Source organism: Burkholderia sp. Nafp2/4-1b, assembly GCF_003635165.1.
GTDB lineage: Bacteria > Pseudomonadota > Gammaproteobacteria > Burkholderiales > Burkholderiaceae > Burkholderia.
Genome location: NZ_ML058605.1, coordinates 244,426 through 295,839 on the forward strand (window position 1 = coordinate 244,426; position 51,414 = coordinate 295,839).

A 51,414-nucleotide genomic window follows, 5' to 3' on the forward strand; every position below is an offset into this window, starting at 1 on the left:
GCCACCGGAACCGCCACCGGAGCCGCCACCGGAGCCGCCGCCGGAGCCGCCACCGGAGCCGCCACCGGAGCCGCCGCCATGGCCGCCGCCGTCGCCGCCACCACCGCCGCCATGGCCGCCGCCATGGCCACCGCCGTCGCCGCCACCACTGCCGCCATGGCCGCCGCCATGGCCACCGCCGTTGCCCCCACCACCACCGCCATGGCCGCCTCCATGGCCGCCGCCGTCGCCGCCACCACTGCCGCCATGGCCGCCGCCATGGCCACCGCCGTCGCCGCCACCACTGCCGCCATGGCCACCGCCGTCGCCGCCACCACTGCCGCCATGGCCGCCGCTATGGCCACCGCCGTCGCCCCCACCACCACCGCCATGGCCGCCGCCATGGCCGCCGTCGCCGCCACCACCGCCATGGCCACCGCCGCCGTCGCCGCCACCACCACCTCCGTGGCCACCGCCGCCGCCTCCATGGCCACCGCCACCAGAAGTGCCGCCACCAGAGGTACCGCCACCAGAGGTACCGCCACCAGAGGTACCGCCACCAGCGGTACCGCCACCAGAGGTACCACCACCAGAGGTACCACCACCAGAGGTACCGCCACCGGAAGTGCCGCCACCGGAAGTACCGCCACCAGAAGTACCGCCCCCGGAAGTACCACCACCGGAAGTACCACCGCCGGAAGTACCACCACCTGAACCCCCATTGCCGGAAGCATTGCCGCCGCGGCCTGTCCCACCCGAGCCACCGGAGCCGTTCGTCCCGCCGACGCCGGCGGGGCCGACGGCGCCATTGCCGGTGTTTCCGCTGCCGCCCGCGCTGCTGCTTCCGCTGCCGGTCGTGCCGGTGCCACCGATGCCGCTGTCTGAGCCGCGCCCCCCACCGGCAAACACGTGCACCGCGCACGCGGCCGGATTTGCCGCACATGACGCCGCGTTCGCGGCCAACTGCATCACGGCGTCGCCGCGAACATTCGCGTTGGCCGCGGCGTCAGGCGCCGCGTTCTGCTCGGCCTGAACGAGTAGGGGAGTACCGGGATTGCCATCGCCTGGCTGCGCAGTAACGGGAACGACGGTCGTCGTCTCCTGTGCGACGGCATACGAGCCACAACACGCAATTGCGGCTGCGGCCAGCAAGGTCATGCGATAGCACCGTCCCGCCGCGCGGGACAGTTGTTTCGTTCTGCTCATCATGATCTCCCCATGCGCGCCATGCCTCGTCACGCGCGACACTTCGACGTGTAATGCAGGGGGACCGATAACGATGCTTGTCGTTTCGGCGGCCGATGCATGTCGAACCGGCGCAGGACGCCAGTCGCGAACACGAATCGGCACGCGGGCCCGCCGTGCGAATCTCTAACAGCGAGATCCGTGCCACCGGCCGGCTATGCCCGTGGCGCAACGCGCGCACGGATCGCACGACAGCGTGTGAAACGTCGTTGGGAGGGTTTTGTTTCTGAAATGAAACGTCTGACTACGCTCAGCGCGCCGACGTGTCGGCCGCGCGCGGCCAGCGGTGGCACAGAATCGACGCGATCCACACGACGAGAAACAGCGCGACGATTCCATAGCCGATCGTGCCGAAGCGCTCGCCGAGCGTATCCAGCGTGTCGCGCACGGGGCCTGTGAGCGACAGCTTGTCGGCGAGCAGGCCGGCGGCCTCGATGCCGCCGACGGCCAGTGCGACGGTCGCGGACAGCAGCGTGATGGTCGCGTTGTAGAGCAGCTTGCGCCGCGGGTCGTCCATCGCCCAGCCGTACGCGTGAATCATGAGCACGTTGTCGGTCGAGTCGATCAGCGTCATGCCGGCCGCGAACAGCGCGGGATAGAGCATCACCGCATAGAGCGGCAGCGCATCGCTCGCCTGTGCGGCCGCGATCGCGAGCAGCGCGATTTCTGTTGCAGTATCGAAACCCAGCCCGAACAGCACGCCGACCGGATACATGTGCCAGCTTTTCGACACGAAGCGGAACAGCGGACTCAGCAGCCGCGCGACGAGGCCGGCCGGACGATGAACGTGCGCATGCGCGGCCGTGCCGCGATAGCGCCGCCACACGTCGCGCAGGATCACGAGGTTCATGCCCGCGAGCACGAGCAGGAAGGTTGCGGACACCACCGTACCGATCGTGCCGCCGATCTCGCGGATCGCGTCGAAGCGCCCGCGCAGCGCGAACGCGGTCAGTGCGATGCCGAGCGTCGCGGCGATCACGATGGTCGAATGGCCGAGCGAGAAGAACAGGCCGACCGTCACCGGGCGCTGGCCGTCCTGCATCAGCTTGCGCGTCGCGACGTCGATCGCGGCGATGTGATCGGCGTCGACTGCATGACGCAGCCCGAGCCCGTACGCGATCGCCGCGGTGCCGAGCAGCAGCGGATGGTCGCGCAGCACCGCGAGCGCCCACAGCCATGCGGCGACGTTCGCGGCAATCAGGCCGGCATACAGCATCAGCAGGCGGCGCAGGGCAGGGGTGGGCGGCATCGGGAGGGTTCCGTCGGACGAATCGCGATGCATTGTGGCATGCGAAAAAAATGTCGGACGCGCCGATCAAAAACGTCGTCGTCCGGCCGCGGCGGTGCGTTCGACGAACGAAAAAAAGCCCGTCCGGAACCGGACGGGCTCGTGCTGGCCGCGCAACCGTGCGCAGCCGCGCCGCGCTTACTTCACTTTCGCGTTGATCACACCTTCCGACACGTTCGCCGGTGTTTCCGCGTACTGCTTGAACTCCATCGTGTACGTCGCACGACCTTGCGTGGCCGAACGCAGCGACGTCGAGTAGCCGAACATCTCGGCCAGCGGCACTTCGGCGCGCACCAGCTTGCCGCCGCCGCCGGCGATGTCCTCCATCCCCTGCACGATGCCGCGGCGGCTGGACAGGTCGCCCATCACGTTGCCCATGAACTCCTCGGGCGTCTCGACCTCGACGGCCATCATCGGCTCCAGCAACACCGGCTTCGCCTTGCGCATCGCTTCCTTGAACGCCATCGAGCCGGCCATCCGGAACGCGTTTTCGTTCGAGTCGACGTCGTGGTACGAGCCGAACGTCAGGTGCACCTTCACGTCGACGACCGGGTAGCCCGCGAGCACGCCGCTCTTCAGCGTTTCGGTGATGCCCTTGTCGACGGCCGGGATGAATTCACGCGGAATCACGCCGCCCTTGATCTCGTCGAGGAACTCGTAGCCCTTGCCGGGGTTCGGCTCCAGCGTGATCACCGCATGCCCGTACTGGCCGCGCCCGCCCGACTGCTTGACGAACTTGCCTTCGACGTCGGACGCCGTCGTGCGCACCGTTTCGCGATACGCGACCTGCGGCTTGCCGACCGTCGCCTCGACGCCGAACTCGCGCTTCATCCGGTCGACCAGGATTTCGAGGTGCAGCTCGCCCATCCCCGAGATGATCGTCTGACCGGATTCCTCGTCGGTCTGCACGCGGAACGACGGATCTTCCTGCGCGAGACGGTTCAGCGCGAGGCCCATCTTTTCCTGGTCGGCCTTCGTCTTCGGCTCGACGGCCTGCGAGATCACCGGCTCCGGGAATTCCATCTTCTCGAGGATGATCGGCTTCTGCGGATCGCACAGCGTGTCGCCCGTCGTCGCTTCCTTCAGGCCGACCGCCGCGGCGATGTCGCCCGCGCGCACTTCCTTGATTTCCTTGCGCTCGTTCGCGTGCATCTGCAGGATCCGGCCGAGCCGCTCCTTCTTGTCCTTCGTCGCGTTGAGCACCGTGTCGCCCGATTCGACCACGCCCGAATACACGCGGAAGAAGATCAGCTGGCCGACGAACGGGTCGGTCATGATCTTGAACGCGAGCGCGGAGAACGGCTCGTCGTCGCTCGGATGACGTTCCGCCGGCTTTTCCGGATCGGCGAAGTCGTGACCGAGAATCGCGGGCACGTCGACCGGCGACGGCAGATAGTCGATCACCGCGTCGAGCATCGCCTGCACGCCCTTGTTCTTGAACGCGCTGCCGCACAGCATCGGCACGATCTCGTTGGCGATCGTGCGCTGGCGCAGCGCGCCCTTGATCTCGTCCTCGGTCAGCGATTCGTGATCGTGCAGATACTTCTCGAGCAGTTCCTCGCTCGCTTCGGCAGCGGCCTCGACCATCTTCTCGCGCCACTCGTGCGCGAGCTCGACGAGATTCGCCGGGATGTCCTCGTACGTGAATTTCACGCCCTGGCTTTCGTCGTCCCAGACGATCGCCTTCATCTTGACGAGATCGACGACGCCCTGGAAATGATCTTCCGCGCCGATCGGAATCTGGATCGGCACGGCGACGCCCTTCAGGCGCTCGCCGATCTGGCGCTGCACGCGGAAGAAGTCCGCGCCGATGCGGTCCATCTTGTTGACGAACGCGATGCGCGGCACCTTGTACTTGTTCGCCTGACGCCACACGGTTTCGGACTGCGGCTGCACGCCGCCGACCGAGTCGTAGACCATGCACGCGCCATCGAGCACGCGCATCGAGCGCTCGACCTCGATCGTGAAGTCGACGTGCCCGGGGGTGTCGATGATGTTGATCCGGTGTTCCGGATAGTTGCCGGCCATGCCCTTCCAGAAGGCGGTGGTCGCGGCCGACGTGATCGTGATGCCGCGTTCCTGCTCCTGCTCCATCCAGTCCATCGTGGCCGCGCCGTCGTGCACTTCACCGATCTTGTGGCTCACGCCGGTGTAAAACAGGATGCGCTCGGTCGTGGTGGTCTTGCCGGCATCGATGTGAGCACTGATCCCGATATTGCGATAGCGCTCGATGGGGGTTTTGCGGGGCACGTGAACCTCCTGGTGGTTCGGATCGTAAGCGGGGCGGCAGGGCCGGCCCGGAATGGAACAAGCGAGATTTAAAGGATAGCGCTTGTCCGTGGCTTTTGCAGATGCGGGCACCGTGTGCCGAATCAAGGCGGGCGCCGCCGGCGGGCGAAAAAAAAGCCGGCGCGCTGCGGGCGGCCGGCTGCGGCGGTGCGCGGCGGCGCCGCGGCATGTGCCGTTACTGGGCCTTGGGCAGCCCGTCGAGCTTCATGCCCGGCTTGATGCCCTTGGCCGCGAACCAGCCCTTGCTCATTTCCAGCGCATAGACACCGTTGTTGCGCGGGCAGTGGTTGTCGGTCGTCTCGGCCCGCATCTCGTCGATGTCGGTGATCGTGCCGTCCGCGCGGATGAACGCGATCGACAGCGGGATCAGCGTGTTCTTCATCCAGAAGCAGTGCACGGCGTTCTCGTTGAACACGAACAGCATGCCTTCGTTCGGCGCGAGCTGCGAGCGGTACATGAGCCCCTGTTCGCGGTCGGCGTCGTTCGCGGCGACGGCCGCGTCGATCACGTACATGCCGGCGCGCAGCTTCACGCGCGGGAACTCGCTCGGCTGCTTGGCGCCGGGCGGCATCTGCGCGTGGGCGGTCTGCATGCCGAGTGCGAGGACGGCGAGCGCGGCGGGGAACACGGCGGCGCGCGTAAGGCGGCCGAGCGACGAGCGCAGGGAGAATCGCACAGCAGGGCTCCTATCGGGAAAACGAGACCCGCATGGTACGCGAAGCGCGCCGGCGGGCACAAAAAAGAAAAAGGCAGATCGCCTCGCGGTGATCTGCCTTTCAACGCCGTAAGAACGGCAAGACTGCGTGTTCTTGACTGCGTTATTACAACCAGCTTGCTTAGTTCGATGCAGCTGCCGGAGCTTCGGCTTCGCTAGCTGCCTTCTTGGCTGCGTGGTGCTTCTTTGCGTGGTGCTTCTTAGCAGCCTTGTGCTTTGCCGGTGCCGAAGCAGCTGCCGGAGCAGCAGCCGAAGCAGCTTCCGGAGCCGAAGCTTGTGCGAAAGCAGCCGTTGCGAAGAGACCAGCGACCAGAGCAGCGATCAGTTTGTTCATGTTGTGTTCCTCAGCTTTAGTTAATTAACCAAATGACCCGGCATAGGAGTCATGACGTCTAACGGTGCCATCCACCTTTCGGTTGACAGACGCTTCGAGAAATTTCTCATTGCGCTGCGGGCGCCGAATCGTATTCGAAGAAAACGTCGCTTTCGTGACGCAAACACGGAAATACCGGTTCGGCTGCCAATGCCGGATAGCTCAGGGTGGCATCTGCGTGGTTTAACGCACGATGTTCGCCGGCGGTTGACGAAAAAGATGACGAAAAAAATCGAAGCTCGGTGCTGCCGTCATTCGGGCCGCGCAAAACCGTCCCACGGGGCGCGCGGCGGCAGCTCGATTGTTTCGCCCGGTGCAATGCCGAGCGCGAATATGTCCAGCGCGCCGATGCCGACACGCACGAGACGCAACGTCGGGAAGCCGATCGCGGCCGTCATCCGGCGCACCTGCCGGTTCTTGCCTTCGGTGATCGCGAGCTCGATCCAGGTGGTCGGGATCGCGGCACGGTAGCGGATCGGCGGGTTGCGCGGCCACAGCGCGTCGGGCGGTTCGATGAATTCGGCGCGGCACGGACGCGTCACGTAGTCGCCGAGATCGACGCCGCGCGCGAGCGCCTTCAGGTCGGCCGGGCCCGGCGCGCCGTCGACTTGCGCCCAGTAGCGCTTGACGAGCTTGTGGCGCGGCTCCGCGATGCGCGCCTGCAATGCGCCGTCGTCGGTGAGCAGCAGCAGGCCTTCGCTGTCCGCGTCGAGCCGGCCGGCCGGATAGACGCCGGGCGCTGTTACCCAGTCGCCGAGCGACGGCCGCGTCTCATGCGCGGAAAACTGGCAAATCGTGCCGAACGGCTTGTTGAGGGCGATCAGGGTCATGGCGGAGCGTCCGCCCGGCGTGCCGCGGGGCGGCGGACGGGCGGTCTATGGCAAATGGCGGAATCTTAATGCATAATACGGAACGGCAAGTCCTCTGTCTTATATAAGACATAAGGGAAGACTTGATACGCAGCGTCGCGCTTCGTGCCGCCGGGCCCGGTTGGGGCGCTAGAATAGCGGCTCGCTGTTGCCGTCACGAAGGTGGCAAGGCCACCTCGCCGCGCGCGCAGTTTCGACCAGCATCACCTGCTCAGCCACGTCACTGGAGTCGATCATGCCGTATCAGCACATCAAGGTTCCGGAGGGCGGTGACAAGATCACCGTCAACAAGGACTTCTCGCTCAACGTTTCCGATCAGCCGATCATTCCCTATATCGAAGGCGACGGTACGGGCTTCGATATCACGCCGGTCATGATCAAGGTCGTCGACGCGGCCGTTGCGAGTGCCTACAAGGGCAAGCGCAAGATCCACTGGATGGAGATCTTCGCGGGCGAGAAGGCGACGAAGGTGTACGGTCCGGACGTGTGGCTGCCGGACGAATCGCTGCAGGTGCTGAAGGAATACGTCGTGTCGATCAAGGGGCCGCTCACGACCCCGGTCGGCGGCGGCATCCGTTCGCTGAACGTCGCGCTGCGCCAGGAACTCGACCTGTACGTGTGCCTGCGCCCGGTCCAGTATTTCAAGGGCGTGCCGTCGCCGGTGCGCGAACCGCAAAAGATCGACATGGTGATCTTCCGCGAGAACTCGGAAGACATCTACGCGGGCATCGAGTGGGCGGCGGGCTCCGAGCAGGCCAAGAAGGTCATCAAGTTCCTGCAGGACGAGATGGGCGTGAAGAAGATCCGCTTCCCGGAAACCTCGGGGATCGGCGTGAAGCCCGTGTCGACCGAAGGCACCGAGCGTCTCGTGCGCAAGGCGATCCAGTACGCGATCGACAACGATCGCAAGTCGGTCACGCTCGTGCACAAGGGCAACATCATGAAGTTCACGGAAGGCCTGTTCCGTGACGCCGGCTATGCGCTCGCGCAGAAGGAATTCGGCGGCGAACTGATCGACGGCGGCCCGTGGATGCGCGTGAAGAACCCGAAGACGGGCAACGAGATCGTCATCAAGGATTCGATCGCCGATGCATTCCTGCAGCAGATCCTGCTGCGTCCGGCCGAATACGACGTGATCGCGACGCTGAACCTGAACGGTGACTACATCTCCGACGCACTGGCCGCGCAGGTCGGCGGCATCGGGATCGCGCCGGGCGCGAACCTGTCGGATTCGGTCGCGATGTTCGAGGCGACACACGGCACGGCGCCGAAGTACGCGGGCAAGGATTACGTGAACCCCGGTTCCGAGATCCTGTCGGCGGAAATGATGCTGCGCCACCTCGGCTGGACGGAAGCGGCCGACACGATCATCGCCGCGATGGAGAAGTCGATCCTGCAGAAGCGCGTCACGTACGACTTCGCGCGCCTGATGGAAGGCGCGACGCAGGTGTCGTGCTCGGGCTTCGGCGAAGTGCTGATCGAAAACATGTAAGAGAGCCCTTCCGGGGTAGGCCGGCGTGCAGCCGGCTGCCCCGGCGCTGACTGCCGGCGCCGGGGCGTTTCATGGATGGCAGGTTTGTTGGCAGGGCGGTCCGGCATGCGGGCCGCGGCGCCGCGATGCGGCCCGGGTGCCCTGCAAGGTAGAACATGACGGCCCTCGCAACACCACCGCCCGACTGAGCCGGCGCGCCCCTTTCGCGACCGACCCGGTCGCTCCCCGCCGGTTACCGCCGGCGCTCTTCAGCCCAAATTTTCACGTAGCAACGCATCGACCATGTCCACTTCGCCCAAGATCATCTACACCCTCACCGACGAAGCGCCCGCGCTCGCGACCTATTCGCTGCTGCCGATCGTCAAGGCTTTCACGCGCTCGTCGGGCGTCGCCGTCGAAACGCGCGACATCTCGCTCGCCGGCCGCATCATCGCGGCTTTCGCCGACGTCCTGCCGTCGGAGCAGAAGGGTGCCGACGATCTGGCCGAACTGGGCCAGCTCACGCTGAAGCCTGAAGCGAACATCATCAAGCTGCCGAACATCAGCGCATCGGTGCCGCAGCTGAAGGCCGCGATCGCCGAACTGCAGGCGCAGGGCTACGCGCTGCCGGCCTATCCGGAAGATCCGTCGACCGACGAAGAAAAGGCCGTCAAGGCCCGCTACGACAAGATCAAGGGCAGCGCGGTGAACCCGGTGCTGCGCGAAGGCAACTCCGACCGCCGCGCGCCGCTGTCGGTCAAGAACTACGCCCGCAAGCACCCGCACAAGATGGGCGCATGGAAGGCCACGTCGAAGTCGCACGTCGCGCACATGAGCGAAGGCGACTTCTACGGCAGCGAGAAGTCGGCGCTGATCGCCGATGCCGGCAGCGTGAAGATCGAACTCACGACCGTCGACGGCGTGAAGAAGGTGCTGAAGGAAAAGACGGCCGTGAAGGCCGGTGAAGTCATCGACGCATCGGTGATGAGCCGCAAGGCGCTGCGCAGCTTCATCGAAGCGCAGATCGCCGACGCGAAGGCGCAGGACGTGCTGTTCTCGGTGCACCTGAAGGCGACCATGATGAAGGTCTCGGACCCGATCCTGTTCGGTCACTTCGTGTCGGTGTTCTATCAGGATGCGCTCGCGAAGCACGCCGACGTGCTGGCGTGCGTCGGCTTCAACCCGAACAACGGGATCGGCGACCTGTACGCGCGCCTGAAGGACCTGCCGGCCGACACGCGCGAAGCGATCGAAGCCGACGTCAAGGCGGAGTACGCGGTGCGTCCGCGTCTCGCGATGGTCAACTCGGACAAGGGCATCACGAACCTGCACGTGCCGAGCGACGTGATCGTCGACGCATCGATGCCGGCGATGATCCGCGATTCGGGCGGCATGTGGGGCCCGGACGGCCAGCTGTACGACGCGAAGGCCGTGATTCCGGACCGCTGCTACGCGGGTGTCTACCAGGCCGTGATCGAGGACTGCAAGCAGCACGGCGCGTTCGATCCGGTCACGATGGGCAGCGTGCCGAACGTCGGCCTGATGGCGCAGGCGGCCGAGGAATACGGTTCGCACGACAAGACGTTCCTGATCCCGGCCGACGGCGTCGTGCGCGTGACCGACGAAGCCGGTAACGTGCTGCTCGAGCACGCGGTCGAGTCGGGCGACATCTGGCGCATGTGCCAGACGAAGGACGCACCGGTGCAGGACTGGGTCAAGCTCGCGGTGAACCGCGCGCGCGCGACCGGCGCACCGGCCGTGTTCTGGCTCGATCCGGCCCGTGCGCACGACGCGCAGATCATCGCGAAGGTCGAACGCTACCTGAAGGACCACGACACGAACGGCCTCGACATCCGCATCATGACGCCGGTCGACGCGACGCGTTTCTCGCTCGAGCGCATTCGCGCGGGCAAGGACACGATTTCGGTCACGGGCAACGTGCTGCGCGACTACCTGACCGACCTGTTCCCGATCATGGAACTCGGCACCAGCGCGAAGATGCTGTCGATCGTGCCGCTGATGGCCGGCGGCGGGATGTTCGAAACGGGTGCGGGCGGCTCGGCGCCGAAGCACGTGCAGCAGTTCGTCGAGGAAGGCTTCCTGCGCTGGGATTCGCTCGGCGAATTCCTCGCGCTGGCCGCGTCGCTCGAACACCTCGGCCACGCTTACCAGAACCCGAAGGCGCTCGTGCTCGCGAAGACGCTCGACCAGGCGACCGGCAAGTTCCTGGACGAGAACAAGTCGCCGGCGCGCAAGGTCGGCGGCCTCGACAACCGCGGCAGCCACTTCTACCTGTGCCTGTACTGGGCGCAGGCGCTGGCCGAGCAGACCGACGACGCCGCGCTGAAGGCGCAGTTCGAAGGCGTGGCGAAGTCGCTGGCCGACAACGAAGCGCGCATCCTGGAAGAACTGGCGGCCGCGCAGGGCACCGCGCAGGCGATCGGCGGCTACTACCGTCCGGACGTCGCGCTGACGAGCCAGGCGATGCGCCCGAGCGCCACGCTGAACGGCATCGTCGACGCAGTCGCCTGACGCCCGCTGCGCCACCAGGCGCGCGACGTCAACGGCAGCAGCCGCCACGGCGGGCCGCATGGCTCGCCGTGGCGTCGACAATAAAAACGCCCCGGTCGCCCGGGGCGTTTTTCGTTGCACGCGTGTCATTCAGACGTGGACGATTTCCCATTCGGCGATTTCGTCCGGCACTTCGAGGGTGGCCGTGTCCAGTTCGGACGGCTGCTCGCAGTCGCCGCGAGAGATGCGGTCGGCCGCGACTTCCGGGCACGAGAACGCACCGAGCGAAGCGTTGCCGAACGTCGCTTCCCAGCCGCCGTTTGCCGGCAGGATGTAGAACGACCCGAGCGCTGAACCAAAGCGAAATCCCTTCATTTCCGTTCTCCCTATCTGATTACAAGCGATTCTGGTGTGCCGCCCGCCGGTGCGTCCGGCTGTGGACCGACTGGTTGCTCGCGTCGGGTTCCGTATCGAACGTCGTGGCGAAGCGTCGGTGCATGGAACAAAGTCTACGTCCGCGACCGCGCCCGATGGTGCGTGTAGAACGCTTTCTCGACACAAAAATTATCGTTTAAAAACAACGATATATTTCACGCGTTTTGTATTGCGGAACGTTTTTTGGCATCGCGAAACAGCGAATTTGTGCCGTGCACCACGAATTTTTATAAAGCGCGGACCTGTTCCACATCGTGAAAAATCGACGGATTCGAGCGCGGGCGGCGCGGGGCGTGCCGATGGCGTGGTGAGGGCGCGGTGCCATTGGCCTGGATCGGGCGCGGTGGAAACCGTGATGCAGGCCGTCGCTCGGCCCGCTCGGCATGAAGGGGATGGAGCGCCGCGGTGTCGTTTGACGATCGAAAACGCAGCGCAAGCGGTGCGCGAATCGGCGGCGCTGCCGGCCCCTGCGGCGTATCGACGCTCGTGCGGTGTCGCGGCGTCTCGACGGGGCGCTGCGGTTATGATGACGCCGGCATCGGGTTTTCGCGGCGCGCGCACTTTCCCGTGCCGGCTGGCGCGGCTGTCGCGACGGCCGCGCGACGCAGCACGAACAACGAGGAACGATTGATGATACGGAGAACCTTCCTGTCGCACGCCATCGGCATCGCGGCCGCATCGCTGTTTGCGCGCACCGCGTGGGCGCAGCATGCCGGTCACGCTGGCATGGCCGGCATGGAGCAGATGGACGACATGCCGGGCATGTCCGGTATGTCAGGGATGGCGGGCCAGCACGCGAAGCCTGCGCCGGCCGCGCTCGCGGCGGCCGACGCGCTGCCTGCCGGCGCGCCGCTCGCGTCGCTGCGCACGCTCGCGAACGAAAGCCGCGAGCCCGGTACGTTCCGCGCGACGCTGATCGCGCAGCCGGTCGCGCGCCCGCTGCTGCACGGCGCGCGCCCGACGACGTTCTGGCAGTTCGGCGCGGGCACGCAAGGGCCGGTCGTCGGCCCGCTGATCGACGTGCGCGAGGGCGACACGGTCGAAATCCGTTTCTTGAACAAGCTGCCGCAGCCGTCGACGATCCACTGGCATGGCCTGCCGGTGCCGCCCGAGCAGGACGGCAACCCGTCCGATCCGGTCGCGCCGGGCGCATCGCGCGTGTACCGCTTCACGCTGCCCAAGGGCAGCGCCGGCACCTACTGGTATCACCCGCATCCGCACATGATGACCGCCGAACAGGTGTTCCGCGGGCTGGCCGGCCCGTTCGTCGTGCGCGCTGCCGACGATCCGCTCGCCGGCTGGCCCGAGCGCAACCTGTTCGTGTCCGACCTGAAGCTCGCGCGCGACGGCACGATTCCGCCGAACGACATGATGGACTGGATGAACGGCCGCGAAGGCCAGTTCGTACTGGTCAACGGCGCGCGTCGGCCGCGCATCGACGTCGCGAGCGACGAGCGCTGGCGGGTGTGGAATGCGTGCAGCGCGCGCTACCTGCGCGTGGCATTCGACGACGGTCGCGCGTTCGAGCACGCTGGCACCGACGGCGGGCTGTTCGATGCGCCGCGCCGCGTGACGTCGCTGCTGCTTGCCCCGGGCGAGCGCGCCGAATTGCTGGTGCGCGCCGGCGACCGCACGTCACGCGCCGTGCTGCAGGCGGCCGAATACGACCGCCGCAAGATGGCGATGTCGCACGACGACGGCCACGGCAGCCTGCCGCCCGATCCGGCGCTGCCGCTCGCCGACGTCACGTTCGCGCCGGCGCCCGCTCGCACGCTGCCGGCCACGCTGCGCGCGGTGCCGGCGCTGGGCGAACCGGTCGCGCACAAGGAAATCGCGTTCGGCGAGGAGATGGACATGGACGCGATGATGAAGGGCCCGTCACATGGCCGCCCGGCCGGCATGCGCTTCACGATCAACGGTGCCGCGTACGCGCCGCACCGCGCGACGCTGACGAGCCGTCGCGGCGACGTCGAGCGCTGGACGATCCGCAACACGACCGACATGGATCACCCGTTCCATTTGCACGGCACGCAATTCCAGGTGATCGAGCGCGCATCGGACGGCACGCAAACGGCCGAGCCGTTCCGCGCATGGCGCGATACCGTCAACGTGCGCAGCGGCGAGACCGTAACGCTACTCGTTACGCAAGACATGCCCGGCGAGCGCATGTTTCACTGCCATATTCTCGAACACGAGGATCTCGGCATGATGGGCACGCTGAAGGTCGTGTAACGATTATCGAATATGTTTCACGCGTATGTCGGCATTCGATCTGCGAGTGAAACAAGACAATGCGTGTTCAATTATCGGGATTGAACGAAAAGGCCGGCCAATCGAATAAACGATTGGCCGGCCTCAAAAAAAAAGAAACCCGGCGCAATGCCGGGTTTCTTTGTCAGCTATCCGGTGCCTTTATGCGGCCTGGATGTTCGACGCTTGCTTGCCCTTCGGGCCTTGAACGACCTCGAAGCTGACCTTCTGGCCTTCCTTCAGGGTCTTGAAGCCCTGCATGTTGATGGCCGAGAAGTGCGCAAACAGATCCTCACCGCCCTCATCGGGAGTGATGAAACCGAAGCCCTTCGCGTCGTTGAACCACTTAACGATACCAGTTGCCATTTCCTACTTCCCCTGTCACACAGTCGCTGCTACTTACCACGAGCACGCTCGAAAAGCTAAACGACCGGAAAATGCAGCCGTTCCCCCCTCACAAGCTCACCTTCGGCCTCGTTCATTTCACCGGATGGCGAATTGAAAAAAGTGCCAGCTTGATTGTTGGCGCTCTTTATTTGAGTGTCAAGCGGAATTTTCAGACGGTTGGAGGGCCGTTGTAAAGAACCCATTTTCAGGGTTTTTCCGGCTTTGCTTTGCAGCATGCCGCCGAGCGCGCGGACTTGAAAAGTCGCATAATCGGCTCATATACCAGGCTCGAGTGACACGCGATCGAGTCGTCCCGGCTTGTGGGATACTGGATGCCGACGCGATCGTCCGGTGCAGTTCCCCCAGACGGTTCGTGTTCCGCGCCACGCGTGAAAGCCGGCACCGCAGCCGGCTTTCGTATGGCACGAAGACGATCGCATATCGTCGGGAACCAGGGAGGGCGCCGACCGGTCGGTCGGGTAATGGCAGGATTGCGGGCCTGTCCGAGTTGTTTAGAATGGGTGTATGGCGATTATCCCGGACAAGCAGGACAGCACCGTCCTGGAACGCAAGCAGCAGAAGCTCAAGCCGCCTTCGATGTACAAGGTGGTGCTGCTCAACGACGACTTCACGCCGATGGAGTTCGTCGTGATGGTCGTACAGGAGTATTTCAAGAAGGATCGCGAGACGGCCACGCAGATCATGCTGAAGGTCCACCGCGAAGGGCGAGGGGTATGTGGGGTCTATACGCGGGACATCGCGTCGACCAAGGTTGAGCAAGTCGTTACCCATGCGCGGCAGGCCGGGCATCCGCTGCAGTGCGTGATGGAGGAAGCATGATTGCCCAGGAATTGGAAGTCAGCCTGCACATGGCGTTCATGGAAGCACGCCAGGCGCGCCATGAGTTCATTACGGTCGAGCATCTGCTGCTGGCCCTGCTGGATAATCCGACGGCAGCCGAGGTGTTGCGCGCGTGTGCGGCCAACATCGAGGACTTGCGTCAGAACCTGCGCAATTTCATCCACGACAACACACCTACCGTCCCGGGTACCGACGATGTCGATACCCAGCCGACGCTCGGTTTCCAGCGCGTGATCCAGCGCGCGATCATGCACGTCCAGTCGACGTCGAACGGCAAGAAGGAAGTCACCGGCGCGAACGTGCTGGTCGCGATCTTCGGCGAGAAGGATTCGCACGCCGTCTACTACCTGCAGCAGCAGGGCGTCACGCGTCTGGACGTCGTGAACTTCATTTCGCACGGCATCGCGAAGACGAACGGCGGCGAAGCCGCGAAGTCGGCCGACGCGAACGCGGAAAGCGAAGACGCGAACGCGCAGAAGGAAACGCCGCTCGCGCAGTTCACACAGAACCTGAACCAGATGGCGAAGGACGGCCGCATCGATCCGCTGATCGGGCGCGAGCCGGAGGTCGAGCGCGTCGTGCAGGTGCTGTGCCGCCGCCGCAAGAACAATCCGCTGCTCGTCGGCGAAGCCGGCGTCGGCAAGACGGCGATCGCGGAAGGGCTCGCGTATCGCATCACGCGCGGCGAAGTGCCGGACATCCTCGCGAACGCGCAGGTGTATTCGCTCGACATGGGCGCGCTGCTCGCGGGCACCAAGTATCGCGGCGACTTCGAGCAGCGTCTGAAGACGGTGCTGAAGGAGCTGAAGGAGCGTCCGCACGCGATCCTGTTCATCGACGAGATCCACACGCTGATCGGCGCGGGCGCCGCATCGGGCGGCACGCTCGACGCGTCGAACCTGCTGAAGCCGGCGCTGTCGTCGGGCACGCTCAAGTGCATCGGCGCGACCACCTTCACCGAATATCGCGGCATCTTCGAGAAGGACGCGGCGCTGTCGCGGCGCTTCCAGAAGGTCGACGTGACGGAGCCGACCGTCGAGCAGACGGTCGCGATCCTGCGCGGGCTGAAGTCGCGGTTCGAGGAGCATCACGGCGTCAAGTATTCGTCGGGCGCGTTGTCGGCCGCGGCCGAGCTGTCGGCACGCTTCATCACCGACCGTCACCTGCCGGACAAGGCGATCGACGTGATCGACGAAGCGGGCGCCGCGCAGCGCATCCTGCCGAAGTCGAAGCAGAAGAAGACGATCGGCAAGAGCGAGATCGAGGAGATCATCTCGAAGATCGCGCGTGTGCCGGCGCAAAGCGTGTCGCAGGACGATCGCAGCAAGCTGCAGACGCTCGATCGCGACCTGAAGAGCGTCGTGTTCGGACAGGATCCGGCGATCGACGCGCTCGCCGCGTCGATCAAGATGGCGCGCGCGGGCCTCGGCAAGATGGACAAGCCGATCGGCGCGTTCCTGTTCTCCGGCCCGACGGGCGTCGGCAAGACCGAAGTGGCGCGCCAGCTCGCGTTCACGCTCGGCATCGAGCTGATCCGCTTCGACATGTCGGAATACATGGAGCGTCACGCGGTGAGCCGCCTGATCGGCGCACCGCCGGGCTACGTCGGGTTCGACCAGGGCGGCCTCTTGACCGAAGCCGTCACGAAGAAGCCGCATTGCGTGCTGCTGCTCGACGAAATCGAGAAGGCGCATCCGGACATCTTCAACGTGCTGCTGCAGGTGATGGACCACGGCACGCTGACGGACAACAACGGCCGCAAGGCAGATTTCCGCAACGTCATCATCATCATGACGACGAACGCGGGCGCCGAGTCGATGCAGAAGGCGACGATCGGCTTCACGACGCGCCGCGAGACGGGCGACGAGATGACCGACATCAAGCGCCTGTTCACGCCGGAGTTCCGCAACCGCCTGGATTCGATCATCAGCTTCCGCTCGCTCGATGAGGAAATCATCATGCGCGTGGTCGACAAGTTCCTGATCCAGCTCGAGGAGCAACTGCACGAGAAGAAGGTCGACGCGCTCTTCACCGACGCGTTGCGCAAGCATCTCGCGAAGCACGGCTTCGACCCGCTGATGGGTGCGCGGCCGATGCAGCGGCTGATCCAGGACACGATCCGTCGCGCGCTCGCCGACGAACTGCTGTTCGGCAAGCTGCTGAACGGCGGCCACGTGACGGTCGACGTCGACGAAAACGACAAGGTGCAGTTGTCGTTCGACAAGCTCGGCAACCCGCCGCACAAGCCGAACGAAGAGACGGTCGAAGTCGAGTAAGCGATAATTCGTTGTTCATGCGAACGGCGCGGGAAGTTCTCCGCGCCGTTTCGTTTTATCTGGCGCCGGCGGCGCGATGGTGGTGCAGGGGAGTGGCAACGCAGTGACACAACAACAACGATCGTTCGACGACATCGTCGCGCGCGAACAAGGGCTGCGCCATGCGCTGACGTCCGGGCAGATGGCGATGATCGCGATCGGCGGGGCGATCGGCACGGGGCTGTTCCTCGGCAGCGGCTTCGCGATCGGGCTCGCGGGCCCCAGCGTGCTCGTTTCGTATGCGATCGGTGCGCTGATCGCGCTGCTGCTGATGGGCGCGCTCGCGGAAATGACCGTCGCGCATCCGACCGCCGGCTCGTTCGGTGCGTATGCCGAACACTACGTCGGCCCGCTCGCGGGTTTTCTCGTGCGCTATGCGTACTGGTTCGCGGTGGTGTTCGCAATCGGCACCGAAATCAGCGCGATCGCCGTCTTCATGAAGTACTGGTTCCCGGCCGTGCCCGGCTGGTACTGGGTGATCGGCTTCTCCGCGCTGCTGATCGCGGTGAACCTCGCGAGCGTCACGCTGTACGGCACGGTCGAATACGCATTCTCGCTGCTGAAGATCGCGGCGATCGTCGTGTTCATCGTGCTCGGCGCGACGCTCGTGTGGTCGGCGCCGGCCGCGTCGGGCATCGGCTTCGCGAACTACACCGCGCACGGCGGTTTCATGCCGAAAGGGCCGTGGGGCACCTGGGTCGCGGTGATCGTGGCAATTTTCAGCTACATGAGCATCGAGGCCGTCGCGATCGCGGCGGGCGAGGCGCGCGATCCGCAGCACGCGGTTACGCGCGCGTTCCGCTCGACGGTGTTCCGGCTCGTGCTGTTCTACCTGCTGACGCTCGCGCTGATGCTCGCGATCGTGCCCTGGACGCAGGCCGGCACCGACGAAAGCCCGTTCGTGAAGGTGATGGCCGCGACGCACGTGCCGTATGCGGCCGGCGTGATCAACTTCGTGCTGCTGATCGCGGCGCTGTCCGCGATGAACAGCCAGCTGTACGTGACGACGCGGATGATGTTCAGCCTGTCGCGCGCGCGGCTCGCGCCGGCCGTGTTCGGCCGGCTCGGCAGCAACGGCGTGCCGCGTGCGGCGCTGTGGATCTCGACTAGCGGCGTCGCGGTCGCGGCCGTGCTGGTCGCGCTGTCGCCCGACACCGCGTTCACCGTGATGATGGCGATCGCGATGTTCGGCGCGCTGTTCACATGGCTGATGATCTTCGTTACGCACCTGCGCTTTCGCGCGCAGTACAGCGGCCCGGCGCTCGCATTCCGGATGTGGGGCCACCCGTTCGGCAGCCTGCTCGGCGCGGCGCTCGTCGGCGCGATCCTGCTGACGACCGCGTTCACGCGCGAATTCCGGATGACGATGGTGGTCGGCGTCGTGTTCGCCGTGCTGCTGACGCTCGCGTACGCGCTGCACTACCGGCACCAGCACGCGCGTTGACGCGTGCGTTCCTGCCGCTAAGGTTCCGTTAAGCCGGCGGCGATTACATTCGAACCTGTCCGCGATCCGGGCCGGCACACTGCCGGCCGGTCGCCATCTGCAAAAGGGGTTCGAATGAACAAACTTCCCGAAATCACGCTCGCGTTCTGGATCATGAAGATCTGCGCGACGACGCTCGGTGAAACCGGCGGCGACCTGCTGTCGATGACGCTGAACGTCGGCTACGCGGTCAGCTCGATCCTGCTGTTCGGTTTCTTTCTCGTCACGCTCGGCGCACAGCTCCGGACCACCGGCTATCGCCCGGCGATCTACTGGGCCGTGATCGTCGCGACCAGCACGGCGGGCACCACGATGTCCGATTTCATGGATCGCACGCTAGGTCTCGGCTATGCGGCGGGCTCGTCGATCCTCGTCGCGATCCTGCTGGCGATCTTCGCGGTGTGGCGCCTGAGCGGCGAATCGCTGTCGGTCGACCTGATCCGCACGCGCAAGGTCGAATTGCTGTACTGGGTCGCGATCCTGTTCTCGAACACGCTCGGCACCGCGCTCGGCGATTTCCTCGCGGACAGCTCCGGCCTCGGCTTCGGCGGCGGTGCGCTGCTGATCGGCGGCCTGCTCGCGGCGATCGTGCTCGCGCACTACTTCACGCGCATTTCCGGCGTGCTGCTGTTCTGGGCCGCGTTCGTGCTCACGCGTCCGTTCGGCGCGACGGTCGGCGACTTGCTGACGAAACCGGTCGCGAAGGGCGGACTCGAGCTTGGTACGGTCGGGTCGTCGGCGGTGCTGTTCGGCGTGCTGGCCGCGCTGGTGGTCTACGCAAGCATCGCGCAGGCAAGGCGGCGGCGCGAACTCGTGCCCGCGCGGATCGTGCAGACGGCCGATCGGTGAGCGGAAGCGGGGCGCATCCGATGGAATCGAAAAAGGGGCCGCGAGGCCCCTTTCTTCATTGCGCCGTTCAGTGACGGCCGGTGCTGCCGAAGCCGCCTTCGCCGCGATCGCTTTGCGCGAAGTCGTCGACGATGTTGAACTGCGCCTGCACGACCGGCACGATCACGAGCTGCGCGAGCCGCTCGAACGGGTTCAGCACGAATTCGGTCTGCCCGCGGTTCCACGTCGACACCATCAACTGGCCCTGGTAGTCGGAATCGATCAGGCCGACCAGGTTGCCGAGCACGATGCCGTGCTTGTGGCCGAGGCCCGAGCGCGGCAGGATCAGCGCCGCATAGCCGGGATCGGCGACGTGGATCGCGAGGCCGGTCGGCACCAGCGTGGTTTCGCCCGGCTGCAGCGTGACGGGGGCGTCGAGGCACGCGCGCAGGTCGAGGCCGGCGCTGCCGGTGGTTGCGTAGGCGGGCAGGTAGTCGCGCATGCGCGCGTCGAGAATCTTCAGGTCGAGTTTCATGCGGTCGTCGATTCGGTCGGGAAGGGCGCGGCGGCGCGGGCCGCCGCGCAACGGATCAGATCAGGCGGTTGTCGGGCAGGCGCTTCGCGATTTCGGCGACGAGCGCGTGCGCGAGTTCGTCCTTCGGCGCACGCGGCAGGCGTGTGAGGCCGGCGGCCTCGAACAGCACGACTTCGTTGTCGTCGCGGCCGAACGTCAGCGGGCCGAGGTTGCCGACCAGCAGCGGCACGTTCTTGCGCTTGCGCTTCTCGTCGCCGTGCACGTCGAGGTCGCCGCTCTCGGCCGCGAAGCCGACGCAGAACGGCGGATCGGGCAGCGCCGCGACCGATGCGAGGATGTCGGGGTTCTCGACGAATGCGAGTGCCGGCATCTTGCGGTCGGCCGTCTTCTTCATCTTGTGCTCGGCCGGCTGCTCGACGCGCCAGTCGGCGACCGCGGCCACCGCGATGAAGATGTCAGCATCGGATACCGCCTGCATCACCGCGTCGTACATCTGCTGCGCGGTCTGCACGTCCTGACGGTACACGCCCCACGGCGTATCGAGCGCGACCGGCCCGGCGACCAGATGCACGTCGGCGCCGGCCTGCTGCGCGGCGCGTGCGAGCGCGAAGCCCATCTTGCCGCTCGAGCGGTTCGTCAGGCCGCGCACCGGATCGAGCGGCTCGAACGTCGGGCCGGCCGTGATCAGCACGCGGCGGTGCGCGAGCACCTTCGGCGCGAACTGCGCGACGATGGCCTCGTAGATTGCCTCGGGTTCGAGCATGCGGCCGTCGCCGACTTCGCCGCAGGCCTGCGCGCCCGAATCGGGGCCGAGCACCGACACGCCGTCGGCGCGCAGTTGCGCGGCATTGCGTTGCGTGGCCGGGTTCTGCCACATCTGGCGGTTCATCGCGGGCACGACGAGCAGCGGACAGTCGCGCGCGACACAGAGCGTCGACAGCAGGTCGTCGGCGAACCCATGCGCGAGCTTCGCGAGGAAATCCGTCGACGCGGGCGCGATCACGATCGCGTCGGCTTCGCGCGACAGGTCGATGTGCGCCATGTTGTTGTCGATGCGCGCGTCCCACTGGCTCGTGTAGACGGGCCGGCCGGACAGCGCCTGCATCGTGACGGGCGTGATGAACTGCGTGGCGGCTTCGGTCATCGCGACCTGCACGGTCGCGCCGGCCTTCGTCAGCAGCCGCGTGAGCTCGGCGATCTTGTAGCAGGCGATGCCGCCCGTCAGGCCGAGAACGAGGTGTTTTCCAGCGAGTTCTGCGTGTGCCAACTCAGGCCTCCAAGGGTCAAACGGAACGGCCGGCGCGAAGCCGGCCGTCGACGCCGAGTATGCACGCTCAGCGCGCGCCGCGCACGCGACGCAGTTCGTCGTAGATCAGCAGCACGGCACCGACCGTGATCGCGGAATCGGCGAGGTTGAACGCCGGGAAGTGCCAGCCGCCGAGGTGGAAATCGAGGAAGTCGATCACGTGGCCGTAGACGAGCCGGTCGATCACGTTGCCGAGCGCGCCGCCGAGGATCAGCGCGAGCGACAGGCTGAACAGCCGCTGCTGGCCGTGACGGCGCAGCAGGAAGCAGATCACGAGCGTCGCGCCGACGCCGAGCGCGGTGAACGCCCAGCGCTGCCAGCCGCTCGCGGTCGACAGGAAGCCGAACGCGGCACCGCGGTTGTACACCAGCACGAGGTTGAAGAACGACGTCAGCGCATGCTGCGCGCCGTACGCGAACGTCTTGAGGATCGCGATCTTCGACAGCTGGTCGAACAGGATCACGATCAGCGAAATACCGAGCCAGGGCGCGAGCGCGCCGCTGGCCGGTTTCGACAGGGTTTTCGCCATGGTCAGGCAGCGCTCCGGGTTTCGCCGTTTTCAAACAGGTTCGAGAAGCAGCGGCCGCACAGCGTCGGATGATCGGCGTGCGCGCCGACGTCCTCGCGGTAGTGCCAGCAGCGTTCGCACTTCTGGTACTTCGACGCGGCCACGTCGACGCTTTCCTGCGCTTCGTCGTCGACCTTCACGACCGTCGCCGCCGACGTGATCAGCACGAACTTGAGATCGTCGCCGAGACTCGTCAGCGCGTCGTAGCGCGCGCCGCTCGCCTGCACGGCCACTTCGGCCTGCAGCGACGAACCGATGCGGTTCGCGGTGCGCGCTTCCTCGAGCGCCTTCGTCACGTTGCCGCGCACTTCGCGCAGCAGCGCCCACTTGTCGATCAGCGCGGCCGCGCCGGAGACATCGGGATACGCGTAGTACGTTTCCGTGAACACGGTGTCGCTGGCCGGCTGGAACACCTTCCACGCTTCTTCCGCGGTGAACGACAGGAACGGCGCGAGCACGCGCAGCAGCCCGTGCGTCAGGTGGTACAGCGCGGTTTGTGCGGAGCGGCGCGCGCGCGAATCGGGCGCGCTCGTGTACAGGCGGTCCTTCAGCACGTCGAGGTAGAAGCCGCCGAGGTCTTCCGAGCAGTACGTCTGCAGCTTCGCGACGACCGGGTGGAATTCGTACTTCTCGTAGTAGCCGAGCAGTTCGGTCTGCAGTTGCGCGGAGAACGCGACCGCGTAACGGTCGATCTCGAGCCATTCTTCGACGGGCACCGCGTGCTGCGCGAAGTCGAAGTCCGACAGGTTCGCGAGCAGGAAGCGCAGCGTGTTGCGGATGCGGCGATAGCCTTCCGTCACGCGCTTCAGGATTTCCTCGGAGATCGCGAGTTCGCCCGAATAGTCGGTCGACGCGATCCACAGGCGGATGATTTCCGCGCCGAGACGGTTCGCGACTTCATGCGGATCGACGCCGTTGCCGAGCGACTTGCTCATCTTGCGGCCTTCGCCGTCGACCGTGAAGCCGTGCGTGAGCAGGCCCTTGTACGGCGCGCGGCCGTCGATCATCGATGCCGTCAGCAGCGACGAGTGGAACCAGCCGCGGTGCTGGTCCGAGCCTTCGAGGTACAGGTCGGCCGGGAACTGCAGCTGATCCTTGTGCGAGCCGCGCAGCACGTGCCAGTGCGTCGTGCCCGAGTCGAACCACACGTCGAGCGTGTCGCGGTTCTTCTCGTACATGTTCGCGTCGTCGCCCAGCAGTTCGCGCGGATCGAGCGACTGCCATGCTTCGATGCCCGACTGCTCGACGCGCTTCGCGACTTCCTCGAGCAGCTCGAGCGTGCGCGGGTGCAGCTCGCCGGTTTCCTTGTGCACGAAGAACGCCATCGGCACGCCCCACTGGCGCTGGCGCGACAGCGTCCAGTCGGGACGGTTCGCGATCATGCTGAACAGGCGCTGCTTGCCCCACGACGGGTAGAACGCGGTCGCGTCGACGCCTTCGAGCGCCGTTTCGCGCAGCGTCTTGCCGCCGTCGCGCGGCGTCACGTCCATGCCGGCGAACCACTGCGACGTCGCGCGGTAGATGATCGGCGTCTTGTGGCGCCAGCAGTGCATGTAGCTGTGCGTGTACTTCTCGCTGCGCAGCAGCGAGCCGGCCGCGTTCAGTGCCTCGACGATCTTCGGGTTCGCGTCCCAGATCGACAGGCCGCCGAACAGCGGCAGCGATTCGATGTAGCGGCCGTCGCCCATCACCGGGTTGATGAAGTCCGAATCGGTCATCCCGTGCGCCTTGCACGACATGAAGTCTTCGATACCGTAGGCCGGCGACGAGTGCACGACGCCGGTGCCGGTGTCGGTCGTCACGTAGTCGCCGAGGTAGACGGGCGCGGTGCGCTTGTAGCCGGGGTGAGCCGACGCGAGCGGGTGGTGGAAGCGCAGGTTCGCGAGCTTCACGCCCGGCGCGGTCGCGACGACGCGGCCGGTCAGCTTGAACTCGGCCATGCAGGCTTCGACGCGCTCTTCCGCGATGATCAGCAGCCCGCGCTCGGTGTCGACCAGCGCGTAGACGATTTCCGGATGGAGGTTCAGCGCCTGGTTGGCGGGGATCGTCCACGGCGTGGTGGTCCAGATCACGATGCCGCCGTCGGCGCGCGGCAGCGCCGGCAGGCCGAACGCCTGCGCGGTCTTTTCCGGTTCCGCGAACGCGAACATCACGTCGATCGTCGGGTCGGTGCGGTCCTTGTACTCGACTTCGGCTTCAGCGAGCGCCGAGCCGCAGTCGAAGCACCAGTTGACCGGCTTCAGCCCGCGATACACGTAGCCTTTCTCGATGATCTTGCCGAGCGCGCGGATTTCTTCCGCCTCGTTGACGAAGTTCATCGTCTTGTACGGATTCGCCCAGTCGCCGAGCACGCCGAGGCGCTTGAAGCCGACTTTCTGCTTCTCGATCTGCTCGGTCGCGTATGCGCGCGCCTTGCTCATCACTTCGGCCGCCGGCAGCGACTTGCCGAACTGCTTCTCGATCTGGATCTCGATCGGCATCCCGTGGCAATCCCAGCCCGGCACGTACGGCGCATCGAAGCCGGCCATGTTGCGCGACTTGACGACGATGTCCTTCAGGATCTTGTTGACCGCGTGACCGAGGTGGATGTCGCCGTTCGCATACGGCGGGCCGTCGTGCAGGATGAACTTCGGCCGGCCCTTGCTGGCCGCGCGGATCTTCTCGTAGATGCCGCGCTCCTCCCACTCCTTGACCCACTGCGGCTCGCGCTTGGGCAGGTCGCCGCGCATCGGGAACGGCGTGTCGAGCAGGTTGACCGGATACTTGGCCTGCGGTTTCGAATCGGCTTTCTTGTTGCTCATGATGGGATCGCTATCTAAATCGGGGGACGCTCGTGCGTCGTGAATCGGGGATGCGCGCGGGGCGGCGGCACGGGGGTGCGGCGCGCGGCGCCGCCAGCCGGGATCAGCTAATTCGGTCGGTCGCGGAGGTCGAGAAGCCGGTCGCGCTGCTGCCCGGCGCGCGCTCGCGCTCGTCGAAGTACGCGCGCGCATTCGCGACGTCGAGCGCGATCGCGCGCGACAGCGCCTCGAGATCGTCGAACTTCGCCTCGTCGCGAAGCTTCTTCAGGAATTCGACGCGGATCAGCTTGCCGTACGCATCGCCGTGCCAGTCGAGCAGGTGGACTTCGAGCAGCACGCGGCCGGAATCGTCGACGGTCGGGCGCAGCCCGAGGCTCGCGACGCCCGGCAGCGGGGCCGGGCCCAGGCCGTGCACCTGCACGACGAAGATGCCCGCGAGCGCCGGCCGCTTGTGCGCGATCGGCAGGTTCAGCGTCGGGAAGCCGAGGTCGCGGCCGAGCTTGAGCCCGTGCGCGACGTGGCCGCTGATCGCGTAGCCGTGGCCGAGCGCCTGCGCGGCCGCGGCGAGATCGCCCGCGGCGAGCGAGGCGCGCACGCCGGAGCTGGAGATGCGCGTGCCGTCGCTGCCGGCGACCGTGCCCATTTGCTCGACCTCGAAACCGTACTGCTCGCCGGCCGCCTTCAGCGTGTCGAAGGTGCCCGCGCGCTTCGCGCCGTAGCAGAAGTCGTCGCCGACCATCATCCAGCGCGTGTGCAGCCCGTTCACCAGCGTGCGTTCGACGAACGCCTGCGGCGACTGGCTCGCGAACGTGTGGTTGAAGTGCTCGACGACGACGCGATCGACGCCGTGCTCGCGCAGCGCTTCCAGCTTGTCGCGCAGCATCGCGATGCGCGGCGGCGCGCCGGCCGGGTTGAAGAATTCACGCGGGTGCGGCTCGAAGGTCATCACGCACACGGGCAGGCCGCGCGCATCCGCTGCCGCGCGCACGCGCGCGAGCAGGGCCTGGTGGCCGCGATGGACACCGTCGAAGTTGCCGATCGTCAGCGCGCATGGCGCGCGGCTCTCGGCGTTGGGCAGGCCGCGGAAGACTTTCACGATAGCGGATGCAGCGTCGGGGGAATGAGCGGTGGAATGCCGCAAAGCAGAAGATTATAAACGTTCGGGCGGCCCGGCGGCCGAGAAGGGGGGAAACGCGGAGGCGAATGGTAAAATTCGCGGATGAAAAAACTCGTGATCCTGATTTCCGGTCGCGGCAGCAACATGGAGGCCATCGTCCGCGCGTGCGCGCAGGAACGCTGGCCGGCCGAGGTCGCCGCCGTGATCGCCAACCGGCCCGACGCGGCCGGCCTGGCTTTTGCCGCGTCGCACGGGGTGGCGACCGCGGTGGTCGACCATCGTTCTTTCGACGGCCGCGACAGCTTCGATGCGGCGCTCGCCGCCCAGATCGACCGCTTCGCGCCCGATCTCGTCGTGCTCGCCGGCTTCATGCGCATCCTCACGCCCGATTTCGTCAGACGATATGAGGGCCGGCTGCTGAACATCCATCCGTCGCTGCTGCCGAGCTTCAAGGGCATCCACACGCACCAGCAGGCGCTGGATGCCGGCGTCGCGCTGCATGGCGCGAGCGTGCATTTCGTGATTCCGGAACTCGACAGCGGCGCGATCGTCGCGCAGGGCGCGGTGCCCGTGCGCGCGGGCGACGACGCGGCCGCGCTCGCGAAGCGCGTGCTGACGGTCGAGCACGTGCTGTATCCGCGTGCGGTGCGCTGGTTCGTCGAGGGGCGCCTGCGCCTCGAGAACGGCCGGGCAGTGGTGGCGCCGGAAGAGGCGCGCTGGATTTTCGCGGATCAACCGCAAACCGAAACGAGCGAGGGCGTATGAAGCTGCACGGATTCCTGATTGGCCAGACCGAAACCCTGCTGGCCGAGGTGCTGAAGTTCACCGGCCCCGCCGACGCGACGACGAGCCGGTTCTTCCGTGCGCACCCGAAGCTCGGCCACGCCGAGCGCGGCGTGATCGCCGAGGCGGTGTTCGCGGTGCTGCGCCGGAAGATGGAGTTTTCGCACCTGGCCGAGAGCGGCACGGGCAGCCCCGCGCGGCGCCTGACGCTGCTGGGCCTGATGCAGACGGCCGGCCGCAACGCGCTGAAGCCGTTCGTGTCCGACACCGAGGCCGCGTGGCTCGAGCACGTGTCGAAGATCGACCCGGCGAGCCTGCCGGTGCGCGTGCGCACGAACCTGCCGGACTGGATCTACCAGGCGCTGTCGGCCCGTTTCGACGCCGACGAACTCGCGCAGCTCGCCGCCGCGCTGAACTACCCGGCGCCGCTCGACCTGCGCGCGAACGCGCAGAAGGCGACCCGCGACCAGGTGATCGATGCGCTGCGCGCGAACGGCATCGACGCGGGCGCGACGCCGTTCGCGCCGAACGGCGTGCGCGTCGACGGCAAGCCGGCGCTCACGCGCCTGAAGCTGTTCGAGGAAGGCCAGATCGAGGTGCAGGACGAAGGCAGCCAGCTGCTGTGCTCGCTGGTCGCGCCGCGTCGCGGCGAGATGGTCGTCGATTTCTGCGCGGGCGCCGGCGGCAAGACGCTCGCGCTCGGCGCGATGATGCGCTCGACCGGGCGCCTCTATGCGTTCGACGTGTCGGAAAAGCGTCTGACGAAGCTCAAGCCGCGCCTCGCGCGCAGCGGGCTGTCCAACGTGAACCCGGTGCTGATCGACAGCGAGCACGATGCGAAGATCAAGCGGCTCGCCGGCAAGATCGACCGCGTGCTGGTCGACGCACCGTGCAGCGGCCTCGGCACGCTGCGCCGCAACCCCGACCTGAAGTGGCGCCAGACGCGCACGTCGATCGAGGAGCTCACGCCGAAGCAGGCGTCGATCCTCGCGAGCGCCGCGCGGCTCGTGAAGAAGGGCGGCCGGCTCGTGTACGCGACCTGCAGCGTGCTGGAGGCGGAAAACGAGGCGATCGTCGAGCAGTTCCTCGCCGATCACCCCGAGTTCGTGCTGGTGCCCGCGCAGAAGGTGCTGGCCGAGCAGCGCATCGAACTCGAGACCGGCGACTACCTGTCGCTGTGGCCGCACCGCCATGCGACCGACGGCTTCTTCGCCGCGGTGCTCGAGCGGCGCGCGCAGTAACGGCAGCCCGGACGGACGATGGAGAGTCTGCAGAGCCGCCTGCTGTCGCACCGGCTGGCATCGGTGATCCGCGATTTCCACCAGCCGGTGATGATCTGGCAGGCGGCGATCCTCGTCGGCGCACTGTGCTTCGCATGGGTGAGCGCGCGCTTCGTTCACGGGCGCATCGATGCGCGCCGCCGCGCGGCCGGGCGCACGCCCGGCGCGGGTGCGCAGAGCCTGAAGCGCGCGCTGTTTCCGCTGTTCGGCGGCGTGTTCGTGGGGATCGCGCAGCTCGCGTTCGATCCGTTCATGTCGACGTCGCTGCTGTCGCTCGCGCTCGTGCCGCTGTTCGGCATCGGGCTGATCTACGTGCTGTTCTTCTTTGCGCGGCGCGTATTCGCGCGCGACGGGCACACGCACGCGTGGCTGTCGATCGTCGAGAAGATCGTATCGACCATCGTGTGGGCCGCGATGGTGCTGACCGTGCTCGGCATCCAGCGTGACGTGCTCGGCTGGCTCGACAGCGTGCAGTTCCGTGTCGCGAATGCGCATCTCACGCTGCTGTCGGTGATTTCCGGCGCGCTGTGGGTGTGCGTGACGTTGATGGTCGCGATGTGGCTCGGCTCGGTGCTCGAGGAGCGCCTGACCCGTGCCACGACGCTCGACGCGAACCTGAAGGTCGTGCTGTCGCGGGTCGGCCGCGCGCTGCTGGTGTTCGCGGCGGTCCTGATCGGGCTGTCGCTCGTGGGCATCGACGTGACGGTGCTCGGCGTGTTCGGCGGCGCGGTCGGTGTCGGCCTCGGCTTCGGGCTGCAGAAGATCGCGAGCAACTACGTGTCGGGCTTCATCATCCTGCTCGATCGTTCGTTGCGGCTCGGCGACGCGATCAGCGTCGGCGGGCTGCAGGGCGTCGTCACGCAGATCCGCACGCGCTACACGGTCGTGCGCGGCCTCGACGGCAACGAGACGCTGATTCCGAACGAAAAACTGATCACGGACGTCGTGCAGAACCAGTCGTCGTACCTGACGCGCGGCCATGCGAAGGTCGCCGTGCAGGTCGCCTATACGAGCGACGTCGAGCACGCACTGTCGGTGCTCGCGGAAGCCGCGAAGGGCGTGCCGCGCGTGCTCGCCGAGCCGGCGCCAACCCCGTATCTCGTCGGCTTCGGCGCGGACGGGATCGATCTGGAGCTCGGCTTCTGGATCGAGGATGCGGCGACAGGCACGTCGGGCGTGCGTTCGGCGGTGAATCGCAACATCTGGCGGCTCTTTGGCGAGCACGGGATCTCGATCCCGTTCCCGCAGCGCGAGGTGCGCGTGGTCGGCCTGCCGGAGGGTTTCGCGGCGACCGGGGTGGTGGCCGAGGGCGTGCCCGTGGCGAGCGGAGACACCGCGGACGGGCAGGCATCGGCCGCTTAGGGCCGGCGCGCCGGTGCGAAAGGGTACGAAACGGTACGAAGCGGTGCGAGACGGTACGAAACGGGGTGAATCGGCGCGATTCGGGCATATTGGGCGCAGCGGCCGGCCAGAACCGGATCGCGGGGCGCGCCGGGTCCGTCGATGGACTATCAGAGTTGCGTCATGACAAGAAAATATTCATTTTTTACAAAGACTTGGAACGGTTGAAGTAAAATTCCGGTCTACACGCGGTATGCTTTCATTTTTATGACGTCGGCGCGGGCCGGCGTCGCACTCACCACAGGTAACTGCCTTGTTGAATTCCCTGCTCGATTTTCTTTCCCACGGGCTCCTGCGTTTTTCGTGGTGGCAGGTCGCGGTGTTCGCGCTCGCCGTCACGCACGTCACGATCATCGGCGTGACGGTCTACCTGCATCGCTGCCAGGCGCACCGCGCGCTGGAGCTGCATCCGATCGCGAGCCACTTCTTCCGTTTCTGGCTGTGGATGACCACCGGCATGCTGACCGGCCAGTGGGCCGCGATCCATCGCAAGCACCACGCGAAGTGCGAAACCGAGGAAGATCCGCACAGCCCGCAGACGCGCGGCATCTGGAAGGTGTTCCTCGAGGGGGCGGAGCTGTATCGCGCGGAAGCGAAGAACGAAGAGACGATGCGCAAGTTCAGCCACGGCACGCCGAACGACTGGCTCGAGCGCAATCTCTACTCGAAGTACCCGATCCTCGGCATCAGCATGATGATGGTGATCGACGTCGCGCTGTTCGGCGTGCTCGGCCTGACCGTGTGGGCCGTGCAGATGGTCTGGATTCCGTTCTGGGCCGCCGGTGTCGTGAACGGCTTCGGCCACTTCTGGGGCTACCGCAACTTCAACTCGGCCGATGCGAGCACGAACCTGTTCCCGTGGGGCATCGTGATCGGCGGCGAAGAGCTGCACAACAACCACCACACGTTCGCGACGTCGGCGAAGCTGTCGAACAAGTGGTACGAGTTCGACATCGGCTGGATGTACATCCGCATCATGTCGGCCTTCGGTCTCGCGAAGGTGAAGAAGGTCGCACCGACGCCGCGCCTGAACAAGCCGAAGACGGTGCTCGACCAGGAAACGCTGCAGGCCGTGCTGTCGAACCGCTACGAAGTGATGGCGCGCTACGGCAAGGCCGTGAAGCGTGCGTACCGCCAGGAGCTCGCGCATCTGAAGGAGCTCGGTTCGAGCGAGAAGTACCAGCTGATGCGCGGCGCGCGCAAGTGGTTCCACAAGGACGCCGACGTCCTCGACGAGCCGCAGAAGAAGCTGCTGCCGGAAATTTTCGCGAACAGCCAGAAGCTGCAAACGTACTTCCAGCTGCGCCAGGATCTGGCTGCGATCTGGGATCGCTCGACGGCGTCGCGCGAACAACTGCTCGCGCAATTGCAGGATTGGTGCCATCGCGCGGAACAAAGCGGGATCAAGGCGCTGCAGGAATTCGCGACACGCCTGCGTCGCTACGCCTGATTCGAAATCGATTAGAATCTCAGGACGTCACAAACCCCGCGTTGGCGGGGTTTTTTCATTTGGGCGACCTGTTTTCGAAAGACGACCGGAAGCGCCGGAATTCGTATGAGGCTTGGGGCGGCGTGCTCATGCGGCGCCGTGGGGCGAGCGTAGGGGATGGGATCAGAGTAAGCGCTAAAGCGCTCACTCTGATCGACCGCGAAGCATGGGGCCCGACTAAGCGCTAAAGCGCTAACTCGGGCCGACAGGAGATATGGAGATGCAATCGACGATCAAATCCGTCGAGTACGACCGGCCGGTCTCGGCAGGGACCGTCTGTGGCGTCGGGCAAGCATGGGCCAAGGTGCCCGATGCACCTTCCGCCGAAGAACGCGCCGCACTGAAGGCGCGCATCAAGGCGCTGCTCGCACGTGAAAAGGCCGTGCTCGTCGCTCACTACTACGTGGACGCGGAGCTGCAGGAACTGGCCGACGAAACCGGCGGCTGCGTCGCCGATTCGCTGGAGATGGCCCGCTTCGGCCGCGACCACGACGCGCAGACGCTCGTCGTCGCCGGCGTGCGCTTCATGGGCGAAACCGCGAAGATCCTGAGCCCCGGCAAACGCGTGCTGATGCCCGATCTCGATGCGACCTGCTCGCTCGATCTCGGCTGCCCGGCCGACGAATTCTCCGCGTTCTGCGATGCGCATCCCGATCGCACCGTCGTCGTCTATGCCAACACCAGCGCCGCCGTGAAGGCGCGCGCGGACTGGATGGTCACGTCGTCGATCGGCCTCGAGATCGTCGCCGATCTGCACGCGCGCGGCGAAAAGATCATCTGGGCACCCGATCGCCATCTCGGCAGCTACATCCAGAAGAAAACCGGCGCGGACATGCTGTTGTGGCAGGGTTCGTGTCTCGTCCACGACGAATTCAAGGGCATCGAGCTCGACCTGCTGCGCGCCGAACATCCGGGCGCGAAGGTGCTCGTGCACCCCGAGTCGCCGGAAAACGTCGTCGCGCAGGCGGATGTCGTCGGCTCGACCACGCAGTTGATCGACGCAGCCGTGAAGCTCGACGCGACGCACTTCATCGTCGCGACCGATCTCGGCATCCTGCACAAGATGCAGCTCGCGGCGCCCGGCAAGACCTTCATCGCCGCACCGACGGCCGGCAACAGCGCGACCTGCAAGAGCTGCGCGCACTGCCCGTGGATGGCGATGAACGGCCTCGCGAACCTCGCCGACGTGCTCGAGCGCGGTCACAACGAGATCTTCGTCGACCCCGCGATCGGCGTGCGTGCGCGTCTGCCGATCGACCGGATGCTCGATTTCGCAGCGGCGCACAAGAAGCGCGTGCAGGCGAGCGGCGACCTGCAGCGCGACCAGCAACTGTTTGCGAACGTGGGGGCTGCATGACCAATGCGGTTTCTCCGCTGTTCGAAGCCGTCCGCGCCCAATACGGCGCGGCATTCGACGAAGCGATCGCGCGCAACGTCGCCGACGCCATTGCCGAAGACGTCGGCACCGGCGACCAGACCGGGCGCCTCGTACCGGCCGGCGAGCGGCGCCGTGCGCGCATCATCGTGCGCGAGGAAGCGGTGCTGTGCGGCGTGCCGTGGTTCGAGGCCGTGATCGCGCGGATCGATCCGTCGATCGTCGTGCAGTGGCGCTATCGCGAAGGCGACCGGATGACGCCGGATTCGATCGTCTGCGAACTCGAAGGCCCGGCGCGCGCGCTGCTGACGGCCGAGCGCAACGCGCTGAACTTCCTGCAGCTGCTGTCGGGCGTCGCGAGCGCGACGCGCCGCTATGTCGATCGCGTCGAAGGCACGCGCGCGAAGATTCTCGATACGCGCAAGACGCTGCCGGGCCTGCGGCTCGCGCAGAAGTACGCGGTGCGCGTAGGCGGCGGCGAGAACCAGCGTCTCGCGCTGTACGACGGGATCCTGATCAAGGAAAACCACATCGCGGCGGCCGGCGGCGTCGGCGAAGCGCTCGACGCGGCGTTCGCGCTGGAGTCGGGCGTGCCGGTGCAGGTCGAAGTCGAGACGCTCGCGCAGCTCGACACCGCGCTCGCACATGGCGCGCAGTCGGTGCTGCTCGACAACTTCACGCTCGACATGATGCGCGAAGCGGTGCGGGTCGCGTCCGGCAAGGCCGTGCTCGAAGTGTCGGGCGGCGTCAATTTCGATACGGTGCGCACGTTCGCGGAGACGGGCGTCGACCGCATCTCGATCGGCGCGCTGACGAAGGACGTGCGCGCGACCGATTACTCGATGCGGATCATCGACTGACCGCCCATCGTTCCGTCTGACGAAAAAAGCCGCTGGCGCGCAAACGCCAGCGGCTTTTTTTTCATGCGACGGCGGCAGACGCCGCCACCAGGGGCGGGCCCGTCAGCGGCGCGAACGCGGTGTGAGCACGCTCGGCAGCGCCTTGGGCAGCGTGTGCGGCCAGTCGCGGCTGTAGTGCAGCCCGCGGCTTTCGCGGCGCGAGTACGCGCTCTTCACGATCAGCGTCGCGACGTCGACGAGATTGCGCAGTTCGAGCAGGTCGCGCGTCACGCGGAAGTTCGCGTAGTACTCGTGGATCTCGTCGCGCAGCAGCGACAAGCGGTGCTTCGCGCGTTCGAGGCGCTTGTCGGTGCGCACGATGCCGACGTAGTTCCACATCAGCCGGCGCAGTTCGTCCCAGTTGTGCGCGACGACGACTTCCTCGTCCGCATCCGACACACGGCTTTCGTCCCAGGCGGGCAGCGTCGCCGGCGTTTCGACGTCGAAGCCCGCCGCCTCGATCGCTTCGGCCGCCGCGCGGCCGATCACGAGACATTCGAGCAGCGAGTTGCTCGCGAGGCGGTTCGCGCCGTGCAGCCCCGTGTACGACGTTTCGCCGACCGCATACAGCCCCGCGAGATCGGTGCGCCCCGCGAGATCGGTCACGACGCCGCCGCACGTGTAGTGCGCGGCCGGCACGACCGGAATCGGCTGCTTCGCGATGTCGATGCCGAATTCGAGGCAGCGTGCATGGATGGTCGGGAAGTGTTCGCGCAGGAACGCTTCCGGCTGGTGGCTGATGTCGAGATACACGCAGTCGATCCCGCGCTTCTTGATCTCGAAGTCGATCGCACGCGCGACGATGTCGCGCGGCGCCAGTTCGGCGCGAGGATCGTGCGCGGGCATGAAGCGCGTGCCGTCCGGCAGCTTCAGCAAGCCGCCTTCGCCGCGCACGGCCTCCGAAATCAGGAACGATTTCGCATACGGATGGAACAGGCAGGTCGGATGGAACTGGATGAATTCCATGTTCGACACGCGGCAGCCCGCGCGCCACGCCATCGCGATGCCGTCGCCGGTCGCGGTGTCGGGGTTCGTCGTGTACAGGTAGACCTTGCCGGCGCCGCCGGTCGCGAGCACCGTGTGCGGTGCCTCGATCGTGATCGTGCGATCGTTGTCGACGTCGAGCGCGTACAGCCCGTGACAGCGGCGGCCGGGCAGGCCGAGCCGGTCCGACGTGATCAGGTCGATCGCATGGTGATTCTCGAAGAACGTGATGTTCGGATGCTGGCGCGCGCGGTCGGACAGCGTCGCGAGCACCGCGTGGCCGGTCGCGTCGGCCGCGTGGATGATCCGGCGGTGACTGTGGCCGCCTTCGCGCGTCAGGTGGAAGCCGAGCTCGGCCGCATCGTCCTTCGTGAACGGCACGCCCTGCGAGATCAGCCATTCGATCGCTTCGCGGCCGTGTTCGACGATGTAGCGCGTCGCGCCTTCGTCGCACAACCCGCCGCCGGCGACCAGCGTGTCGTCGACGTGGTTCTCGATACTGTCCGCCGAGTCGAGGACGGCCGCGATGCCGCCTTGCGCGTTATCGCTCGCCCCCTCCATCATCGAACGTTTCGCGATCAGCGCGACACGTCGCGTGCTGGCCAGGTTGAGTGCGACCGACAGCCCTGCGAGGCCGCTGCCGACGATCGCCACGTCGAATTTCATGCTGCATCTCCATCGTTACGCTTTTGATTTTGCGTTCCGTCGGCCGTTGCCGCGGAAAGGGGAGAGCATACCGCGTCGGGGGCTCGCGCGTGCGCGCAAAACAAAAAGCCCCGCAGGTGCGGGGCTTTTCGGTCGCCGTCAGGCTGGCAGAAACCGGAGATTACTTGATCTTGGTTTCTTTGTATTCCACATGCTTGCGGACGACGGGATCGAACTTCTTGATCGCCATCTTTTCCGGCATGTTGCGCTTGTTCTTCGTGGTCGTGTAGAAATGACCCGTACCAGCGGTCGACTCAAGCTTGATCTTGTCGCGTGCGCCTTTTGCCATGATTGTGCTCCTTGGGCTTAGGCTTCGCCGCGTGCGCGCAGGTCAGCGAGCACGGAATCGATGCCGTTCTTGTCGATCAGGCGCAGGCCGGCGTTCGAAACGCGCAGGCGCACCCAGCGGTTTTCGCTCTCTACCCAGAACCGGCGGTTTTGCAGGTTCGGGAGGAAGCGGCGCTTCGTCTTGTTGTTGGCGTGGGAAACGTTGTTGCCGCTCATCGGCGCTTTCCCAGTTACTTGGCATACGCGTGCCATGAGAGCACTCCTAATACGCGAAATTCGGGGTTCGATCGCCGATGAAGGTTCCATCGTACCGCCACGTGATCCATGGCCGCACTCAGAACGCCAAAGCCAATACAGACAAGGCCCTTCGATGGCTAGAACTGGTTGGAAAAAAGACAGACGACGATTCTAGCAGAAAAAGTTCAGAAAAATCAAACCTAATTTCGCTTCGTCGTTGCGGCGCCCCAGGGCGGGTCGCCGGGCCACAGTCTACAGACAACCGGCGCGTGCGAACGAAAAAGTGTCGCTGGTGCCGACGACCACGTGATCGAGCAGCTTCGTGTCGACGAGCGCGAGCGCTTCGCGCAGCACCCGTGTGAGCCGATGGTCTTCCGCGCTCGGCTGCACGGCGCCCGACGGATGGTTATGCGCGATGATCAGCGACGCGGCATTGAGCATGAGCGCACGCCGCACGATCTCGCGCGGATAGACGGCCATCCGCGTGAGCGAGCCGCGCGCGCTTTCCTCCACGTCGATGAGGCCGTGGCGCGCGTTCAGGTACAGCGTGACGAACACCTCGTGCGGACGCGTGCCGATCCGGAGCCGCAGATAGTCCTCCACCGCGCCCGGCGAGTCGATCTGCATCCGTTCGCGCGCTTTCTCGACCAGCGCGCGCCGCGCGATCTCGGTCACGGCGATCAGCACCGCCGAGCGCGCATGGCCGATGCCGGGGTGCGTGGCAAACACGGCGGGCTCCGCGTCGAGCATGTCGCGCAGCGAGTTGCCGAACCGCGCGAGCAGCGCGCGGGCGCTGTCGAATACATCGCGGCCGCCGCCGCCGGTGCCGAGCAGCAGCGCGATCAGTTCCGCATCGGTCAGTGCGGCCGGCCCGCGTTCCAGCAGCCGCTCGCGCGGCAGATGCGGTTTCCAGTTTTTCGGCCGCCGCGCGTGTTTCGGGTGTCGCGCGTGCGGCCGGCCGGCGGCGACGACGCGTGCCGGAGCGGCCGCGGTGTCCACGGTGTCCGCGGTATCGCGACATTCGGTCGCCGGGGCGGCGGGACAGGATGACAGCATGGTCGAAACTCCATTGGCGGCGGGCGTGGGCGCGACGTCGTCGCACTTTCCGCCTTGCGCGCTCAGGTGACTTACAATATTGGTTTTGCGCCGGGCCTTTCGGCCAGTTCGGGCGCCGACGAACACGAGTCATCATGAGCATCATCGATCTATCCGAAGTGAAGCCCGGTTCCCATGTCACGCTGCATTACCGGCTGGCACTGGCCGACGGCGCCGACATCGTCAACACCTTTTCCGACAAGCCCGCCACGCTGCTGCTCGGCGCGGGGCAACTGGCGCCCTCGCTGGAACAGATTCTGCTCGGGCTCAGGGTCGGCGACCATTCGACTTTTCAGCTAACGCCGGAGCAGGCGTTCGGTCCCCGCAATCCCGACATGCTCCAGCGCGTGACGCTGTCGACGCTGCGTGAAAACGGGATGGTCGGCGACGATTTCACGCCGGGCGAGCTGATCGAGTTCAACGCGCCGGACGGCGGCCGCTACGCAGGGGTGCTGAAGGAAGTCAGCGAAACCTCGGCGCTGTTCGACTTCAATCATCCGCTCGCGGGCCAAGCGCTCACGTTCGAAGTGAAAATCATCGGAATCCTGTAATCATGAGCACCACCGATACGCTGTCCGGGCAGACCGTCGCCGCCGACGCCGAAATCCTGCTGGCCCAGCCGCGCGGTTTCTGCGCGGGGGTCGATCGTGCGATCGAGATCGTCGAGCGTGCGATCGCGATGCACGGGGCGCCGATCTACGTCCGTCACGAAATCGTCCACAACAAGTACGTGGTCGAGGATCTGAAGAAGAAAGGCGCGATCTTCGTCGAGGAACTCGAGGAAGTGCCGGCCGGCAACACCGTGATCTTCAGTGCCCACGGCGTATCGAAGGCCGTGCGCGACGAAGCGGACGTTCGCGGGTTGCGCATTTACGACGCCACCTGCCCGCTCGTCACGAAGGTGCACGTCGAAGTCGCGAAGATGCGCCAGGACGGCGTCGACATCGTGATGATCGGCCACAAGGGCCACCCGGAAGTCGAAGGCACGATGGGGCAGGTCGAGCGCGGCATGCACCTCGTCGAAAGCGTGGAAGACGTGCAGAAGCTCGAGCTCGCCGATCCGGAGCGCATCGCGCTCGTCACGCAGACGACGCTGTCCGTCGACGACGCAGCCGAGATCATCGGCGCGCTGAAGTCGAAGTATCCGAAGATCCGTGAGCCGAAGAAGCAGGACATCTGCTACGCGACCCAGAACCGCCAGGATGCGGTGAAGTTCATGGCGCCGCAGTGCGACGTCGTGATCGTGGTCGGCAGCCCGAACAGCTCGAATTCGAGCCGCCTGCGCGAAGTGGCCGAGAAGCGCGGGGTGGCCGCGTACATGGTCGACGCACCGGACCAGATCGATCCGGCATGGGTCGCGGGCAAGCGCCGCATCGGCGTGACGGCCGGCGCATCGGCGCCGGAAGTGCTCGCCCAGGCGGTGATCGCGCGCCTGCGCGAACTCGGCGTGCGCAATGTGCGCGCACTCGACGGCATCGAGGAAAACGTGTCGTTTCCGCTGCCGCGCGGGCTGAATCTGCCGCCCGCCGCCTGATCGCCGCATCGCACCCGCGGTAGCCACAAGCGCGCCTCCCGGCGCGCTTTTTTTTGCGTTGCGAAAATCCGATCGCAACCAATATTCACATCAATAGTGCAACCCGGTTGCTATGCCTGCGCTTAACCGTCTCTCAAAATTGGTTGCAATGCAGGAAAACCCCATCGAATCAGGATTATTGGCGGCCTATAAATGGAGTTACAATGCGCCCGTTTTCAAGGCGGAATGGCTTTGAAACAGGTTTTGGCAAGGCGCGGGAGACCTACTCGATGCATGTGAAGTTGGCTTACGCCATGTCTGTCGCCGCACCGGTTGCAATGCTTGCCGGATGCAGCAAAAAGAGCGACGGCAGGGCGGGCAGGGCGGCTGCGGCACACGCAGTACCGGCGGCCGGCGACATGCGCGCTGCCGGAACCGGTCGTGCGGCGCCGTTGGCGTGCCGCATTGCGCAATCGGACAGTGACAAGGACAACGGGGCACGTTTGGCGATCGAGGAATTCAACGCGCAGGGCCTGAAGACCGGCATGCATTCGACACGGCGGGCAGCACCTGCCGGCGGCGTGACGATCGACCGGGCGACGGGCAAGCAGGTTGCCCGACAACGAGCCGCCGACGGTGATGCGGCAGCAGCAGGGCGCGTCGAGCGACGGACGCCCGGGTTTCGGGGCAATGCGAGCGACGTGCAGATGTCACTGATCCCCTTTCATTTCGATTCGACGAAGCAGCGTGTCGCCGTGGCCCGTCGTGCCGCGGCCGGCGGTCTGCTTCCCGTCACGAATTCCGACGCAGTCCTGACGAAAGTCGGGGGCCACCTTCGCGAGCCCGGTTCGGGCAATGCGCGGGCGGCGGCGGACGGCCCGCTTGCGATGCAGGCGCCGGCGTCCGGCATCGGAGCGCAAACCCTTGGCGACAACGGCATGTGCGCCGTCAAGGTGGTCGAGCCCGCGGGCGACGCGGTGCGGAACCTGATCTGCCCGGATGCGGGGTTCGCCCCAGCCCGGACGGAAAAAGGCATGGCGTTCGGGAAACCGGACATCGGCCGTTTTGGCACGCTGCCCTACGACTTCAAGGAGGCCAAGACCACCGTCCTCGATGTCGTGACGATTTAGCGACGGGACTCATGATGGCACCGGAACAGTGCGGTGCCGTTTCTGTATCCGCTCCGGCGGCAAGTCCGGCCGTACAGGCCGGGCGGCGCGCGCCGGGACGATCCACCCTTACCGGTATCGACTAGTACCCGCAGTGTCGCCGAGAAGGCGCGATTCCTCGCTTACCCGCGGGGCGCAACGTCCTCCGGCAGCATGGGCCAAGGAGCTTTAAATGGATATTTTCGTCCAGCAGATCCTCAACGGGCTGGTGCTCGGCAGTGTGTACGCCATCATCGCGTTGGGCTACACGATGGTGTACGGCATTCTCGGCATCATCAACTTCGCGCACGGCGACGTGCTGATGATCGGCGCGATGGTCGCCCTGTCGGCGATCACCGTGCTGCAGAACCATTTCCCCGGATTGGGCAACGTCGCGACGCTGACGATCGGCCTTGGCATCGCTGCAGTCGTCTGCGCGTTCGTCGGTTTCGCGATCGAACGCGTCGCATACCGGCCGCTGCGCCGCGCACCGCGCCTCGCGCCGCTGATCACCGCGATCGGCGTGTCGATCCTGCTGCAGACGGCCGCGATGATCATCTGGTCGCGCAACCCGCTGCCGTTCCCGCAATTGCTGCCGACCGATCCGATCAACGTGATCAAGGCCACTGACACGACGCCCGGCGCCGTGATCTCGGTGACCGAAATCGTGATCATCGCGGTGGCGTTCATCGTGATGGGCGGCCTGCTGCTGCTCGTGCACAAGACCAAGCTCGGCCGCGCGATGCGCGCGATCGCCGAAAGCCCGAATACGGCAAGCCTGATGGGCGTGAACCCGAACTTCGTGATCTCCGCGACGTTCATGATCGGCTCCGCGCTCGCCGCGCTGGCCGGCGTGATGATCGCGTCCGAATACGGCAACGTGCACTTCTACATGGGCTTCATCCCCGGCATGAAGGCGTTCACGGCGGCGGTGCTCGGCGGGATCGGCAACCTGGGCGGCGCGATGGTCGGCGGTGTGCTGCTCGGCCTGATCGAGCAGCTCGGCGCAGGCTACATCGGCAACCTCACGGGTGGCGTGTTCGGCAGTAACTACCAGGACGTGTTCGCATTCATCGTGCTGATCATCGTGCTGGTGTTCCGTCCGTCGGGCCTGCTGGGCGAACGTGTCGCGGACCGCGCGTAACGGAAGGGGAGCAAACAACATGACATCCATTCAACCGATCGAATCCTCGGCGTCGCTCGTCGAAGAACGCAACACGACGAAGACCGTCATCATCGGCATCCTGACCGCGGCCTTCGTGATCGCGGCGCCGATCATCATCGGCTCGGCCGGCGGCAACTACTGGGTCCGCGTGCTCGACTTCGCGATGCTGTACGTGATGCTCGCGCTGGGTCTTAACGTGGTGGTCGGCTTCGCCGGCCTGCTCGACCTGGGCTACATCGCGTTCTACGCGGTGGGCGCATACACGGCGGCACTGCTGAGCTCGCCGCACCTGACCTCGCAGTTCGAGTGGATCGCGGCGCTCGCGCCGAACGGATTGCACATCCCGTTCCTGCTGATCGTGCCGATCGCGATGGCGCTGGCGGCGACCTTCGGGATCCTGCTCGGCGCGCCGACGCTGCGCCTGCGCGGCGACTACCTGGCGATCGTCACGCTGGGCTTCGGTGAAATCGTCCGGATCTTCATGAACAACCTCGACCGTCCGGTGAACATCACCAACGGCCCGAAGGGGATCACGGGCATCGATCCGGTGCACGTGGGCGGCTTCAACCTGTCGCAGACGCATACGCTGTTCGGCTTCCAGCTGCCGTCGGTCTACATGTACTACTACCTGTTCGTGCTCTGCTCGCTGCTGGTGATCTGGGTGTGTACGCGTCTGCAGCACTCGCGTATCGGCCGTGCATGGGCCGCGATTCGCGAAGACGAAATCGCCGCGAAGGCGATGGGCATCAACACCCGTAACGTGAAGCTGCTCGCGTTCGCGATGGGCGCATCGTTCGGCGGCCTGTCGGGCTCGATGTTCGGCGCGTTCCAGGGCTTCGTGTCGCCCGAGTCGTTCACGTTCTGGGAATCGATCGTCGTGCTGGCCTGCGTGGTGCTCGGCGGCATGGGCCACATCCCGGGCGTGATCCTGGGTGCGGTGCTGCTCGCGATCTTCCCGGAATTCCTGCGCTCGACGATGAGCCCGCTGCAGCACGCGCTGTTCGGGCATGACATCGTCGATACCGAAGTGATCCGTCAGGCACTGTACGGCCTCGCGATGGTGATCATCATGCTGTACCGCTCGGAAGGCCTGTGGCCGGCACCGAAGCATGAGGACAAGATCGCGAAACTGGCGAAGCGCAACAGCAAGAAGCCGGTGCGCGCTTAACCAACGGACAAGGGGATAAACACATGAGCGACAAGCAAATCCGACTGTCCGTCTCGGGCGTGAACAAGCGCTTCGGCGGGCTGCAGGCACTGTCCGATGTCGGCCTGCAGATCAAGGAAGGCGAGATCTACGGGCTGATCGGCCCGAACGGCGCCGGCAAGACCACGTTCTTCAACGTGATCACGGGCCTCTACACGCCGGACTCCGGCGACTTCAAGCTGGACGGCACGAACTACACGCCGACGGCCGTGCACCAGGTGGCCAAGGCAGGCATCGCGCGTACCTTCCAGAACATCCGCCTGTTCGGCGGGATGACGGCGCTCGAGAACGTGATGGTGGGCCGCCACGTGCGCACCAAGCACGGGCTGCTCGGCGCGGTGTTCCAGACGCCGGCCGAACGCCAGGAAGAGCGCGAGATCAAGGAGCGCGCGATCGAGTTGCTCGACTACGTCGGCGTGCTGCAGTACGCCGACTACACGTCGCGCAACCTGTCGTACGGTCACCAGCGTCGGCTGGAAATCGCCCGTGCATTGGCGACCGACCCGAAGCTGCTCGCGCTCGACGAGCCGGCAGCCGGGATGAACGCGACCGAGAAGGTCGAACTCACGCGCCTGCTCGACAAGATCCGCTCGGACGGCCGCACGATCCTGCTGATCGAGCACGACGTGAAGCTCGTGATGGGGCTGTGCAACCGGATGACGGTGCTCGATTACGGCAAGGTGATCGCCGAGGGTCTGCCGCAGGACGTGCAGAAGAATCCGAAGGTGATTGAGGCATATCTCGGCGCAGGGGTGCACTGATGGCAGCGGCAATGTTGAAAATCAAGGGCTTGCAGGTCAACTACGGCGGCATCCAGGCCGTCAAGGGCGTTGACATGGAAGTCCGCCAGGGCGAGCTCGTGACGCTGATCGGCGCGAACGGTGCCGGCAAGACCACGACGATGAAGGCCATCACGGGCCTGAAGCCGTACTCGGCGGGCGACATCGAGTACGACGGCAAGTCGATCAAGGGCGTGCCGTCGCACGAGCTGCTCAAGCGCGGCCTCGCGATGGTGCCGGAAGGCCGCGGGATCTTCGCTCGCATGTCGATCATCGAGAACATGCAGATGGGCGCGTACCTGCGCAACGACAACGACCAGATCAAGAAGGACGTCGACCGGATGTTCGGCTTCTTCCCGCGCCTGAAGGAACGGGCGACGCAGCTCGCGGGCACGCTGTCGGGCGGCGAGCAGCAGATGCTGGCGATGTCGCGCGCGATCCTCTCCAAGCCGAAGCTGCTGCTGCTCGACGAGCCGTCGATGGGCCTTTCGCCGATCATGGTCGAGAAGATCTTCGAAGTGGTGCGCGAGATCTCGAAGGAGGGCATCACGGTGCTGCTGGTCGAGCAGAACGCACGCCTCGCGCTGCAGGCGGCCGACCGCGGTTACGTGATGGACTCGGGCATGGTCACGATGGAAGGCGACGCGAAGCAGATGCTCGACGATCCGAAGGTGCGGGCCGCGTATCTGGGTGAATGAACGAAGCCGGGTGCGGCGCGACGGCGGATGCCGGCGTGCCGCGCAACGGTTGTCGAAAGGCTGTCACGGGCGACCGTGGCAGCTTTTTTTTCGTCTTGCGCGTCCGGCTGCGAACTGTGCGAGCGGATGCGACTCGTAGCAGGGTCGATCCATCGGGACACGGAGAGCACGCATGAGCCTGGACTACGGTTTTGTGAAGGCGAAGGTGACGTCGGTCGCGCAGTTGAAGGGCTCGCCGCACGGCGGCGAAATCCAGTATCACATCCACCTGACGCTCGCGTTGCCGACCGGCAACTGGGACGTCGCGATCAACGTCGGCACCAACGACGCGGACGACCTGCTGAACTACAAGCTCGTCTACGATTTCCATCACCCGGTCACGGCGACGCTCGCGGCCGCGGCCGAAGGCTATACCGATCTGACCGGGCACACCGCGCTCCCCGCGCTCGACTATCTGCGCAGCGACATCCTGAACGAAACGGGCGCATGGCGTGCGAGTGCCGTGATGGACGGCACCGAGAACGCGGAGCCGATCCCGTCGCTGCTGCGGCTCGTCAATGCGGCGCAGTCGCAGGGGCTCGACGTCGTCGTGTTCGGCCGCACCTATTCGGAAGGCAACGGCATTCACGACACGCACATGAACCAGGGCTCGACGGGCTCGAACTACCTGCACCGCGCGGGCGACGACCACAACGATCACAACGACGTGTGGCAGGACGGAGCGCTGCTCGTGCGCGTGAGCGACACGCAGTGGGCCGCGTATTTCGCGGCGTTCGAGCAGCAGGCCGTGCCGACCGACGCGCTCGGCAATCCGCTGCCGGGTGCGGGGCCGATCACCGGCTGAGAAGGGGCACTGCCGGCGGCGTCAGGCGGCTGGCAGCGTCTTGCCGAACGAGATGCGTTCCTCGACGCGATAGCCGAGCGCCGCATAGAAACGGCATGCGTCGTCGTTGCCGGGCAGCACCTGCAGATTGACCTTCAGGCAGCCGCGCGCGGCGAGCGCGCGTTCCGCATGCGCGATCAGCGCGCGGCCGATGCCGAGCCGCCGCGCGTCGTTCGACACGCCGAACGAGTACAGCCAGCCGCGATGGCCGTCGAAACCCGCCATCAGCGTGCCGACCACCCGCGCGCCGCAGGTCGCGACGAAGAACAGCTCCGGCTGCGTCGCGAGCTTCAGCTCGATCGAGCGCAGCGGATCGCGGTGCGGCGGCGCGCCGGCTTCGTCGTACTGCGGGAACGCGTCGCGCCAGACGGCCAGCACGGCCTCGGTGTCGGCGCGATCGAACGGGCGGATCGCGATAGCATCGGCGGCGGCATCCATCGCGGCGCGCTCCTTACAGCGTATCGAGGATCGACCGCAGCATCGCCATCATCTGGTCGATCTCTTCGGTCGTCACGTTCAGCGCCGGCATGAAGCGCAGCAGGTTCGGGCGCGCCGCGTTCAGCAGCAGGCCGTCGGGCTGCATGTCGCGTGCCTTCTCGACGATCTGCGGGCCGATGTCCTTGCCGAGCAGCAGCGCGCGCAGCAGGCCTTCGCCGCGTTCGCCCTCGAAGCCGCGCTCCTCCGACAGTTCGAGCAGCTTGCGCTTCAGGTATTCGCCGCGAGCGCGCACGCCTTCGAGGAAGCCGGGCGCGACGAGCTGCGAGATCACCGAATAGCCGGCCGCCGTCATCAGCGGGTTGCCGTTGTACGTGCCGCCCTGGTCACCGGCCTCGAACACCGCGACGTCGGCCGTCGACAGCAGCGCCGCGAGCGGCACGCCGCTGCCGATGCCCTTGCCGAGCGTCATGATGTCCGGCGCGATGCCGGACAGCTCGTACGCGAACAGCGTGCCCGCGCGACCGCAGCCGCTCTGCACCTCGTCGACGATCAGCAGCAGGTTGTGCTGCTTCGTCAGCGCGCGCAGCGCCTGCATGAATTCACGCGTTGCCGGAATCACGCCGCCTTCGCCCTGGATCGGCTCGAGCATCACCGCGACGGTCTTGTCGGTGATCAGCTTCTCGACCGAGTTGATGTCGTTCAGCTCGGCTTTCGGGAAGCCCGGCACCTGCGGCGCGTAGATCGTGTCCCAGCCCGGCTTGCCGCTCGCCGACATCGTCGCGAGCGTGCGGCCGTGGAAGCTGTGGTCGAACGTGATGATCTCGTATGCGCCGTTCTTGAACTTGCGGCCCCACTTGCGCGCCAGCTTGATCGCGCCTTCGTTCGCTTCCGCGCCGCTGTTCGTGAAGAACACCTTGTCGAACACGCTGTGCTGCGTGAGCAGGCCCGCGAGCTTCGCCATCGGCTCGTTGTAGAACGCCGGCGACGGATTCAGCAGCTTTCCCGCCTGGCTCTTCAGCGCTTCGACGACGCCGTCGTTGCAGTGGCCGAGGCTGTTGACCGCCCATCCCTGGATGAAGTCCAGGTAGCGCTTGCCCGTTTGATCGTAGAGCCACGAACCCTTGCCGTGCGTAAACACGATGTCGGGGCGGTTCGTGATGTACATCAGCGAGTCGATCGGGTAATCGTTCAGGGGCATGGCAGCAGACTCCAGCGGGCGTTGTAAGGGAAACGGGCAATAAAAAAGCCACGGAAGGCCGTGGCTGGTGGATCGAACAGCTTGTGCGTAACCGGTGAAGCGGAGGTGGGTTACGCGCGAGTCCGTGACGAGCCGGCGGCATCCGGGCGGAGCGGCGAGCGGCGACGTCGGAGAGCGGACAGGAAGCGGTTCATGTGCGCAAGCATAAGGCATCCCGCGCCCCACTGTAAACCGCCGCGATGCCACCGATGTGACACCGCGGCGCGCAGCGGCGGCGCGGGCGCGCGGTACTCAGACCGGATGCGCGAGGTCGGCGGCGCTCGTGAACGAGTCCGCGTAGAACTCGTCGGCCGGCAGCGCGTGGTGCTGCGTGAAGTCGCGCTGCGCGGATTCGACCATCACCGGCGCGCCGCACGCGTACACCTGGTGGCCCGACAGATCGGGCAGGTCCTCGATCACCGCGCGGTGGACGAAGCCGGTGCGGCCGGTCCACTGGTCGGTGTCGTCCGGCTCCGACAGCACCGGCACGTACTTGAAGTTCGGGATCTCGCTCGCCCACTGCTCGGCGAGCTCGCCGAGATAGATGTCCTTCTTGCGGCGGGCGCCCCAGTAGAGCGTCATCGGGCGCGTGATGCCGCGGTGCTTCACGTGCTCGATGATCGCCTTGATCGGCGCGAAGCCGGTGCCCGACGCGAGCAGCACGATCGGCTTGTCGGAATCCTCGCGCAGGAAGAACGTGCCGAGCGGGCCTTCGAAGCGCAGGATGTCGCGCTCCTTCATCGCGCCGAACACGTGGTCGGTGAACTTGCCGCCCGGCATGTGGCGGATGTGCAGCTCGATCGGGCCTTCCTCGTGCGGCGCGTTCGCCATCGAGTAGCTGCGGCGCGAGCCGTCCTTCAGGATGAATTCGACGTACTGGCCGGCGAGGTACTGCAGGCGTTCGTTCGCGGGCAGCTGCAGCTTGACGACCATCACGTCGTCGGCACGGCGCTCGAGCGCGGCGATCCGGCACGGCAGCTTCTTCACCTGCACGCCGTCGACGCCGGCGATTTCACGCACGTCGATCTCGAGGTCGCATTGCGCCTTCGAGCAGCACAGCAGCGCGAGGCCGCGCGTGCGTTCGTCGTTGGACAGTGCCGATGCCGCATGCGGGCCCTGTTCGATCTGGCCCGACACGATCTGGCCCTTGCAGGAGCCGCACGCGCCGTTCTTGCATCCGTACGGCAGATGGACGTTCTGGCGCAGCGCGGCTGCCAGCACGGTTTCGTCCGATTCGACCTGGAACTGCCGGCCGCTTTGCTTGAGAGTAACGTTGAATGCCATAGAACCAAATAGAACAAAATGTGGGGACCGTGCATCTCGCGCACGGCAGCTACAATGCAAACCCGTTGCGCGCCGCGCAACGGTGGCTACTGATTTCGCAACCAACATGATCGCGACTCGAATCCTGCGCCGGCCGCGCGCCCTGATCGTCGGCTGCGGCGACGTCGGCCTGCGCTGCGTCGCGCAATGGCGCGAAGCGCGCTGCAACCTGCGGATCGTCGCGCTGACGAGCCATCCGGGCCGCTGCGACGAACTGCGCGCAGCCGGTGCGACGCCGCTCGTCGGCAACCTCGATCGCCGCGCGACGCTCGGACGGATCGCGGGGCTCGCCCGCACGATCCTGCATCTCGCGCCGCCGCAATCCGACGGCCGCGACGATCGCCGCACGCGTGCGCTGATTGCCGCACTGTCCGTGCCTGCTCGGCGCCCGTTGGCACCGCCGGTGGCATCGGTCGGCCGGCTGCGCGCGCTGCGCGCGGCGACCCGACAGGCTGGCGTGCCGGCTCGGGCAGCGCGTATTGTACCCGACGGCCTCCGCGCGCCGACGCTCGTCTACGCCAGCACGACGGGCGTTTACGGCGATTGCGGCGGGGCACGGATCGACGAAACGCAGCCGCTGCGCCCGGCGAATGCGCGTGCGTTCCGGCGCGTGTCGGCCGAGCGTCAGTTGCGGGCGGCGACGGTGCGCGGCGTGCTGTCCGCGCGCATCGTGCGGATTCCCGGCATCTACGCGGCGAACCGGCTGCCGCTCGCGCGGCTCGAGCGCGGCACGCCCGCGCTCGACGCGGCCGACGACGTCTACACGAACCACATCCACGCGGACGATCTCGCGGCGATCCTGCGCCGCGCGGCCGTGCGCGGCAAGCCGGCACGCGCCGTGCACGCGTCGGACGACAGCGAACTTCGGATGGGAGAGTATTTCGACCGGGTCGCGCAGGTGTTCGGCCTGCCGCCGCCGCCGCGCATCAGCCGCGCGGACGCCGAGCACCAGCTCGAGCCGACGCTGCTGTCGTTCATGCGCGAGTCGCGGCGCCTATCCAATACGCGGCTCAAGGCCGAATTGTGCGTGACGCTGCGCTATCCGACCGTAGACGAATTCCTTCAAACGCTCGCGCCGGGCGGCGCGTCAGGTCAGCGCCGGTAACGCCTCGATCAGCAGGAAGCACAGCAACGCGCCGATCAGCGCACCGATCAGGTTCGGGTGGTATTTGTGCTTCATGTGCATCGTGGCCAGCAGCCCGCCGATCACGATGGCGCCCGCGACCGCGAACGCGATCGTCACGTACGACAGTTCGAAAGAATGGTTGATGTTCATGATGTCTCCCCCTGCATTGCTGCTCGTACAGCTTGTGATTTCAGTATAGCGGGGGAACATGCGGCCGCGAGGCGGCCGGGCATCGAACGATCGTGCGGATTTTCCCTTACAGGGTTTTGACGGTATTGCGCAGCGCTGACAGATCGCTTTCGCCGAGCCAGCGCCATGCGCCGGGCGCGAGGTCGTCGGGCAGCGTGAAGCCGCCGATGCTTTCGCGATGCAGCGCCTCGACGCGGTTGCTCGCCGCCGCGACCATCCGTTTCACCTGATGATATTTGCCTTCGAGGACGGTCAGCGCGAGCGCGTGCGCGTCGCGCGCGTCGGCGGCGACCGCCGCGATCGGCTTTGGCTCGCCGTGGAGCTGCACGCCCGCGCGCAGCGCATTGAGCTGCGCGTCGTCGAGCGGGTGGCGCACGGTCGCGACGTACGTTTTCGGCACCTTGCGCTTCGGCGACGTGTACGCGTGCACGAACTGGCCGTCGTCGGACAGCAGCAGCAGGCCGGTGGTGTCCTGGTCGAGGCGGCCGACGCACTGCACGCCGCGCGCGACGAGCGGCGCCGGCAGCAGGCTGAACACGCTCGCGTGGTGCTGCGGGTCGCGCGAACACTCGTAGCCGGCCGGCTTGTTGAGCGCGAGATAGGCGCGGGCGTGGAATGGCCACGCGATGTCGTCGACCGTGAACACGAGGCCGTCGGTGTCGAACGACGCGTCGGGATCGGTCGCGCTCGCACCCGCGACGGTGACGCGGCCCGTTTCGATCAGGCCGCGGCACTGGCGGCGCGAGCCGAAGCCCTGCGTGTAGAGAATGCTTTCGAGATCCATAGCGCGCGCATTCTATCAAGCCGCGGGCCGGCACCGGCACGAACCGGCCCGCGCTGGTAAGCTGCCGAAGCCGCAGCACCGCGCGCGACGCGGCGCGCGTTCTCCCGTTCTCCGCCACGGAGTTTTGCCGCATGAATCCGACGACGCTCGACGCACTCGCCGATTTTCCCCGCCAGCTCGAAGCCCATTTCGCCGCCGTGCCGGACGGTTATGCGCGCTGGACGCCCGACGACTGGAGCGGAATCCCGAGCGAGCATTTCTCGCCGCTCGGGCAGCTCTGCCACGTGCGCGACATCGAGATCGACGGCTACCACGTGCGGCTGCGACGCATGCTCGACGAAGATCATCCGCTGCTCGTGTCGGTCGATGGCGATGCGCTCGCGATCGAGCGCCGCTACGACGTCGCGTATGCGTCCGACGTGCTCGCCGCGATTCGCGACGCACGGCGCGAGACGCTCGACCTCGTCGCGCGCCTCACGCCGGAGCAACTGGCGCGCACCGGCGAATTCGACGGCTACGGCGTGCTCACCGTGCGCGGTCTCCTTCATTACCTGTGCAGCCACGACCAGCAGCATCTGGCCGGCATGCAGTGGCTGCTCGGCAAGATCGACGCGGTGCTGTACGCAAGCTGACTCGAGCGGCCTGCGGGCCTGTAGGCCGCGCGTCCGGGCGCACCGCTCAAGCGGTTTTCGGCGTCGCCGTCGGTGGGGCAGGCCACCGTTCGCGGCATCTGATTGGAGCGTTTTTCTGGATAATCCATCCAGCCGAACCGGGCTGACCGGTGCGCCGCCCGTGCCTACACTCCTAGCTCCAATCAACGCAAAATGGAGTCAACCGTGGCTACTCACACGCTCGCAGACAAGGTCGTCCTGATCGCAGGCGGCGCCAAGAATCTCGGTGGCCTGATTGCCCGGGACCTGGCCGGCCACGGTGCGAAGGCGGTAGCGATTCACTACAACAGCGCGGCATCGCAGCCGCAGGCCGAAGAGACGGCCGCCGCCGTGCGCGCGGCCGGCGCGCAAGCCGCGACGTTCCAGGCCGACCTGACCACGGCCGCCGCGGTCGAGAAGCTGTTCGACGACGCGAAGCAGCGCTTCGGCAAGATCGACATCGCGATCAACACGGTCGGCAAGGTGCTGAAGAAGCCGTTCACCGACATCTCCGAGGCCGAATACGACGAAATGTTCGCGGTGAACAGCAAGTCGGCGTTCTTCTTCATCAAGGAGGCGGGGCGGCACCTCGAGGATCACGGCAAGCTCGTCACGCTCGTGACGTCGCTGCTCGGCGCGTTCACGCCGTTCTATGCGGCGTACGAAGGATCGAAGGCGCCGGTCGAGCACTTCACGCGCGCCGCGGCGAAGGAGTACGGCGCACGCGGCATCTCGGTGACGGCGGTCGGGCCCGGCCCGATGGACACGCCGTTCTTCTACCCGGCCGAAGGCGCCGATGCGGTCGCGTATCACAAGACGGCCGCCGCGCTGTCGCCGTTCAGCAAGACGGGCCTCACCGACATCGAGGACGTCGTGCCGTTCATCCGCCATCTGGTGACCGACGGCTGGTGGATCACCGGCCAGACGATCCTGATCAACGGCGGCTATACGACCAAGTAGCGTGCAGGGCCGGGGCCGTCGTCGCATATGCGCGGCGCGCCGCAATGGGCCGTTTGCATGGACAATGGACGGGCGTGCGGGCATCAGGCCGCGCGCCCGTTTCTTCTGTGTCGCCGCAGCGGCCTGCAAAGGCCGCATCGCGCGGCGCGTGCCGGCGCCCGGCGTCCGAACCCACGTTTTCCGCCTGCCGATGGACAAGCTCGACCAGGTCAGAATCTTCCTCCAGGTTGCCGAGATGGGCAGCTTCATCAAGGCTGCGAATGCGCTCGACGTGCCGCGCGCGACCGTGTCGGCCGCGGTCCAGCAGCTCGAGACGGCGCTCGGCACGCGCCTGTTGCATCGGACGACGCGGCAGGTTCAGCTGACCGCCGACGGCGCACTGCTGCTCGAGCGCGGCCGGCGTTTGCTCGCGGAAGCCGACGAACTCGACCGGCTGTTCCGGCGTCGCGATCGCGATGTGGTCGGGCGGCTGAACGTCGATGCGCCGAGCCGGATCGCGCGCCGCATGATCGCGCCCGCGCTGCCGTCGCTGTTTCGCCGCTATCCGAAGCTGCAGCTGTCGCTCGGCTCGACGGACCGGTCGATCGACCTCGTGCAGGAGGGAGTCGACTGCGCGATCCGGGTCGGGCGGCTCGCGGACAGCAGCCTCGTCGTGCGGCCGCTCGGGCAATTCGCGCTGATCAACTGCGCGAGCCCCGACTACCTGCGCGAGTGCGGCGTGCCCGAGCATCCGGATGCACTCGCGCACGGGCACTGGGCGATCGGCTATGCGTCGCCCGCGACCGGCCGCGAGCTCGGCTGGGAATACTGCGCGGACGGCGGGCGGCACACGCTGGCGCTGCCGAGCCGTGTGATCGTCAACAACGCGGAGACCTATATCGCGAGTTGCATCGCCGGGATGGGCTTGATCCAGATTCCGCGTTTCGACGTCGCGCATCTGCTTGCCAGCGGCGCGCTCGTCGAGGTGATGTCGGGCCATCGGGCCGAGCCGATGGACGTGTCGGCGGTGTATCCGCATCGCCGGCACCGGTCGCGACGGCTCAACGCGTTCGTCGAGTGGTTCGGGGAGTTGATGGCGGATGCACTGAACGACACGGGTGCGAGCGCAAGCGGCGACTGATGCGACTCATGCGACCGACACGGCCGACACGA

48 protein-coding genes are annotated in these 51,414 nt (G+C 66.3%); 25 read left to right on the forward strand and 23 right to left on the reverse strand.

Annotation, left to right across the window (positions count from 1 at the left end):
• The 6 genes from C7H84_RS36940 to C7H84_RS15195 all read right to left on the reverse strand — a co-directional run.
• The coding region (locus C7H84_RS36940) for a hypothetical protein (protein ID WP_240462037.1) at nucleotides 1-1,185 on the reverse strand (1,185 nt) is incomplete at its 3' end.
• 289 nt (nucleotides 1,186-1,474) lie between these two features.
• Entirely contained in the window at nucleotides 1,475-2,473 is a 999-nt protein-coding gene (locus tag C7H84_RS15175; protein ID WP_121859544.1) for a HoxN/HupN/NixA family nickel/cobalt transporter, read from the reverse strand.
• A gap of 177 nt (nucleotides 2,474-2,650) precedes the next feature.
• Nucleotides 2,651-4,762, reverse strand: a complete 2,112-nt coding sequence (gene fusA, locus C7H84_RS15180; RefSeq protein ID WP_121859545.1) for an elongation factor G — start codon at nucleotides 4,760-4,762, stop codon at nucleotides 2,651-2,653.
• Between the two features lie 214 nt (nucleotides 4,763-4,976).
• Nucleotides 4,977-5,477 carry a DUF192 domain-containing protein gene (locus tag C7H84_RS15185; RefSeq protein ID WP_121859546.1) on the reverse strand — a complete coding sequence of 167 codons (501 nt, stop codon included), beginning with the start codon at nucleotides 5,475-5,477 and terminating at the stop codon, nucleotides 4,977-4,979.
• Nucleotides 5,478-5,637: 160 nt separating this feature from the next.
• On the reverse strand, nucleotides 5,638-5,850 hold the full coding sequence (locus C7H84_RS15190) for a hypothetical protein (RefSeq protein ID WP_006398520.1): 213 nt from the start codon (nucleotides 5,848-5,850) through the stop codon (nucleotides 5,638-5,640).
• 290 nt (nucleotides 5,851-6,140) lie between these two features.
• Complete coding sequence (locus C7H84_RS15195) at nucleotides 6,141-6,719, reverse strand: pseudouridine synthase (protein WP_121859547.1); 579 nt, start codon at nucleotides 6,717-6,719, stop codon at nucleotides 6,141-6,143.
• A gap of 274 nt (nucleotides 6,720-6,993) precedes the next feature.
• On the opposite strand from C7H84_RS15195, the gene icd reads away from it, so the two are divergent.
• Together icd and C7H84_RS15205 are read left to right on the forward strand one after the other, a co-directional pair.
• On the forward strand, nucleotides 6,994-8,250 hold the full coding sequence (gene icd, locus C7H84_RS15200; RefSeq protein WP_121859548.1) for an NADP-dependent isocitrate dehydrogenase: 1,257 nt from the start codon (nucleotides 6,994-6,996) through the stop codon (nucleotides 8,248-8,250).
• 282 nt (nucleotides 8,251-8,532) lie between these two features.
• The gene (locus C7H84_RS15205; protein WP_121859549.1) at nucleotides 8,533-10,761 is read left to right on the forward strand and encodes an NADP-dependent isocitrate dehydrogenase; all 2,229 of its coding nucleotides are present in this window, start codon (nucleotides 8,533-8,535) and stop codon (nucleotides 10,759-10,761) included.
• Nucleotides 10,762-10,890: 129 nt separating this feature from the next.
• Here C7H84_RS15205 and C7H84_RS15210 read toward each other — a convergent pair whose 3' ends face one another.
• Nucleotides 10,891-11,115, reverse strand: a complete 225-nt coding sequence (locus C7H84_RS15210; protein ID WP_121859550.1) for a hypothetical protein — start codon at nucleotides 11,113-11,115, stop codon at nucleotides 10,891-10,893.
• A gap of 690 nt (nucleotides 11,116-11,805) precedes the next feature.
• Between C7H84_RS15210 and C7H84_RS15215 the strand changes: the two genes are divergently transcribed.
• Nucleotides 11,806-13,407, forward strand: a complete 1,602-nt coding sequence (locus tag C7H84_RS15215) for a multicopper oxidase family protein (RefSeq protein WP_121859678.1) — start codon at nucleotides 11,806-11,808, stop codon at nucleotides 13,405-13,407.
• Between the two features lie 180 nt (nucleotides 13,408-13,587).
• On the opposite strand, the gene C7H84_RS15220 is transcribed toward C7H84_RS15215, so the two are convergent.
• Both C7H84_RS15220 and C7H84_RS36370 read right to left on the reverse strand, forming a co-directional pair.
• On the reverse strand, nucleotides 13,588-13,791 hold the full coding sequence (locus C7H84_RS15220; RefSeq protein WP_004196460.1) for a cold-shock protein: 204 nt from the start codon (nucleotides 13,789-13,791) through the stop codon (nucleotides 13,588-13,590).
• 56 nt (nucleotides 13,792-13,847) lie between these two features.
• Nucleotides 13,848-14,048: a hypothetical protein gene (locus C7H84_RS36370; protein WP_162999286.1), complete on the reverse strand. Its 201-nt coding sequence runs from the start codon at nucleotides 14,046-14,048 to the stop codon at nucleotides 13,848-13,850.
• Between the two features lie 289 nt (nucleotides 14,049-14,337).
• On the opposite strand from C7H84_RS36370, the gene clpS reads away from it, so the two are divergent.
• The 4 genes from clpS to C7H84_RS15245 all read left to right on the forward strand — a co-directional run bounded on the left by clpS (nucleotide 14,338) and on the right by C7H84_RS15245 (nucleotide 19,320).
• Entirely contained in the window at nucleotides 14,338-14,652 is a 315-nt protein-coding gene (clpS, locus tag C7H84_RS15230; RefSeq protein WP_006398529.1) for an ATP-dependent Clp protease adapter ClpS, read from the forward strand.
• The gene (clpA, locus tag C7H84_RS15235) at nucleotides 14,649-16,949 is read left to right on the forward strand and encodes an ATP-dependent Clp protease ATP-binding subunit ClpA (RefSeq protein WP_121859551.1); all 2,301 of its coding nucleotides are present in this window, start codon (nucleotides 14,649-14,651) and stop codon (nucleotides 16,947-16,949) included. Before clpS ends, clpA begins: the two co-directional genes overlap by 4 nt.
• Before the next feature lie 103 nt (nucleotides 16,950-17,052).
• Nucleotides 17,053-18,432, forward strand: coding sequence for an amino acid permease (locus tag C7H84_RS15240; RefSeq protein ID WP_121859679.1), 1,380 nt, complete (start codon nucleotides 17,053-17,055; stop codon nucleotides 18,430-18,432).
• 114 nt (nucleotides 18,433-18,546) lie between these two features.
• Nucleotides 18,547-19,320 (forward strand): hypothetical protein, encoded by a 774-nt coding sequence (locus C7H84_RS15245; protein WP_121859552.1) that lies wholly within the window; start codon nucleotides 18,547-18,549, stop codon nucleotides 19,318-19,320.
• Between the two features lie 67 nt (nucleotides 19,321-19,387).
• Here C7H84_RS15245 and dut read toward each other — a convergent pair whose 3' ends face one another.
• From dut to C7H84_RS15270, 5 genes are all read right to left on the reverse strand, one after another.
• A complete protein-coding gene (dut, locus tag C7H84_RS15250; RefSeq protein WP_121859553.1) occupies nucleotides 19,388-19,834 on the reverse strand; it encodes a dUTP diphosphatase in 447 nt (148 codons plus the stop codon).
• Nucleotides 19,835-19,889: 55 nt separating this feature from the next.
• Nucleotides 19,890-21,101 carry a bifunctional phosphopantothenoylcysteine decarboxylase/phosphopantothenate--cysteine ligase CoaBC gene (gene coaBC, locus C7H84_RS15255; protein ID WP_121859554.1) on the reverse strand — a complete coding sequence of 404 codons (1,212 nt, stop codon included), beginning with the start codon at nucleotides 21,099-21,101 and terminating at the stop codon, nucleotides 19,890-19,892.
• Nucleotides 21,102-21,168: 67 nt separating this feature from the next.
• Nucleotides 21,169-21,669 carry a signal peptidase II gene (lspA, locus tag C7H84_RS15260; protein ID WP_121859555.1) on the reverse strand — a complete coding sequence of 167 codons (501 nt, stop codon included), beginning with the start codon at nucleotides 21,667-21,669 and terminating at the stop codon, nucleotides 21,169-21,171.
• A 2-nt stretch (nucleotides 21,670-21,671) separates the two neighbouring features.
• A complete protein-coding gene (gene ileS / locus C7H84_RS15265; RefSeq protein WP_121859556.1) occupies nucleotides 21,672-24,509 on the reverse strand; it encodes an isoleucine--tRNA ligase in 2,838 nt (945 codons plus the stop codon).
• Between the two features lie 103 nt (nucleotides 24,510-24,612).
• A complete protein-coding gene (locus C7H84_RS15270; protein WP_121859557.1) occupies nucleotides 24,613-25,605 on the reverse strand; it encodes a bifunctional riboflavin kinase/FAD synthetase in 993 nt (330 codons plus the stop codon).
• 123 nt (nucleotides 25,606-25,728) lie between these two features.
• Between C7H84_RS15270 and purN the strand changes: the two genes are divergently transcribed.
• From purN to nadC, 6 genes are all read left to right on the forward strand, one after another.
• Nucleotides 25,729-26,391: a phosphoribosylglycinamide formyltransferase gene (gene purN, locus C7H84_RS15275; protein ID WP_121859558.1), complete on the forward strand. Its 663-nt coding sequence runs from the start codon at nucleotides 25,729-25,731 to the stop codon at nucleotides 26,389-26,391.
• Complete coding sequence (locus C7H84_RS15280) at nucleotides 26,388-27,650, forward strand: RsmB/NOP family class I SAM-dependent RNA methyltransferase (protein WP_121859559.1); 1,263 nt, start codon at nucleotides 26,388-26,390, stop codon at nucleotides 27,648-27,650. The genes purN and C7H84_RS15280 overlap by 4 nt, the downstream gene beginning before the upstream one ends.
• Before the next feature lie 18 nt (nucleotides 27,651-27,668).
• A complete protein-coding gene (locus C7H84_RS15285; RefSeq protein WP_121859560.1) occupies nucleotides 27,669-29,051 on the forward strand; it encodes a mechanosensitive ion channel domain-containing protein in 1,383 nt (460 codons plus the stop codon).
• A gap of 292 nt (nucleotides 29,052-29,343) precedes the next feature.
• Nucleotides 29,344-30,540, forward strand: a complete 1,197-nt coding sequence (locus C7H84_RS15290; protein WP_121859561.1) for an acyl-CoA desaturase — start codon at nucleotides 29,344-29,346, stop codon at nucleotides 30,538-30,540.
• Nucleotides 30,541-30,799: 259 nt separating this feature from the next.
• The gene (nadA, locus tag C7H84_RS15295; RefSeq protein WP_121859680.1) at nucleotides 30,800-31,936 is read left to right on the forward strand and encodes a quinolinate synthase NadA; all 1,137 of its coding nucleotides are present in this window, start codon (nucleotides 30,800-30,802) and stop codon (nucleotides 31,934-31,936) included.
• Nucleotides 31,933-32,814, forward strand: a complete 882-nt coding sequence (gene nadC / locus C7H84_RS15300) for a carboxylating nicotinate-nucleotide diphosphorylase (RefSeq protein WP_121859562.1) — start codon at nucleotides 31,933-31,935, stop codon at nucleotides 32,812-32,814. Before nadA ends, nadC begins: the two co-directional genes overlap by 4 nt.
• A gap of 102 nt (nucleotides 32,815-32,916) precedes the next feature.
• On the opposite strand, the gene nadB is transcribed toward nadC, so the two are convergent.
• From nadB to radC, 4 genes are all read right to left on the reverse strand, one after another.
• The gene (gene nadB / locus C7H84_RS15305; protein ID WP_121859563.1) at nucleotides 32,917-34,503 is read right to left on the reverse strand and encodes an L-aspartate oxidase; all 1,587 of its coding nucleotides are present in this window, start codon (nucleotides 34,501-34,503) and stop codon (nucleotides 32,917-32,919) included.
• A gap of 160 nt (nucleotides 34,504-34,663) precedes the next feature.
• Nucleotides 34,664-34,831 carry a 50S ribosomal protein L33 gene (gene rpmG, locus C7H84_RS15310; protein ID WP_006478046.1) on the reverse strand — a complete coding sequence of 56 codons (168 nt, stop codon included), beginning with the start codon at nucleotides 34,829-34,831 and terminating at the stop codon, nucleotides 34,664-34,666.
• A 17-nt stretch (nucleotides 34,832-34,848) separates the two neighbouring features.
• Nucleotides 34,849-35,082 carry a 50S ribosomal protein L28 gene (rpmB, locus tag C7H84_RS15315; protein WP_004186391.1) on the reverse strand — a complete coding sequence of 78 codons (234 nt, stop codon included), beginning with the start codon at nucleotides 35,080-35,082 and terminating at the stop codon, nucleotides 34,849-34,851.
• A gap of 237 nt (nucleotides 35,083-35,319) precedes the next feature.
• Nucleotides 35,320-36,123: a DNA repair protein RadC gene (gene radC, locus C7H84_RS15320; protein WP_121859564.1), complete on the reverse strand. Its 804-nt coding sequence runs from the start codon at nucleotides 36,121-36,123 to the stop codon at nucleotides 35,320-35,322.
• Nucleotides 36,124-36,257: 134 nt separating this feature from the next.
• Between radC and C7H84_RS15325 the strand changes: the two genes are divergently transcribed.
• From C7H84_RS15325 to C7H84_RS15360, 8 genes are all read left to right on the forward strand, one after another.
• Nucleotides 36,258-36,713, forward strand: a complete 456-nt coding sequence (locus tag C7H84_RS15325; protein WP_121859565.1) for a peptidylprolyl isomerase — start codon at nucleotides 36,258-36,260, stop codon at nucleotides 36,711-36,713.
• 2 nt (nucleotides 36,714-36,715) lie between these two features.
• Nucleotides 36,716-37,696, forward strand: a complete 981-nt coding sequence (gene ispH, locus C7H84_RS15330) for a 4-hydroxy-3-methylbut-2-enyl diphosphate reductase (RefSeq protein ID WP_121859566.1) — start codon at nucleotides 36,716-36,718, stop codon at nucleotides 37,694-37,696.
• Nucleotides 37,697-37,965: 269 nt separating this feature from the next.
• On the forward strand, nucleotides 37,966-38,805 hold the full coding sequence (locus C7H84_RS15335) for a branched-chain amino acid ABC transporter (RefSeq protein ID WP_121859681.1): 840 nt from the start codon (nucleotides 37,966-37,968) through the stop codon (nucleotides 38,803-38,805).
• Between the two features lie 211 nt (nucleotides 38,806-39,016).
• Nucleotides 39,017-39,967 (forward strand): branched-chain amino acid ABC transporter permease, encoded by a 951-nt coding sequence (locus C7H84_RS15340; RefSeq protein ID WP_121859567.1) that lies wholly within the window; start codon nucleotides 39,017-39,019, stop codon nucleotides 39,965-39,967.
• Between the two features lie 19 nt (nucleotides 39,968-39,986).
• Complete coding sequence (locus C7H84_RS15345; protein ID WP_121859568.1) at nucleotides 39,987-41,156, forward strand: ABC transporter ATP-binding protein; 1,170 nt, start codon at nucleotides 39,987-39,989, stop codon at nucleotides 41,154-41,156.
• Between the two features lie 23 nt (nucleotides 41,157-41,179).
• The gene (locus C7H84_RS15350; RefSeq protein ID WP_050017531.1) at nucleotides 41,180-41,956 is read left to right on the forward strand and encodes an ABC transporter ATP-binding protein; all 777 of its coding nucleotides are present in this window, start codon (nucleotides 41,180-41,182) and stop codon (nucleotides 41,954-41,956) included.
• Nucleotides 41,956-42,672: an ABC transporter ATP-binding protein gene (locus tag C7H84_RS15355; RefSeq protein WP_048250310.1), complete on the forward strand. Its 717-nt coding sequence runs from the start codon at nucleotides 41,956-41,958 to the stop codon at nucleotides 42,670-42,672. Before C7H84_RS15350 ends, C7H84_RS15355 begins: the two co-directional genes overlap by 1 nt.
• Before the next feature lie 172 nt (nucleotides 42,673-42,844).
• Nucleotides 42,845-43,516, forward strand: a complete 672-nt coding sequence (locus tag C7H84_RS15360) for a DUF2278 family protein (protein ID WP_121859569.1) — start codon at nucleotides 42,845-42,847, stop codon at nucleotides 43,514-43,516.
• Nucleotides 43,517-43,537: 21 nt separating this feature from the next.
• On the opposite strand, the gene C7H84_RS15365 is transcribed toward C7H84_RS15360, so the two are convergent.
• From C7H84_RS15365 to C7H84_RS15375, 3 genes are all read right to left on the reverse strand, one after another.
• Nucleotides 43,538-43,993 (reverse strand): GNAT family acetyltransferase, encoded by a 456-nt coding sequence (locus tag C7H84_RS15365; protein WP_121859570.1) that lies wholly within the window; start codon nucleotides 43,991-43,993, stop codon nucleotides 43,538-43,540.
• A 13-nt stretch (nucleotides 43,994-44,006) separates the two neighbouring features.
• Nucleotides 44,007-45,191, reverse strand: coding sequence for an acetylornithine transaminase (locus C7H84_RS15370; protein WP_121859571.1), 1,185 nt, complete (start codon nucleotides 45,189-45,191; stop codon nucleotides 44,007-44,009).
• 291 nt (nucleotides 45,192-45,482) lie between these two features.
• The gene (locus tag C7H84_RS15375) at nucleotides 45,483-46,514 is read right to left on the reverse strand and encodes a CDP-6-deoxy-delta-3,4-glucoseen reductase (RefSeq protein WP_121859572.1); all 1,032 of its coding nucleotides are present in this window, start codon (nucleotides 46,512-46,514) and stop codon (nucleotides 45,483-45,485) included.
• Between the two features lie 106 nt (nucleotides 46,515-46,620).
• Between C7H84_RS15375 and C7H84_RS15380 the strand changes: the two genes are divergently transcribed.
• On the forward strand, nucleotides 46,621-47,658 hold the full coding sequence (locus C7H84_RS15380) for an SDR family NAD(P)-dependent oxidoreductase (protein ID WP_121859573.1): 1,038 nt from the start codon (nucleotides 46,621-46,623) through the stop codon (nucleotides 47,656-47,658).
• Here the strand turns inward: C7H84_RS15380 and C7H84_RS15385 are convergent.
• Both C7H84_RS15385 and C7H84_RS15390 read right to left on the reverse strand, forming a co-directional pair.
• Complete coding sequence (locus C7H84_RS15385; RefSeq protein ID WP_121859574.1) at nucleotides 47,641-47,829, reverse strand: hypothetical protein; 189 nt, start codon at nucleotides 47,827-47,829, stop codon at nucleotides 47,641-47,643. The two genes, C7H84_RS15380 and C7H84_RS15385, sit on opposite strands and share 18 nt — an antisense overlap.
• 106 nt (nucleotides 47,830-47,935) lie before the next feature.
• Complete coding sequence (locus C7H84_RS15390; protein WP_121859575.1) at nucleotides 47,936-48,652, reverse strand: 16S rRNA pseudouridine(516) synthase; 717 nt, start codon at nucleotides 48,650-48,652, stop codon at nucleotides 47,936-47,938.
• Between the two features lie 131 nt (nucleotides 48,653-48,783).
• On the opposite strand from C7H84_RS15390, the gene C7H84_RS15395 reads away from it, so the two are divergent.
• From C7H84_RS15395 to C7H84_RS15405, 3 genes are all read left to right on the forward strand, one after another.
• On the forward strand, nucleotides 48,784-49,284 hold the full coding sequence (locus C7H84_RS15395) for a DinB family protein (RefSeq protein WP_121859576.1): 501 nt from the start codon (nucleotides 48,784-48,786) through the stop codon (nucleotides 49,282-49,284).
• Nucleotides 49,285-49,488: 204 nt separating this feature from the next.
• On the forward strand, nucleotides 49,489-50,262 hold the full coding sequence (locus C7H84_RS15400; protein ID WP_121859577.1) for an SDR family oxidoreductase: 774 nt from the start codon (nucleotides 49,489-49,491) through the stop codon (nucleotides 50,260-50,262).
• 190 nt (nucleotides 50,263-50,452) lie between these two features.
• Nucleotides 50,453-51,382 carry a LysR family transcriptional regulator gene (locus C7H84_RS15405; RefSeq protein WP_121859578.1) on the forward strand — a complete coding sequence of 310 codons (930 nt, stop codon included), beginning with the start codon at nucleotides 50,453-50,455 and terminating at the stop codon, nucleotides 51,380-51,382.
• Nucleotides 51,383-51,414 lie beyond the last annotated feature (32 nt).

Coding starts and splice junctions, on each gene's coding strand:
- nadC (WP_121859562.1), top strand. CDS start 31,933: ATGACCAATGCGGTTTCTCCGCTGTTCGAAGCCGTCCGCGCCCAATAC.
- C7H84_RS15390 (WP_121859575.1), bottom strand. CDS start 48,652: ATGGATCTCGAAAGCATTCTCTACACGCAGGGCTTCGGCTCGCGCCGC.
- C7H84_RS36370 (WP_162999286.1), bottom strand. CDS start 14,048: ATGCTGCAAAGCAAAGCCGGAAAAACCCTGAAAATGGGTTCTTTACAA.
- rpmG (WP_006478046.1), bottom strand. CDS start 34,831: ATGGCAAAAGGCGCACGCGACAAGATCAAGCTTGAGTCGACCGCTGGT.
- C7H84_RS15220 (WP_004196460.1), bottom strand. CDS start 13,791: ATGGCAACTGGTATCGTTAAGTGGTTCAACGACGCGAAGGGCTTCGGT.
- C7H84_RS15360 (WP_121859569.1), top strand. CDS start 42,845: ATGAGCCTGGACTACGGTTTTGTGAAGGCGAAGGTGACGTCGGTCGCG.
- C7H84_RS15325 (WP_121859565.1), top strand. CDS start 36,258: ATGAGCATCATCGATCTATCCGAAGTGAAGCCCGGTTCCCATGTCACG.
- C7H84_RS15370 (WP_121859571.1), bottom strand. CDS start 45,191: ATGCCCCTGAACGATTACCCGATCGACTCGCTGATGTACATCACGAAC.
- icd (WP_121859548.1), top strand. CDS start 6,994: ATGCCGTATCAGCACATCAAGGTTCCGGAGGGCGGTGACAAGATCACC.
- C7H84_RS15285 (WP_121859560.1), top strand. CDS start 27,669: ATGGAGAGTCTGCAGAGCCGCCTGCTGTCGCACCGGCTGGCATCGGTG.
- radC (WP_121859564.1), bottom strand. CDS start 36,123: ATGCTGTCATCCTGTCCCGCCGCCCCGGCGACCGAATGTCGCGATACC.
- C7H84_RS15245 (WP_121859552.1), top strand. CDS start 18,547: ATGAACAAACTTCCCGAAATCACGCTCGCGTTCTGGATCATGAAGATC.
- rpmB (WP_004186391.1), bottom strand. CDS start 35,082: ATGGCACGCGTATGCCAAGTAACTGGGAAAGCGCCGATGAGCGGCAAC.
- dut (WP_121859553.1), bottom strand. CDS start 19,834: ATGAAACTCGACCTGAAGATTCTCGACGCGCGCATGCGCGACTACCTG.
- ileS (WP_121859556.1), bottom strand. CDS start 24,509: ATGAGCAACAAGAAAGCCGATTCGAAACCGCAGGCCAAGTATCCGGTC.
- C7H84_RS15340 (WP_121859567.1), top strand. CDS start 39,017: ATGGATATTTTCGTCCAGCAGATCCTCAACGGGCTGGTGCTCGGCAGT.
- C7H84_RS15190 (WP_006398520.1), bottom strand. CDS start 5,850: ATGAACAAACTGATCGCTGCTCTGGTCGCTGGTCTCTTCGCAACGGCT.
- C7H84_RS15280 (WP_121859559.1), top strand. CDS start 26,388: ATGAAGCTGCACGGATTCCTGATTGGCCAGACCGAAACCCTGCTGGCC.
- ispH (WP_121859566.1), top strand. CDS start 36,716: ATGAGCACCACCGATACGCTGTCCGGGCAGACCGTCGCCGCCGACGCC.
- C7H84_RS15215 (WP_121859678.1), top strand. CDS start 11,806: ATGATACGGAGAACCTTCCTGTCGCACGCCATCGGCATCGCGGCCGCA.
- C7H84_RS15205 (WP_121859549.1), top strand. CDS start 8,533: ATGTCCACTTCGCCCAAGATCATCTACACCCTCACCGACGAAGCGCCC.
- C7H84_RS15350 (WP_050017531.1), top strand. CDS start 41,180: ATGAGCGACAAGCAAATCCGACTGTCCGTCTCGGGCGTGAACAAGCGC.
- nadB (WP_121859563.1), bottom strand. CDS start 34,503: ATGAAATTCGACGTGGCGATCGTCGGCAGCGGCCTCGCAGGGCTGTCG.
- C7H84_RS15335 (WP_121859681.1), top strand. CDS start 37,966: ATGCATGTGAAGTTGGCTTACGCCATGTCTGTCGCCGCACCGGTTGCA.
- C7H84_RS15210 (WP_121859550.1), bottom strand. CDS start 11,115: ATGAAGGGATTTCGCTTTGGTTCAGCGCTCGGGTCGTTCTACATCCTG.
- purN (WP_121859558.1), top strand. CDS start 25,729: ATGAAAAAACTCGTGATCCTGATTTCCGGTCGCGGCAGCAACATGGAG.
- C7H84_RS15405 (WP_121859578.1), top strand. CDS start 50,453: ATGGACAAGCTCGACCAGGTCAGAATCTTCCTCCAGGTTGCCGAGATG.
- clpA (WP_121859551.1), top strand. CDS start 14,649: ATGATTGCCCAGGAATTGGAAGTCAGCCTGCACATGGCGTTCATGGAA.
- C7H84_RS15195 (WP_121859547.1), bottom strand. CDS start 6,719: ATGACCCTGATCGCCCTCAACAAGCCGTTCGGCACGATTTGCCAGTTT.
- C7H84_RS15375 (WP_121859572.1), bottom strand. CDS start 46,514: ATGGCATTCAACGTTACTCTCAAGCAAAGCGGCCGGCAGTTCCAGGTC.
- C7H84_RS15175 (WP_121859544.1), bottom strand. CDS start 2,473: ATGCCGCCCACCCCTGCCCTGCGCCGCCTGCTGATGCTGTATGCCGGC.
- lspA (WP_121859555.1), bottom strand. CDS start 21,669: ATGGCGAAAACCCTGTCGAAACCGGCCAGCGGCGCGCTCGCGCCCTGG.
- nadA (WP_121859680.1), top strand. CDS start 30,800: ATGCAATCGACGATCAAATCCGTCGAGTACGACCGGCCGGTCTCGGCA.
- C7H84_RS15365 (WP_121859570.1), bottom strand. CDS start 43,993: ATGGATGCCGCCGCCGATGCTATCGCGATCCGCCCGTTCGATCGCGCC.
- C7H84_RS15385 (WP_121859574.1), bottom strand. CDS start 47,829: ATGAACATCAACCATTCTTTCGAACTGTCGTACGTGACGATCGCGTTC.
- C7H84_RS15395 (WP_121859576.1), top strand. CDS start 48,784: ATGAATCCGACGACGCTCGACGCACTCGCCGATTTTCCCCGCCAGCTC.
- C7H84_RS15380 (WP_121859573.1), top strand. CDS start 46,621: ATGATCGCGACTCGAATCCTGCGCCGGCCGCGCGCCCTGATCGTCGGC.
- clpS (WP_006398529.1), top strand. CDS start 14,338: ATGGCGATTATCCCGGACAAGCAGGACAGCACCGTCCTGGAACGCAAG.
- C7H84_RS15355 (WP_048250310.1), top strand. CDS start 41,956: ATGGCAGCGGCAATGTTGAAAATCAAGGGCTTGCAGGTCAACTACGGC.
- C7H84_RS15345 (WP_121859568.1), top strand. CDS start 39,987: ATGACATCCATTCAACCGATCGAATCCTCGGCGTCGCTCGTCGAAGAA.